The sequence below is a fragment of the Lederbergia sp. NSJ-179 genome (assembly GCF_022867885.1).
Classification (GTDB): Bacteria; Bacillota; Bacilli; order Bacillales; family Bacillaceae_C; genus Lederbergia.
Genome location: NZ_JALIFP010000012.1, coordinates 1 through 57,671 on the forward strand (window position 1 = coordinate 1; position 57,671 = coordinate 57,671).

Genomic DNA, 57,671 nt, shown 5'->3' on the forward strand with positions numbered 1-57,671 from the left:
ATAATTGACGAATGTCTACATACACTTCAAACTTGTCCACCTTTCATGTCCTCCATCACTGTAAATCATCATCAACGAATAACAATATAACAGTGATAGAGAAATATTTTAATAGGAATGAATGATTGTAAGTTCTGGTTTTTTCTTTGTCCTCCTGCCCTAGGGCAGGAGGACAAAGAATCTAACCATCCAAGTTTAAAAGTGTAAAATATTATTTATCGGAAACTGTTAAATCTAGTTTATCAGTCACAACCTTTCTTCACTTAAGCGATTTCTCAATTCTTCAAATACAAAATATAAATCAGTGTTCCCTGCAATTAAGGAGACAGGAATGTTGATTGATTTGAAAAAGGGAATTAAAAAGTCCTCCATAAAAATTAATTGTTCTTCATGTGAATTTGAATAGGCAAATAAATCCCCACCTAAAATAATTTCATCTGCCTGAACATGATTTATAAGGTCGTATATTTGATAATAGAAGTTCTTATTGCTATGTAAATCTGAAGCATAAATTATTTTCATTGCCATTCAACCTCATAGTTTAATTTAAACGCACCTATCAGTGAAGTAACCAGTACCTCAAGCATGGGAGCTAACTATATAGAGCGTCTTAGCCCTCAAAATACTTAAGTGGGATTCTTCATATAATTTATTTTTTAATATTTAGCTCTCAAGTATTGTTTTTATTTACAGGCCGTTTGCATCATAATACTTATCATTTATAAATTTTTTTCAAGTATAATTTTCGGATCACCTGGTTTATCCGTGTCTATCCCAACTACATCAAAGCCACATTATTATATTCAAAATAAGCAAGTTATTGCGCTGACGCACCCGTTAGGAAGAATAAATTATCGTGTACCACCTTGTATAATATTGATAAGCAACACTTTGAGTCGTGTTTTCCTTTTCAAATACCAAAGCATTTGAGTTCTCGTTTCTTTCTACAAAATGCCATCCTTCTTTTTCCATCATTTTAATGTATGGCTCCATCTCCCCTCGTTTTACTATATATCCGTATATCCCATTCACTTCCTCCTTCCCCTTTACTTCAGCTATTTCTTTATCTTGAAAAACAATTTTAGATATGGCCACAGCCAACGGTATTGGGTTTCCTTCTTGAAAAATCACGTCCTTTTTTTGAAATATAAAAATGGATAATAAGCTAAACATTAGTATTGTTGTTATAATAAAAAACCTTGTTTTTAACATGTAAACTCACCCCTTTAATTCAAACTCTTGTTCAAATTGCTTCTTTCGCTTAATAATAACTATTTCAAATCAAGGCATTTAGACTTCTAAAATGGTTGTACTCCAGCACGTTTCTATCTCCTTATATTTAACGTGTTAAAAATTAGTCGAACCCGTATTTCAAATGTACTGTCCCTATTTCAAAGTATTTTTTGAGATGCTCGAAAATTCCTAAGGGTGCAACTTCTTTCAATCCTAACTGGTCTATCGTACGCCACACCATCTTCACATCTGCGTATTCTTGATGTCTCATTTCCTCTACGATTTGATCATGTAACTGTACCTCGTAAATAAGCGTCACTCGATGGTGCGTTTTTCCTCCATAGTTCAGATATTCTTCAGCCACAACTTTCAAGCCCCTAACTTGAATATCCAATGCATATTCTTCATGGAATTCACGTTGAAGTGCTACATCAATGGTTTCTCCGAATTCAACCGTGCCACCTAGAAAACGATAAAATGATTCCTCTTCATCACATTGGACCAAGAATTGAATCTGCTCTTGATTTTCACGCCATACAATCGCTTCCGTGCGTAGTTTTGGGTTCATTATTAGCCTCCTCTTGGATACTTAAGTCGATGGTGTTTCTATTGCCATGTTCTACAGCGCTAACAAAACCTTAAATCTATCATAACCTAAGGGGGTCAAAAACTTAACCTGAATTTGCTTAAAGATCACTTTAAAACAAACTCCACTCTTTATCAAAAATCTTTCTAAAACTACTTTTACTTGTAAAAATCGCGCCTATGTCACTCACTCCCCATTGTATTAATGCACATCAAACAAAATAAACCGCCGCCAACATATCCTACTATTCTATGCTTTTTTGACTTCTTCTTTTGCAAAATCTCCATAATGTTATAACATAAAAAGGGTGGAATCCTCGCCATCTGTTCCATGTCATTTATACTAGAATAGGGAACGATTTCTATATTTTTTTTAAAGGGATGTGTTATATTGAAAACTGCTATACCAGAACCTACGATTCAGACTTATTCACCAAATCGCTATCTTTGTCAAAAAACGTCTAAAAAACCTGAACTAGATGGAAGGCTTGATAAACCTTTTTGGGAACAAGCTCCTTGGAGTGAAGACTTTGTTGATATTGAAGGAGAAATGAAACCCCTTCCCCATAAGCAAACACGTGTCAAAATGCTATGGGATGATGAATACTTTTACTTTGGAGCAGAATTAATAGAAGACGAGATTTGGGCAACATTGACAGAAAGAGATTCTGTTATTTTTCATGATAACGATTTCGAGATTTTTATCGACCCCGATGGTGATACCCATCATTATTATGAATTTGAAATCAATGCTCTTAATACGGTTTGGGATCTTTTATTAATCAAACCTTATCGTGATGGGGGGCCTTCTGTGAATGGATGGGACATTTCAGGCATGAAAACAGCCGTTCACATTGATGGTGAGCTCAATGCTCCTGACCAAATGCAAAAGAACCATAAGTGGACTGTGGAAGTCGCGATGCCATGGAAGATATTAAAAGAATGTGCACGTGATGGACGTCCACCAAAATCAGGAGAATTTTGGCGAGTCAACTTCTCGCGTGTCCAGTGGCAAGTTGAAGTGAAAAATGGACAATATGTGAAAAGAATCAATCCTGAAACAGCAAAACCATTTCCCGAGGACAACTGGGTCTGGTCCCCTCAAGGTGTGATCAATATGCATTACCCAGAATTATGGGGATATGTCTTCTTTTCGGATACAGAAAATCAACCACTTCCGCTGATCCCAGCGGATGAAGAGAAAAAGTGGCAACTGCGGAAAATTTATTATTGGGAGAGAAATCATTACGCAGAACATGATTCTTTTACTAGCGATATTAGTGATGAATTACAACAGCAACTGCCTGTTGACTGGGAGATTGAAACCACTTCACGTACATTCCTTGCCTCTGTCAAAAGTGCAGATGGACAAAAGAGAATCTATATTCGTGAAGATGGAAAGGTTTGGGAGGAGTCGGCAAAATGAGTCAACAAACACGTTGGTTAACACTAGATGATAAAACGAAATGGCAAATGGAGGAAAAATTTCAATACAAAAGAGAATTGGCAAAGGGGAAAGAAAAGGAATTATTTGGTATCTTGAACGAAGCACAGACAGAAGATGAGAAACGGGCATTAACATATTTGCTTGCATACATGCCGTTAAATGATTTAGCTGATTATGATGGGGCGCTTTTTTTAAATCATATAAGAGAAGCCTTCCATATTCAAAGTGTTGTACCTTGGGGTGAACGTGTACCAGCCTCACTCTTTCTTCATTTTATTCTTCCTTACAGAATCAATAACGAAAATATTGAAGATATACGTGGAGTCTTTTTTGATGAAATTTATCCTCGTGTTCAAGATTTATCCATGGCGGATGCGATTTTAGAGACCAATCATTGGTGTCATGAGAAAGCGAATTATATTGGCAATGACCCACGCACCGTATCACCCCTTACATTGATTCGTACAGCCTTAGGAAGATGTGGAGAACAGTCCACCCTTGCGGTTGCAGCACTTAGAAGCATTGGCATTCCAGCTAGGCAAGTGTATACGCCACTATGGGCTCATTCTGATTCTAATCACGCTTGGGTAGAAGCTTGGGCAGACGGAAAATGGTATTTCTTTGGCGCTTGTGAGCCTGAACCAAAATTAAATCAGGGTTGGTTTGAAAATCCAGCAAAACGCGCCATGTTGATTCATACCAAAGTGGGGGCTAATTATAATGGACCTGAGGCAATCACCTTAGCCCATCCTTGGTATTCTGAGCTTAATCTAACGAATCTCTACGCCGATACGAAAACGATACAAGTGCGAATCACGGATGAAGAAGGACAGCCTACCCAAGCCAAAGTGCAATTTCAGTTATTTAATTTTGGCGGATTAAGAAATATCCTTGTAAAGGAAACAGATGAACAGGGAACCGTTGCATTAACCCTTGGCCTTGGCGATGTGTATATTTCTGCATATAGTGCGAAAGGATGGGGCTTTGGTAAATGTGCTGTCAAAACAACAGATGGAATCACGATTTCCCTAACCAAAGAGATACCCGTTGATATTCAAGTAGATTTCAAAATGGTCCCTCCTTCCGCTCCTTCGAATGAGGCTAATATAGAAGTGACAGCAGAGGAAAGACAAAAGCATAATGATCGAGTCAAAACTGGGACTAATATACGCGCGAGCTATGAAGCAACCTTTTTAACAGAGGAAGATGCTCGTAAGCTTGCCGATGAATGCTCTTTACCGAAAACAAGAGTATGGGAGGTCCTAAAAAAAGCGCGTGGAAACAGTCATGAAATAGCTGCCTTTCTAAAAGAGTATTCCAAGCCATACAAGGAATGGAGCTTGCGGCTTCTAGAAGTTTTAAACGAAAAAGATTTAACAGATACATTTCGTCCAACCTTAGCTGATCACTTAATCCAAGCGATGATCGTCAAAGACAGCATACTCCCTGAACTGGATGATGAACTTTTTGCTCAGTATATTTTACGGCCGCGGGTAGACTTTGAAATGTTAACATCTTATCGTTCCTATTTCCTAAAAGAATTCGGAGTAGAAAATGTTGAAGCTGCACTGAATCATCCACATTTCTTGATAGACTTTTTAGATCGAGAATTCGAAGTTGTCGAGGGAGTTAATTATTTTCGCGGCTCAGCGACGCCTATTGGAAGCTTCAAATTGAAAAAAGGAGACACACTCTCTCGGGATATATTATTTGTCGCGCTCGCAAGAACGATTGGGATTCCAGCACGGCTGGAGCCAAGTGATAAACGCCCACAATATATGATGGACGGTTCATGGAAAAATGTACAGTTCCGTGATGGTACAATTGAGACTAAAGCTGCTGATATCATGGATCAAATAGGATTCGTGTTATGGGAAAAAGATGAACATGCAGCAGAACCAATCAAATATGGGGAAAATGTTACGATTGCTCGTTTTGAAAAAGGGAGCTATCAATCCTTATTTTTCAAATTTGATGAAGCTGAGCAACAGAAATTGGCTTTACCCGCAGGATATTATCGTCTGACAACCAGTATCCGCTTAAATGACGGCACAGCGCTTATTCGCTTCCGCTATTTTCAAGTAAAGGCGAACGAAGACACGACTGTACCACTGCAATTTCCTAAGCATGTGTATGACGTCCCTGTGATTGCTGAAGCGAATTTGGATTATCAGGCAGAAGCAATGGATGGTACCATGCTAAATGGAGCTCGACATGTCGGTGCAAAAGGAACCACCTTTGTTTGGATTGAACCAGACCGTGAACCATCGAAACACTTACTCCGAGAGCTCAGAGAAATGAAAGCGGAGTGGGAAGCACTCGATGTCCAAATAAACGGCTTCATTCGGGAAGAAAAATGGGGAACAGCCCAACAACTCCAAGCCGCAGGTGATTTGCCAAACAACATGATGCTGTTAAAAGAAACCACTAGCGAAGATTCTTTGAATACCATTGGGCAGGCGATACCAGCAGACAAAAAGGTTGGAAATGAATGGCCAATTGTATATGTCGTGGATGAGAATCAGCAAATTCGTCATATTTCGGAAGGTTATAAACTAGGCATCTCAAAAGAAGTATTTGATGTCTATAAACAAATTTCAGAATAAACATGAGCCAATCCGAAGCAGAACTCTACTGCTTCGGATTGGCTTAAATGCTTGGGGAGAAACAGTATCTTATAAAATTACTCTAATCAACCTTTCAGCCATTTTTTAAGGAGTTCGTTGTTAAACATGAGACTTGATATTCCCCCTTTCTTTTTGATTTTACGAGTCCTGCAAAATGAAATTCGACCAATTGGGATACGGTTGATAAGAGTTCTGAAAAACGCTATGGGTTATAATGATCATATGGGCCGTGGACTTGCCTTAACTTATTCTGGTAGAATATGAACCCCATTACTTTATTAACATGACCAATCCACATTTCTTAACTCAGGAGCAAATTGGAACATTTCATTTACTGTTAACCCCTCTGACGAAAATTCATTAAAAGCTTTTACAACTTCTTCGCTATTCTCACCAGTCTTCCATATTGAAGAAAGGTATAAAGACAATCCATACTTTGAAATTTTAACTCCATTGTGTAAAGCTAATTGAAACATTTTAATACTCTCTTCATACTTTCCAACTTCATTAAAAGTACAGCCTATATTGTGGAGTAGGACATTCATTGAATCCTTTGTCAAACGAGAACTATTAAGGTCTTCCCAGCTTCCTAAAGCAACGTTATCCTGTTTTTCAACTACATTTGAACAGAGAACTTTTTTCTTAACTTTTTGATCCGTTAGATAGTTGATATTTTTTATGACATCATTTACAAGTTCTTGTTGATCAAAGATAAAAGCTTTCTCTAATAAAAGTGTATAATAAGTAAACTCTGCAAAGATGTTGTTTTCCCAATTCTTATCCTCTTCTATTAATTCAAGCAAATTTCTAAAAGGAACTTCTATTTGGGAGAACTTTTCAAGTTTTAAAAGGGATGCAATAGCTGCACGATGACTTTCAAACCTTATCCCTCTGTTTTCTTTATTTCGAGAAGAGTGTTTACAAGCATACAAATACCAATCGAACCATTCATCAAAATATTCACCTAAAGATAATGTCAAGGCTTGAGTTGTATCTGATACAAACCAATGTAGTTTATCAGGTAATAAAGCTATTTTGCCCCATTCCACAAACTCAATATGATTTTCATAAACAAGTAGGGGGTTTCGCATTATGGCAAGTATATCTGAAGTATTCCAATACATCCAACCCATTTCATTCACGGTTAACGTTCTTGAATTCTTAAATTCACGTAAAAACTTTAGTGTTTCCTCATTTTTGCCACTATTCAATAAAATATTAAATTTCTTATAGAAACCCATCCTAATCACCCCTATTTAAAAGCCCACCAGCTAAAGCAGGTGGACTTTGATATAAATGTCAACGGCAAAAGTCGTATTTCAGGCTGAAGTTCTGCACAGTGCCCATAAACTGAAGCATACTCATAATAAGCGTCAAATAGACCCGACCTATATTTATAGATGGGGTCTATTTGACGCTTACTCTATAAATATCGCTTTTTTATTTATTCTTCTTTTTGAGAAATCAAGGCCCATGTCTGATTGACTAGCATAAATCCTACTTCCAATAACAGACTTGCAACTTATTGCCATCTAAGTCATATAAGTCGAAAAATTTATTAACTCCGTCATTTTGTAATTCGCTTGTTTTAATACTTTTTTCTTTTAATTTCCAATAAACTTCTTCGATATTTTTTGAGTAGAAAATAGGGTAAAATTGACTATCCGAAGGATTCAGATTCCCCTCTTCAATTGTTAAAGGTACACCACTATTTCCAACACTCAAAATCCGATAATTATCGCCCTTAAAAGATTCGTTTAATCCTAATACTTCTTGATACCAATTACTCGCTTTTTCAGCATTCCTAACAGTTAAACAAATTGTGTCAATCCTCTCTAATAAACTCATTTAATATCAACATCCTTATATTATTTTTACTTTAACTTCTGTTATCGTAATTGATTTCTTACTACTAAAGGTAACACAAGAAGCAATTATATTTGCACCTAAGAATACCATCTACTGGCTTATTAACGGAAGTTAAACTTCTTTAGTAAAACAATAGGATAACTTAGCAAAACCCTTGGACTCATAAAAATGATGAGCTGTTGTTCGCTGAAATCCACTATTTAACATAAGACAAGAAAGCCCTTTCTCTAAAGCGTAAATTTCAGCCTGTTTAAGGAGTTTAGTTCCTATTCCATTTTTTTGAAAATCCTTTTGTACAGCAAGACCATTAATCTTTAAGTATCCTATTTCGTATTCCAAAGCCATAGTTTGTACCAATGTAATAAACCCTATGACCTTGTTTTTAAACAGCGCGACAAATGTTTTGTAATTTTCATCTTTATTCATTCTTTCAAACCGTCTGGAAATATTTTCAGCATTCACATTGCGAACTCCTAATTCATTATTCCATAACAATAACACTTCAGAATAATCATTTTCTCTAATTTCACGCATTTCAATATCCATCTGCAACCTCCGCATCTTTCCTTCGTCATAATCTTTCATTTCAATAAGTACCTCTCATAAGAATTCAATAAACTATACAATAAATCCTCTTTCACTTTTTTGCCCCTTTAGGAAGGATCACTTCTTGACCTAAGCATAAAAATTCACCTATTAATACCATTTGTGCATATGTAGTAAGGCATTATTTGATAGGAGTTTTTTGATGCGATACGTTGCAATTTAATATTAAAATCTGTTATTGAAGCAATGAATGTACCACCGAACTCTCCCCTGTATGATTATCATTTTTAAGCTAAACGGCTGTGTCCATGAAAAAAAAGAGCCGTCAATCATAATCGATGTCTACCCTACTCGAAATATTTTATAGTTCAGTAATCCACTCGTGAGTATCAGAATGACATATTTCAAGTGATCTCTTTAGCCATTGCTTTTGTTCCAGGGATAATAGTGGCAAGGAGTATTTAAAGTCATGGTGATGCTTAGTTGCATCTATTGAGTTTAAATAGGTTGATTTATATAATAAAACAATCTCTGGAGACAGATATTGAATTCCATCTTTCTCAAGAAATGCATCATTTAAAGATCGTTTTATAGAATTATTGTTCGAATAATAAATGTATTTTTCGTCCCTTTGATTAAATAGAAATTCTATATAATCAAAATCTATTTGTTCATACGTTTTAATTGAAAATTGATATACATTGATTTCATTTGTTGGTTGTAAAGCACATCTGGTGTTATTGTCTGGAAAACAAAATAAATTTCGTTTCATTTGCCTTTCAGAATCATCGAATAACTCGATTACCTTTCCGCCGCCGCAAGCTTCAAATCCTTTAGGTATATGTATGTCTTCCAATCCGTCCAAATGTACCCATTTATATTCTTTATGTTCTTCACTGATGAAAATATTTGAAGGATCATCACACTTGCAAAGATAACTTACAATAAATACAAACTTTCCTTTCAATACTTCAAATACCCAAGAATCAATGATCGTTTCCACTGTACAATGTATGCCAAGTTCTTCTTGTACTTCTCTTGCTAAACATTCTTCTGGACTCTCATGTTCTTCAATTCTTCCACCAGGTAATTCCCATTCATCTCTCTCATTTTTTAATAATAAAACACGTCCATGATTAAATAGTATTCCTTTAATTGAGATGGAAAGTTTTAAACTCAAATAGAAAACCTCCAAAAACGTATGTCCTCCAAGCCATGATAATTATATATATTAGTTGGCTAAATTTCATCTTAATTCCCCCTTTTTTATGGAAATGAAAACTCTTTGCCTCTAGATCCTTCAAGGAGAAATACAGGCGAGCTTTGTTAAAGTAAGGCTTACAATTAATAAGAAAATCGTGCAGAGTATAACTAAAAAGTGTTGATTTATAATAAAGTTTAATCAAAAAGAGCCATTAAAACCTGATTTGGCTACAAAGGAAGAGCCTGTTTTGTAAAAAAGATTGATCAAAACAGACTCTTAAAATATTTGCTACAGAAGATTCTTTGCAAAAAGTTTGATCATTTTCTACCGTTGATCTTCCGCAATCGAACCTAATTGTTGCAGATCTCTCGTTAAGTAACTGAATGTATTAAATGGGATGGGTTTCCTCTCCCCCATTATTTTCTTGATAGTAATAGGCTTTTTTTGTTTTATCCAAAACGACTACATTCATAATAAATCCCAAGGACAGAAAAGCAAATGAGCCTATAATATATATAAACCGAATGTCATATAACTCGGAAAAGACACCAACTACAGTAGTAAATAGTATGATTAACAGCGCCTCTAACACGCCAAAGATACTTGAAAATCTCCCCATGATATTTACTGAAACATTATTTTGAAAAAAAGTTAAAAAGCCAGTATTTCCAAACGATAAGGCAAATGTTAATGTAAAAAAGCCTATAGATGCCCAAATAAACTCCTGCGAATATGCAAAGATTAAATAACCAATTGGTGTAAAAATTGCACCAAAACTGATAAGGATGTTAGTCTTCAAACGGTTAGAGAATAAAGCATTGGTTAATGATCCTATTATAATCCCTATTCCTGCAATACTTACAAGAAACCCATAAGCACTTTCAGATAACAAAAGAACCTTTGTTGCAAATGCAGCTTCCAAAGAGTCTAACGCAGTCATAAATACTGTAATTCCACTAAAGAGAACATAAACAAATGTAATGTGCATGTTTATTTGCTAAAACTAAGAATTTCTCTCCAATCTTTTCTGATTACTTTAACACTCACTTTTTCGGCAATAACAGTTTCCCTTCTTAATTCCAAATTGGGAAGTAAGAAAATTATTACTGCTGAGGTACACAATGCCAAAGAATTCAGCTCAATGGCGAGATACGGAGAGCCTATAATAAACAAAAAACCCGCAATTGATGGTCCTAGTATAAACCCACTTGAATTAATGAAATTTCTAAGTGCATTAAATCTTTGTCGATCTGTTTTAGGTATAAGCTTCGTCATATAAACCATAGATGTAGGCTCAAAAATGGCACTCGCAATGTTTATGATAAAAACCAATACGTAAATGAAAATCAATGAATCCATAAATGGAAGCAAAAATAGGAATAATGCTCTGACTAAATCCAAGAAAATCATTAAATTTCTTTTATTTAACCTGTCGATAAAACTTCCTGACCAAAAGTTTGTACATAAAGTGGCACTAGGTATAAGAATATAAAGAACTGATACTGCCAATGTTGATCCTGTCATATCCAAAACAATCAGGTTAAGTGCAATTAAATAAATCCAAGCACCTAGATTTGATACGCCAATACCAAACAGAAGTAATAAGGGGTTTTTCCACTTAAGAAGTTTCAGCATCGTATCCACTCCTAAATTCAATATGTGTAGACATCAAAAAGGAATCCCACCCCCAGGTCATTAGACTTGAGGACGAGACTCCCTGATTTTAGAAGTTCGCGGTGCCACCCCAGTTTGTTCTTGTGTCGCCACAAAAAACCTTTTCGAGTACTTCTGGTATAGAATATACTCTACCTCTATAACGGGAGATCCCGGCACATCCTCAATTGCAGAATGGCAATATCCTATGTGCAGCTCCAAGGCTTGGTTCCATGTACTTCTACATCCTCCCTCGCAGCTAACGGAGTTCTCTGTCATGCTTAAGTACATATACTCTACTCTTCATCGCTTTTTGATTTACAAATATTTTACTACAATTCAATGAACTTTAGAATAGGGATTGAATAAATCTTCGCAAAATTTATCATTGAAAGGCCACTACCCACTAATGCCACAATATGGCCCATTTGCGGTATAACCTTATATTACTTTTACCATAAAGAAACTATTTATATAAAGCATATCCAAAGTAGCAAAACAGTTTAACTTTTTTACAAACAGTACGACTTTATTTTAAAGCCACATTGATAGGTGTTATTGAAAGTCTATCAAGCTAATATTATCAAGGAGCCAAACACTTATCAATAGAGTGTACCTTATTGATAAAGAATAGTCTGAACGATAATTCAATCAGTCTATAAATAATAGATTTGCTCCATTAAAGCATTCTTATCTTAAAAATTGTATAAATCGTTTCTTTCCGATTTGTAAAACATCTTTTGAATGAATTTCTTTTCTCAATTCTTCTTTTTGAAGTTTTTGTTGATTTAGAGAAACACCATTTTGTGATATTAGTCGCATGAACTCACTTTTACTTTTAACAAGTTGATTTTCAATTAATAACGGAATCACTTGTTCAAGAGTCTTATGTTCCGTCGTTAATGTGAGTGTCGGAATATTTTCTGGAATTTCTCTTCTTTGAAATGCTGTTTTAAAGAAAGTGATCGCTTTTTTCGTCTCTTCTTCTCCATGGTATAGTGTTGTTATAATTGTTGCGAGCTCTAGTTTAATATCTCGAGGATTTTCACCTTGTTTTAAACGCTCTTGAATCTTTTCGATTGTAGTTGGATGCTCATCAGTTGCGAGTTCATAGTATTTAAGGATTAATGCGTCTGGCACTTCCATCACTTTTTTAAACATCACTTCCGGTGCTTCATTAACACCAATGTAATTGCCTAAAGACTTGCTCATTTTTTCAACACCATCAAGCCCTTCTAGCAATGGCATAAACAAGGCTATTTGCTTTTCTTGTCCAAAATGCTTCTGTAGTTGACGTCCCATTAAAATATTGAACGTCTGGTCTGTGCCACCTAACTCAATATCCGCTTTTATTTCAACCGAATCATATCCTTGCATTAAAGGATAGAAGAATTCATGTAAACTAATCGGTACTTCATTTTTGTAACGCTTCTGAAAATCATCTCTTTCTAACATACGTGCAACAGAAATAGAACTTGCTAATCGAATCACGTCTTCGAACGTTAACGCTGAAAGCCATTCACTATTAAAACGTACAATGGTTTTTGTTTCATCTAATATTTTAAAAATTTGCTTATAGTACGTTTTTGCATTTTCCCTTACTTGTTCATTTGAAAGAGCAACACGCCCTTTAGATTTGCCTGTTGGATCACCGATACGCCCTGTAAAATCTCCAATAATGATCATAATTTGATGTCCTAAATCTTGCAGCTGTTTCATTTTGCGAAGTACCACTGCATGTCCTAAATGAATATCAGGTGCAGATGGATCTAACCCTAATTTTACAATGAGTGGCTTACTATTATCGTAAGAGTGCTGTAATTTGTCCTTTAATTCTTTTTCATCAACAAGTGTTTGAACTCCCTTTAAAATCATTGGTAATTGCTCTTCGGGTACTAAAAACATCTCTCTTCTCTCCTTTTATGTAAAAAAAAGCGCCCTTTAGGTAAAAAACCTAAAGGACGCATTATTTACGTGTTACCACCTTTATTTAGTAGCTACTCACGAAGCTACCCTTTGTAGGTACGGCGATTCGCGATACCCCTGCTGTGATGACGGTTGCAAACCCGGTGTAGCCTACTAAAATTCGGTACACAGCTCCAAGACGTATTCACATAAACGCTACACGCGCCTCTCATCACCCGGCAACTCTCTGTTTGCTTGTGTTTATGTTACTCTTTCCTATCATCGCTTTTAAGATTTTCAGTTAAATTATGTTAATTCTATAACGAAATACGGAATAATGTCAAATGGCTATTTTCGTGTCATTACTCACTTTGGAAATTGTTTTTTCATTTGTCTTATTACAGATTCTGGCCCGTTTTGCGGAATATCGCCTTTTTATAAAAGCTTATTGGGTCCCATCAATTTCTCTGAATACAATTCTTGTTTTGCCCCATTAAAGTCTTCCCCTTTACCCGTAAAGCGTTGTCCTATTAGGATTCTAATATGCATTGAAACCGTTCTACACCTGGATACTTTTCACCCAGACTCGATATTTTGAACCCGTACTTTTTATAAAAATGAACAGCATCTTTATCGGTCTCGGCGGAGATCAAAGATAATGAATGTTTCCCTTTGATAAAGCTAATCATTGTACTTCCTATGCCTTCTCCCCTATATTTTAGAAGGACTGCGATATGTTTTATTTCACAACATTTTGGCGCTGATAGTTCAATTCCTATGCAGCCAATCATTTCATCTTCTAGCTCATATCCATACAACTCTCGAAATGGCGACTGGATATATAATTCATACTCTCTCTCGACATTCTTTTTTGACGTTGCGAGGGATAAGAGATCTCTTATTTGTGGTGAAATAAAATTTGCCTTAATTTTTTTCATTCAAGCGCATCCCTTCCTTCATGAAGTTTGTATCCCTGGAAAGAAAAGAGCAGTGATCATAATTTGATGTCTACCCTACTCGAAATATTTTATAGTTCAGTAATCCACTCGTGAGTATCAGAATGACATATTTCAAGTGATCTCTTTAGCCATTGCTTTTGTTCCAGGGATATTAGTGGCAAGGAGTATTTAAAGTCATGGTGATGCTTAGTTGCATCTATTGAGTTTAAATAAGTTGATTTATATAATAAAACAATTTCTAGAGACAGATATTGAATTCCATCTTTTTCAAGAAATGCATTATTTAAAGATCGTTTTATAGAATTATTGTTCGAATAATAAATGTATTTTTCGTCCCTTTGATTAAATAGAAATTCTATATAATCAAAATCTATTTGTTCATACGTTTTAATTGAAAATTGATATACATTGATTTCATTTGTCGGTTGTAAAGCACATCTGGTGTTATTGTCTGGAAAACAAAATAAATTTCGTTTCATTTGCCTTTCAGAATCATCGAATAACTCGATTACCTTTCCGCCGCCGCAAGCTTCAAATCCTTTAGGTATATGTATGTCTTCCAATCCGTCCAAATGTACCCATTTATATTCTTTATGTTCTTCACTGATGAAAATATTTGAAGGATCATCACACTTGCAAAGATAACTTACAATAAATACAAACTTTCCTTTCAATACTTCAAATACCCAAGAATCAATGATCGTTTCCACTGTACAATGTATGCCAAGTTCTTCTTGTATTTCTCTTACTAAACATTGTTCTGGACTCTCGTGTTCTTCAATTCTTCCACCAGGTAATTCCCATTCATTTCTCTCATTTTTTAATAATAAAACATGTCCATGATTGAATAGTATTCCTTTAATTGAGATGGACAGTTTTAAACTCAAAATAGAATAGTCAAATCCCATTTGAGTGTTGAACTTATTCTTTGTTTCAATTCGAAATCACGCCTCTTTCTTCCACCGCCCGAATATAGTGCCCGTCCGGATCATAAAAGGTAAAATAACCGAAATCATTAGAAAATACAGGTTCTGTATCAATATGGACTCCAGCTTGTTTAATCCGTTCATGCAAAGCAAGCAAATCATTCGTTAATAACTCAACCATTGTCACATGCCCCGTGCTGCTTGTAATAAAAAATGAACGAGGAAATACAAACTTCAATTGTGTAACATCTTCCGGTTTGGTTTCCATCAAAAAAATACCCGGACCATTTCCATTTTTTAATGCAACATGTGCCTCTCCAAACTGAAAATCTGCCGAATTTAATTTATAGCCCAACACATCGCAATAAAAATCTACCGACTTTTTCAAATCCGAGACTGGAAACCTCATGCAACAGTAACCGTTAACATCCGCATTATTCGTTTTTTTGCTCAGCATATTCTACGCTCTCCTTTTTCCATAGAATGTATGTCTAATCTCTTTTTCAAAAAGTGATATTTCATTTCGAGTCAGTTTTTCCATAGGTAATGAGCTTGTACAATTTGTTACATCAGAAAAAGGATAGATGTCATTTAGAAAATTGATTAGCTCCCCACTGTTTATAATTTCAATTAGATTGCTAAGACCAGCTAATGCCCCCTTTTCTTCCAAGGCTGTAATATTATTTCTTTTTATCTCATTCTTAAAGTCCTCTTCATCTATTATGATATAGTCCTTCCCGTTAGGGTTTACTAGAACATCAAGTTCAAGATCGACATTATAAACATTGTTTTCAAAACTAAAGCATGGTGAACACATATCACAATTAAAGCTCCGTTCTATTGGACCGTTTTCTGGTAGAAGATTGCCTTTCATATCAAAAGTACAATTAATTTCGAACCATTTATCATAAAATGAATAATGTCTCAATATTGAATGATAATCATCATCTCTAACGTCATATACCAACACTTTATCATCCCATAATTTCACATTCTCTTTCTTCACTCTAAAAAGACGTATGTCCTCCGACCCATGATAATTATATATGTTAAGTTGGTTAAATTTCATCTTAATTCCCCCTTCTTTCCTTTTAATAGACTCATAGAATCACCTGTACTTAGTATTGATTTTACCTTCTGTGCGATCAATAAAATCGGTTTCATTTTTTATTAAAAATTATTTTTTGGGGGTACTCAAGTTTGAAACTCTCTTTGATGCTTCAGTAGCAATGTTCAATAGCGTGACTAAAACATCTTTTGGTGAATTGGAGATAAAGAAGTCTTTCTGAGATACGTGAGAAGTATCATTTGAATCAGAAGGAATATGAAGATCCAAAATGTCTTTAATTTCTTTAAATGTCATTTCGGTGTCATCTCGTGAATTTAGTATTCGATACTCATTGGGCAATTTTTGTCGTTGTTGTATGAATGCATTTGTTTTTACAGATTGTTCCCAATTCTTAAAATGATTCCCATTATCTCTCGTCATCATTCTTTGTTTAATGACTTCATCCCGATCAACATAAAGAGTTATGATGACATAGTTATAATCAGAGAACACTTTAGGTATATCGATCATTCTTACGTCATCTAAATCCGTTAGAATGATGTTTTTATATCCATATCTGTTGTAATTTTTTGCTACTAACATCAGGTTTTCAAAAGATAGTTGTTCCTCCTGCTTCTGAGATATATTCGTTGATGGTGTTAGACTCCTGAATTCAGGAATCCAGCCAAATTCGAAATATGGAGATTTATAGTGTTCATGAAGCTTTCTTGCCATTGTTGTTTTTCCACATCCAGGTGAGCCATGTAAAATGATAAAATCAATGTTCATTGTATTTACGCCCTTTCTTTTTACCCGCATTCACTAAAAGCCATCCATGAGACTGAAAAATATTGGACATCTTTCCTCTAAGGCAGATTCTTTGTATTCCTACGTTAAAAAAGTTAGCTCGAGACAAATAATGAATCGATTAAGCTTCTAATCCATCAAAATTGCATCTCCAATCAGATACCCATGCAGGAAAATATCCTGATCGTTGAGCCACTCTTTGTGAAGCAAGATTACTTGCGATTACGTCATAAGACGGTACATCCCCACGTTCCAATATTTCAAAAGTTAACTTGTTTACAAGATAACTAGCCAATCCCAAATTGCGATATTCGGGTAATATGTCGATACCTATTTGCCATAATTTTTCACAGGTTTTGCTTGCACCTGCCACACCAACAATTTCACCGTCTTTCTTTGCAAGCATTGCCAGACCTGTTTTCCAAGGAAGATTCGTATTATAAATAATAGCATTGTGAAAGCTTGTCTTTTCGAGCAAATTCGCTACTGCATCTTCCTCAACTAATAAAAAAGTGAAATTTTCCGTTGGTGAGATTGGCTTTATTCCTTTCAGGTCAGGTAAATAATGTATGTAAAGACCCCTAATGAAGGGTAAAGAAAATACGCTATCCCTGTCCTTGCCTTGCATCATTGCTTTGGCTATCATCAACCGTTCCGCGGTAGCTGAAACCACAATTGATTTCCCCATAGACACAATTTCAAAATAACGAGCATTCCTGCGAAATGGCCTGCGTCCAGGATTTTCCTTTGCCTCAACAAAAACAATGCTGTCCTTTTCTCCGTTGAGATCATTGATCGTGCAATTTAAGTCTGTTGCAAGTTGCGATTGCACGATATACAGCATTTCATTATATGTCATAATCATTGGGTACCCCTCCCCTTTCACTTTGTTCACAACGCATAACGGAATTGAATCCGTTTTCCTAGATGCAATAAGTAATCATAATATAGGCTATTTTCGAACACTTTTTAAAGAAGCTTTCAGATCGTTTATTATTCTGATTTGTAAAAAAATATCGGAGGATTATCCTAGCCAAAAATATGTGTTAGAAAATTATTAAATGATGGCACTCCAAGAAAAGATAGAATGGGCGTACATTTCGGCTCTTTTCGAATCTATGTAGGTCTCTAGGTATTGCAGTAGATTGAGGAAAATTATAGAAAAAGAGAGTCACTGAATGTTAATAATTTACAATTGCTCTTATAAATTCGGCTACCCATTACTTGCTATGAATATTGCAGAAAACAAACGCATAGTCTTTTTCAATGTTTAAAAGTTGAGTGAATAATGTGCTTTTGTTCATCTTACGTCCCCTTTAAATAGATATCTCCATTCAACAATTGCAAATCATCACGACATTTCCATCCGGATCCTGTATATTAAACCAAGCTGTGTCGCCTACTCTCTCTATTTCTCTCACAATGTTAATTCCTTTATCTTTAACAAAATTATATGCTTCTTCAATATCTGGCGCGAAAAAATTAAAAATCGGACTCAAACTAACATGATGCTGAAAGTCGGGGTCAAAAGCATGGTCATCTAAAGTTAAAGAGGTTGTTCCGACAACCGGCACATTAAATACAGGTGATTCTATTTTATCTTCATCAACTTGCAAGCCTAATAAATCACAATACCATGTAGCCGATGCTTTCAAATTTGTGACATGAACAAAAACACCATTCATTTGATTTCTTATTGATGCTGTTTTCTCCATTTGCATCTTCTCCTATCTTAGTTTTACGAATTAGTTGAAAGCCAAATCCAGAAAGGGCAGTTTAAACTTTACGAATGGGTGGTTCGAATGGAGTATTCAGTTTTATGTTGATCTACAAAATCGGTTAACTCGGTATCGACACTATTTTATTATAACCAACATTTCATTGAGGGCAGCAATGATACAATCATAAAAAAACTCTTTTATCGGTTCGTAGTTTTTATAATAACTTTCATCTAATCCCTTGAAATATTCCAGTCGGTCGGTTGCTAAAACAGTGATTGGGGGATAGCCCAATTTAATCAATTCCAGATTCATTAACAGGCGTGAAGTCCGGCCATTTCCATCAATAAAAGGATGGATGTTAATAAATTTACATGTGAATTCAATAATATGATCAATGGTTTTGGGCTTCTGCTTGGTATACCAGCTAATAAGGCTTAGCATATCTGTCGGTATTGAATAAAAAGGGGCTACGTCGTGGCTAGCACCACTTATCGACACATCTATTCTACGGTAGATTCCAGCATTCCTTCGGTCGATTCCCTGAAGGATAATTGAATGAATGGATTTTATATCACGTTCCGTTAAATCCTGCTTTTGTGCCAATTCCTCTATATAGTTCAACGCTTCCACATGATTTTTTACTTCGAAATGTTCCCGTAAAGTTTTCTTTTCAATCGTCAAACCTGTTTCAATAATGACGCGAGTCTCCATTTCTGTCAGGGTATTTCCTTCAATGGCATTTGAGTTATATGTATTCTTTACAATGTAATTTTCATGTAGTCGCTCAACTTCCAACACACCTAACGGACGATGGCTGTCTAATTGTTCCTTTAATTGATGGATCAAATCCAGTTTCTTCAATGGAAACACCTCTTTTAAAAAATACCAGCACAGAATAACGATCGTTTAGTCATCCTAAGCTGGTTTTTTAAAGCGTTTATTTTTAAAATTAGAAATTAGAACTATAGGATTGTTTTTCACAATCTCAGTATAACATTCCTTATTCGGCCCACTCAACCGTAATGTACACTTTTTGGTTTTAAAAAAGGGTGGTGAAAATAGCTTTACCAAAGTTTATCAGAAAGCATAAATGGTGTTGGGTAGGGGAATGAATCTCTACAAAGGTATCCTCTATATAAAGCATAATCTCCCATAATAACATACTTATTTACATACCCTCGATACAGATCTCCACGAACTGGTCTATAGGAAATGGCTATTCAGTAAACCAATTTTTAAATAAAAGCCGCAGATCTAATTATCTGCAGCCTCCTCTATGGAATCTATCTCTTAGATTCTTGAAAAAGTTCACGTGTTTTATAGACAATTTTGCGGATACTATCTATGGACAAATTATATTCCTGCTCCAAGTCTTCAAATGACCGGCCTTCTCTATACAATTGATAGATCTCTTCGTTTCTTTTGGCAATTAATTGGCGCGATCCGTTGGCCTCTCCCCATCCTGCTCGCTGCTTGTTTTGCTTCGGAATATAAATGAGCTCGCCCTGAATGTATTTTTGGAGCTCCTTCAACAAATGAGGGGGAAGCACCTCTTTTCCATTTTTGTATGACAATCAATGACATCCTTCCTATTAAGATGTATGTGTTGATCATTCATTACTTTTTCAATCATGAATAAAACTCCTTTCATTTTGTTTTATAAGAGTAAGCCTTTTCACATTTAGTATACATTAGTTTGGAAAGCAAAGGATAGTAAAGGAGGCCGCAAAAAATGCGGCCTCACGTTTTGCGATTTCCGCTAGGCGGAAACCACCTCATATTTTGTGATCAATTTCAATCAGCCTCCTTTCCGAAATACTATCGGTCCGACACCCTTATTAACTCATAAAACAACCCCTGAGCACAAGTGAAAGAACAATTATAATTATTTTTTACCTATATTTCCAAATGATAAGAAAAGCGCAAGCGCCCGTTTAGCGACGTACAAACTTTTTAGGGGCCTGACGAGATAAAGGAAACACGATGAACCCGAAGGGTGAATCGATGTTGACTTATCGTAGGAAGGCACCGAAAGTTTGCTAGTCGCTGGGCGCTGGAGCTAGATCCAAACATTAGCCGATTTTTATGCTTTCTTACCTTTTAAAAAAGCGATCCTACAAATCTTGCGATAGACGAACCATGTCAATCACCTGTATCCCATTCTCGAAAATGGCCTCAGGATAATGGCGAATGAAGAAGTCTCTGTCTATACTAGTCATTCTAAATCCGCATTTTTGATAAAGGGCAAGTTGGGCTACACCGGAATTTCCGGTTCCGACTTCAATCGTTTTAAACTCTTGCTCCCTTGCTTGTTGAATGGCATGATTGATCAACTGCTTGCCAATCCCTTTTCCTTGATGCGCCTCATCAACGGCAAGATTGACAAGCTCTATTGTCTCAGGCCTGGTCGGTAGTAAAACATACACCCCGATCACAAGACCATCTATACAAGCTACAAAACATTGACCTCTTTTGACATATTCTTCAACAAGTTTCCTTGAGGGGTCTGCTAATAAAAGTAATTCCATTGGTGGCTTTTCATTTTCATTTAGCTTCCTTATATCCATTTCACTTTCTCCTTCTCCGATCGTATCTTTTTCTGTCCTTTATTATCATAATAGCGAAAAAATAAACTTTGACCAGTAAATTTTATTTTTTATACCAGATCCTATGACTAGGTGTTATAATAAAGTAAAAAATAAGGATGTGATCTGATGGTTCACTCAAAGGCACGGATAACAGCGATTGGCACTGCTGTACCTAAAAAAAGATTACTCAATTCAGATTTAGAAAAATTGGTGGATACGAGTGATGAATGGATTGTTCAAAGAACAGGGATGAAAGAACGTAGAATTGCTGGTGAAAATGAGTTTGCATCGACTTTAGCTTTTCAGGCCATTGACCATTTAATCAAAACCTATGATAAAGATTTGCATGATGTCGATGGTATTATTGTAGCAACGACAACCCCCGATTATGCTTTTCCAAGTGTGGCCTGTCAAATTCAAGCCCATTACCAAATCCCTTGCGCAGGTGCATTTGATCTCAATGCAACTTGTGCAGGATTCACCTATGCTTTACATGTAGCCAATAATTTAATTACTGCAGAAGCTCATAAAAAGATTTTAGTGGTGGCGACCGAAACGTTATCAAAGGTAACGGATTATCAAGATCGATCTACTTGTATCTTATTTGGAGATGGGGCTGCCGCGATGCTGGTTGAGTATGATCCGGAAAATCCGAGCTTCCTCGCAAGCCATATGGGAACTGATGGGGATGGGGGCATTCATGTTTATCGTACGAATCTAGCATCGACGATGAACAACACGGCTCTCAATACTTCAGGGAAAATGGTGCAAAATGGACGGGAAGTGTACAAATGGGCTGTACGTACCATCCCAGACGGCATACAGGGATTAGCAGACAAAGCCCAGCTAACATTTACTGATATCGATTGGTTCATCCCCCATAGTGCTAACCTGCGGATGATCGAATCGATCTGTGAAAAATCAGGCTTTCCGATTGAAAAAACCTTAACAAGTGTCAAATATTTTGGGAACACATCTTCCGCCTCGATCCCATTAGCCTTACAACTTGGGATTGAAAATGGTCAGGTGCAAAACGGTGATACGCTCATGTTGTACGGCTTCGGTGGTGGTTTAACGCACCTAGGTATTATCCTAAAATGGAATTTATAATCTTTTTATGAAGGGTTAGACATTTTTCGACTTGTTGTCCTTATTGCTCGGGATATAATTCTAGCTCGTTTTGTTCGAATATCCACATAAACAGGAGAGAATACGCTTCTCTCCTGTTTTGCTACATATCTCCTTGTTGAACTGGCCCAAGTTCGTTTGCTGTTACCCATTTATGATTTTTGACTTCCTCCCCACCTGTTGACGGCTTACAGTCAATCATATAAACGTTTGTATGTTCAGAGGATTCAATTTCAGCTGTTGCCCCTTTCATTCCTTCCATATGGTCTGCTTCAAGTGTCACTTCTGTACCTGGGCTTACTGGTTCCTGAACGTCATCCGCTATTTCTTCCTGAATGACCCATTTATAATCTTTCACCGGCTCTCCACCATTTGTTGGTTTGTAAGAGACGACATAAGCGATGGTGTCATATGCACCGACAATGGTCGCTTCTGCTCCATCCATTCCTTTCATATGGTCCGTTTCAATTATAGCTTGACTCCCGACTGTGTATTTTGGAGCTTTCGCTTCCTTTAAACCTTCTGGTACTTCCCCTGAGCTCGAATGATGCATCGAATCATGACTTGAATTCGACCCTTTGTCCGTACTCTCTTGATTATTCTCTACATTTTCTTGAGAGGCTTGTCCCTCATCTTTTACCTCTTTATTCTGATTTGTAGCTTGTCCACAAGTTCCTAACGCAAGCATGGCAACATTAAGAGTTAAAATATACCGGTGTTTTGACATGGTGTTTCGTCTACCTCTTTCGTATAAAAAATTTTTTTTGCTAGAAAATATGTCATCGGTCCATTATTCTCTCCTGTTCTCTCGTTAAACCTCCCTCTAGTTTCTTAAAAGGGAAATACCCTTTCCTAGTCTTATTTAATTTTCAACGGTTGCTTTCCCTAGTCGTTCTACATTGTTTATCCGTATTTCAAGGCGCTGGCGCTATGCTTAGAATCAGATATTTCACAGGAATATTCTCACGGTTAATTAGAAATAATAACCCTGATATCAAATATTGGGAGGAAAGCATTATGGCATTAATACCTTATGAACCATTCAGACACCTAGACAATATGAGAAGAGATTTTGATCGCTTTTTTACGGATTTTCCACTTTCATTTGGGAATGAGCAACATTTAGGTTCGATTCGAGTCGATGTTCATGAAACACCGAATGAAGTTGTCGCAACCTGTGATATCCCCGGCCTTGAGAAAAAGGAAGATGTGAACATCGCTATTGAAAATAACATGTTACAGGTGAGTGGGACGATCCAGCGAACGAATGAAATGAATGAAGAACATATGCACCGAAAAGAACGTTATGTAGGCCGATTCCATCGTTCCATCTCACTCCCAAGCCCTGTTTCACACGAGGGAGTTACCGCCACTTATCGGAATGGTGTCCTTGAAATCAAGATGCCTAAGCTGGAAAATGATAATAGACAAAGAATTGATGTAGAATTCCATTAAAATGGAGTAAATGGATGAAAGACCGAGCGGGAATCGGTCTTTTTTCATTCATTTGGTCAAATGTGGAGAACGAAAAGTCAAATTGTCTAAAGAATTTTTTCAGCATTCGATAAAATTGGAGAAAGGGCTTTGAACAGGGGAGATTACGGGCGATTCGTTACCCTTTCGACCATCAGCCTCCGAACGAGCACGATAAATTAAGATTGCCCGTAATCCAAGTCGTGGCTTTGTATCCTATCCTTCAAAAAAGGTCTTAATTCCATCTACAATCCCTGTAGCGACTTTCTCTTGAAAAGCGGCAGAATTGATTCGGGCTTCGTCCTCGGCATTTGAAATATATCCAAGTTCGAGCAACACCGCTGGTACTTTGTTTTCTCTTAATACATAATAATCTCCATAAGAGACGCCGCGATTACGGGCTTTAATATCTTCCATAAATATGTGCTGATGGATGCATTCTGCTAGTTTTTGGTCACGTTTATGATAATAATAGGATGTCATCCCTTCTACATCGTTTGTCTCAAATGCGTCATAATGGATGCTTACAAATAAATCTGCTTGATTTTCAGCTGCCAACTCTACCCGCTCTTCAAGTTCGACATATTTATCATCATCGCGTGTCATTTGAACCTCTGCGCCGGCTTGCTCTAGTGCCGCCTTAATTTTATTTGCTGTCTCTAATGTAACTTGCTTCTCAAGCGTACCATTTTGGCCGCTGGCTCCAACATCATTGCCACCATGCCCGGGATCAAGTACAATTCTTCTTCCTTCCAAAGCCAATTTTTTTTCGGCTTTTGTCGTTTTATTACTTTCCGTTCCAGCGATTCTTTCCTTATTTTCATTTTTTTCATTTTTCTCAAATTCAAATAAATGAGTCGCCGCAAAAGCTATAATCATAATCAAGACGAGTACTTTCAATATTTTCATATAAATTTCCTTTCTAGGTAAATCCATTTTTATAAACGAGAATCTGATAAAAAGTTATTGGGAAAATGATGTTGATCACTGTAGACCCCAAACTCATAGCCCTGCTCCTTGAAAAATGCAATAATTTGCGGTAACAGCTTCAAGGTTTGTTCCTTTTCGTGCATAAGGACAACTTCAACATCCTCTGTTGTAGTCGATTTTATATTGTCCATGATTTTTTTGGGGTCATTGGGATATTTCCAATCTTGGGAGTCAATTGTCCAATCCCAAACTTTCAATCCTGCTTCAATGACCTGATCGTGAATAAGTTCGTCTTGCAACCCGGGAATAGACCCATAAGGAGGACGCACTAAATGAGGATTCGTTCCTGTAATCTCATGAATTAACGCTAATGTTTCCTGCATTTCTGGAACAAACTGCTTGTTTTTATATAATTCGTCAGAATCATGTGTCATACTATGGGCGCCAACATAATGACCTTCCCTAGTGGCTCGTTTCACATCCGATTGAAAGGATGATTGTTTTAAATAGTTTCCTTGCATAAAAAAGGTTGCATGAACTCCATGTTCCTCTAAAACATCAAGAAAAGCTCCGGTCCATTCACTTGGACCATCATCGAAAGTTAAGTAGACCATTTTCTCGTTTTTCTTATCCTCTGATACTTCTTTCCCCTTTTCTATCTCCTCTTCCATTTGCTTATCAGCTTCTTCTTTCATTTTTTCTTCGCTTTTTCGTGGTGAAGGACTGGTTTTTTCAAACGTTTCGGCCATTGTTTTCTTATCCTCTATCTTGTCAATGGGGGATGCTGCTTTTATGAAGTAATCTATCACCCAAACAAGGGACACTACTAAAAAAATTAATAGTCCTATTTTAAAAAAGATTCTTATCCTTCTTTTCTCCCCACTAGACTGGTTTTGCATAAGTTTCCCTCCCTTCTTTTATCCCTTTTATCTCTATTGCTAGATTAAACATGCGAGATATAGATAAAATGAAGATGAGATGGATTTTGGCTAAAGAAATAAGAAAAGCACAAGGCGCCCGTCTAGCGACGTACAAAAAAAGCTATTAAGTCATGGCTAAACCCATGACCTAATAGCTTTTGCTCCGATCAAACTGTTACTTGTTTTTTCTTAAATAAAAATAAAACAATACACCTGTTTCTGTATTTTCTACTCCATATTTACTTCCATGGAGTTCAAGAATATTTCTGGAAATGGCTAGTCCCAAACCTGTTTCACCTTTTGAGCGCTCTCGAGAAGTGTCCCCGCGGTAAAATCGATCCCAAATTTTTTCCAATCGTTCCATAAGAATCGGTTCGCCTGTGTTTTCTACACAAACTTTCACTTGATTCTCTTCATCCTTTACCGAAATAGTCACGACACCTGCTTCTGGTGTGTGACGGATCGCATTCGTTAAGAAATTCGTGATCACCTGCTCAATCCGATGTTCATTTGCGATCACTTCAAACGGCGGTAGCTCCAGTCTAATTGTCACTTGCTTCTTGGAGGCCTCTAAGATAAGAGGGGCACAAACCCGTTCGATCATTTCATCAATATAGAAGGGTTCCACTTGCATTTGATACGTGCCTGATTCATATTTGGCCAATTCAAGCATATCGGCAATGAGCCGATCCATCTTGTCCACTTCCTTCTCCAGTGCCTGAAAGTAGTACCCCCTTTTATGCTTAGCCACATCATCTTGTAAAATGGAAATCGTGCTTTTCATAATACTTAACGGTGTTTTAAGCTCATGCGAGACACCTGAAATAAATTCTCTTCTTGTGTTCTCTAGCTGCTTTTCTTTTTCAATATCCTGCTGTAGCTGCTTAATATGTTTGTGTAATGTGTTCGAAAGAATATTGATGTTTTCCGATAATGTCCCCAATTCATCCCTTGATTTCACAGTGACACTTTCGGAGAAGTCCAAGTTAGCCATTTTTTTCGTTGTTTGATTCATTTTCAGCAGGGGACTAGCGATTTTTTTCGAATAATAAAAGGAGGCTAATAAAACAAGAAGCATCACGAAAACAATTAAATAAACATAATACTCCTTTACCATTTGCACAGCCTCATCCACTGGCTGTAGTGATGTCATCGCAATTAGATAGGATTTTTGACCATCGATTGACAAGGGCTTGATTAATATTTTGTACTGAATATTATTTTGCTCATCGTCTTCCACTTGAATGGATTGGTCCATTGTTGGATTTGGTTTCAACAGAAGAGAGGCTTGAAAATCTTTGATTTTATCCATAAATAGAGTGTTTGTGTAGATAGCATTCGATCCTTCTCCCCGATTGGGAAGCTGTACAGCTGTAACCGTTCCAATCAACTGAACAATATCTTGTGGTGAACTTGCCGGTTCTACTGGTTTCACCTGCTCCAATGTAGACTCTTCTCTTATATCGGCTGGCGATTGTGAACTAGATTCTTTGAGGAAGGAGCGATCTGTTTCCTGCAATTGGCCTGAAGGGTTTTGTTCGATCCACTTGCTGAGATATTCTCCTGCTGCTTTTTTCAACTGCTTATTTTCCCAGTAAGCGACATTTTCTTGTTCCTGTTCCAGCTCATATGGGTCCAAAGCTCCGATCGTTCCTAGCGTATTAGGCACAAATATTCCTAAATGGCCGATGACATAAGGGACGACAGTCGATCCTCTCTTAATCCCGTATATGCCAATGCGTACATCTGGCTTAAGAAGAAGATCATCTGCCAAAGCATCCTCAAAATCCAGCAAATAGTGGAGAGGAATACGAATTGTTTTATCAGCAAAGGCTTCGTCCTTCGTTCGTTCTGACTGAAATTCCAAGTAAAAATCATCCACGTTTTTCAAATTTCCATTTTGATCCAATGTCGTAATCCATGTATTGTGTTCTTGATAAAAATCCTGTTCCAGTTTTTGTTGAACATATTTGTTTTCCTTGTTTTGCATGTACTCGTCTGCATAACGATCCATGGCCGCCTGAATATCATTGACTTTTTGATGGGCATAATATTGCTTAAAAAAAAATGTTTGCCCGATAAAAACAGTCGTTAAGATAAACACGCAAAGCAAGGTGGTCAGGGTAAATAGTTTGAAAACAATTTTACTTCTCATACAGTCCCCTCAAATTTATAGCCTAGGCGCACAATTGTTTTGATCGCATCTGCCTTATCACCAAGCTTGGTTCGGACATTCCGTATATGCGTATTAATAGTGCGGTCATCACCGGCATATTCATAACCCCAAACCTTGATAATTAATTGTTCCCTAGTAACCACAATCCCTTCGTTTTGCATGAGGTAGGAGAGGATTTCAAATTCAGTATGTGTAAGATTGATGCTTTGACCATCAACCATCACCGATCTGGCAGCCAAATTAATGGAAATGCCATTCGCGGATTTTACCTGTTGTTCTTCCACAACGCTCTTTTGACGACGACTTTGCAATAATCGTTTGGCCCGTGCCAATAATATAGCTGGACTATATGGTTTCGTCACATAGTCATCTGCCCCAAGTTCAAAGCCTAATAATGTATCTTCTTCCTCAACACGTGCGGTCAGCATAATAATGGGAACATCCGCCGTTTTTCGAATCCGCCTGCAAACAGACCAGCCATCTAATTTGGGCAGCATAATATCTAAAATAATCAAATCTACCTTTTCATTGTCAAATAATTGCAGGGCCTTTTTCCCATCATTCGCTTCCAGCACGTGGAAATTTTCATTTAAAAAATAGTCTTTAAGCACTTCTCTTAGAATTTGCTCATCTTCAACAATCAGAATGGTTTCATTCATCGCTTTACCCTCCATTGTTATTCGTTTAAGTATATCAAAATAATGTAAAGATTAGATAAAGACAAACCATTATTTAGAGTAGAAAAAATTTCCTTTCCCAGCTCTAATTGCTCTACCTTCTACCCGAATTGCCGAACTTCATGATCCGATTGTTGTACTTTCTAGCAGAATTGCAGAACTTCATAACCTATCGAGGATCTTCCTTTGCACTTTATTGCTAATACTTTGGAGAGCAAGAGCCCTCCATTTCAGACCTTCCCAAATTACTCCTCCAACTGTTCGTAAAGCCTTTCCCACTGCTTTTCTAAATCCTCCTTTTCGTTATACATTTTCTGTATCTCTTCCAACTCCTGAGTTCCCGCTAATTTTTTATCCAATGTTACCAATGATTGTTCGATTGCTTCTAATTCCTTTTCAATGTCTCCATTTTCACGACTCTTCTGCTGTTTTTCTTGTTCCAGTTTCTTTCTTTTTTGTGGGGCTGGTTCGATGGCAGTCTTCATAAGCCTCTTCTCAGCCATTTTCTCTTTCGCCCAAGTATAATCCCCTTCAAAGCAGTGAACTTCTCTCTCCTCTATCCAATAAATCTTTTCAAATAACCGATTGAGAAAATAACGGTCATGCGAAACAGCTACAATCGTTCCGTTATAATCATCCAGTGCTTCTTCTAATACTTCTCGAGACTCGATATCTAAATGGTTGGTTGGCTCATCTAAAATCAGCACATTCATATCTTGATGCATAAGCTGGGCTAAACGAAGTCGCATCTTCTCGCCGCCACTCATTTGAGACACCTTCCGAAAAACCGTATGCCCGTAAAATAAAAATTTCGCTAAAATTTGCCTGGCCTCTCCCTCTGTGACGGGTACTTCATTTCGAAATGCCTCTATGATCGTCGTTTCATCATCCATATCTGAAAAAACATGCTGGGCCAAATAGCCAATTTTTACGCTACTTCCTACCCGGACTTCTCCCTCATCACAATCTACTTGTTGAAGGATAAGCTTTAGCAATGTTGACTTCCCTGATCCATTTTCCCCGACAATCGCGACTCGTTGCTGATAGGTGATATGCATATGCACATCCTTGAAAAGCAATTTTTCCCCAAACCGTTTTGCGACATCCTTCATTAAAATCACATCGTTTCCACTTCGCTTCGACGCATCCATTTCAAGGCCCATTTTCTTTCGATTTAATGGCGGTCGCTTTAATTTTTCCATCCGTTCTAAGGCCCTTTCCATATTCGTTGCTCGCTTATGAAGACCCTCATTCGGCGGCTTCGCTCTGTTCGCCCAATCTCGAAGTCGTTTAATCGCTTCCTTTATTTTTTTGATTTTCTTTTGCTGTTCCTCATAAGCCTGAAACTCCCTTAGTAGCATCTCTTCCTTTTCCTTGATAAATCCAGAAAAATTAGTGTGATAACACGTCAATTCGCCATCCTCTAAATCCAAAATCTTATTCACCACTTCATCTAAAAAATACCGATCATGAGAAATAACGATGATCGTTCCCTCATATGCTTGTAAGAAGTCTCCCAACCATTCCACTGCCATCAGATCCAAATGATTCGTTGGTTCATCTAATAGTAAAAAATCCGGATTTTTAAGTAGCATAAGGGCTAAGCTTATCTTTGTTTTTTCTCCGCCACTTAAGCTTGCAAATTTTCTTTCCAAAAGATCAGCCAACTTCAAACCGCCCACCACTTTTTCAATCTTGACGTCGATTTCATACCCACCTTTTATTGTAAAAGTCTCTTGAAACTCTCCATAATCATCGATTAGTCTTTGGAGTAGCTCTCCGTCCGTTTCCTTTGTCATCGCTAACTCAAGCTTTTTCATTTTTTCTTCTATTTCGAGAAGTTCCGAGAAAGCCGTCTTCAGCACAGCAGTCACAGAGATTCCACTGTCAAACTCTGGTATTTGCGAGAGATAGCCAATAGTGGAGCCCTTTCTCCAATGAATTTGTCCAGCATCCAGTGTGTCCTCACCAGCTAATAACCGAAATAATGTCGTCTTCCCGCTCCCATTCCGGCCAACTAAACCAACCCGATCTCCTTTCTTCACTTCAAATGATATATTTTCAAAAATGATATGCCCACCATACATTTTTTTCGCCTGATTCACACTACAAGCAATCATACAAACTCCTCCTTTTTCTCTACATTTTTAAAATTGACCCCCACGAGCCCCCATGCTTTTTTACACGACAAAAAAAGCCACAGGGAAATACAACACTTCCCCATGGCTTTTGGATGCAAAAAAAGAAGAGCGTGAAAGACTCTTCTCAACCAATATTATTTAAGAGGATGTTCAAAAAATCCAGTAAAACTCTTTTTGAACTCGCTCTTTATTGTGGGTATAGAGATGTTTTCACTGTTTTTCATCTGCTATTCAGTTGCTAAAAAAGGGCATACGTATCCCGTCGCAAGCAAAACAGCAAATTTTGCACGGCAAAAATATAAAAAGTCGATCATAAAACCGTGCACAAAAACAGCTTCCTTCAACATCCTTCCCACCTCCGTTCGTACTTATTGTTTTTATTTTATTATGCTCCACTTAAAATTTCAAGTTTTTTCAGATAAAAATTTTGGGTCTAGGAGATTTTACATCCATATATTTTCCATCCATAAGAAAATTTTACAAAAACATCTCATAAAGGAACATTTGTATATTTTGATGTTTAATCAGTCAAAGTTTAAGGCTAATTGGTCGAAATTCGGCACTAAACGGTCGGAGTTTAAGACTAATTGGTCGAAGGGCGAAGCTAATTGGTCGAAACTCCACGTTAAATGGTCAGATACTACTATGAAATGGTCGAAGCATTGAAAAATATCATTTCAGTAGCTTCTACTCTCCTGCTATAACACTTCCAACGTCTCACCTAAAAAACCCTTCCCCTCTTCCTCCTTCATTGTGTTACCATAAGAAGAAAATATAGTAAGTAGGTCATGAGATGTTGGAACTTTTTTCGGAAAAATTAATCTTTATCGCGCTATTTATCTTTATCATTCATTCAATCGAGACACTTGCCTATGCTGTTCGCTTGTCTGGAGCTAGAGTTCGCTTGCTAGCATCTGCGCTATCGTTATTTAATCTTATGGTAATCGTTTCGCGCATGGCCAATATGATGCAACAATCATTTACAGGAAGTCTTGTTGATAATGCGCCAAAAATGGACACTTTAGCGTTTGTGGAAAACCAATACAGAGTGATTATTGCCTCGTCCACATTAGGCACAATGATGGGCATTTTACTACTACCTACTTTTATCGCTTTATTTTCAAGAGCGATTATTCATTTATCTGAAGAACGAGGCTCGATTCCCGCCTTACTCAAAAAGGGATTCACATTCGAATACATTAAACGTGGAATCAAACATATTCATTTGCCAAGATTCGTTTATTTAAAAGATATAAGCTGGAGAGATATTCCAATCAAGTTATTTATAATCAATATGCTTATTACCGCTATTTACACCATTGGCGTCTTATCTGCTTTGTATGCATCCTTACTTGCACCTGAGAGAGCCTCTACTGCGATTATGGCGTCAGGTCTGATCAATGGACTTGCGACCATTCTACTGACCATTTTTATTGATCCGAAAATTTCGATCCTAGCAGATGATGTGATTAATCAAAGAGGAAGCTATATTACACTCAAAGGAACCTCTCTTATGATGATCACCTCACGATTATTTGGAACCATCCTTGCCCAATTATTTTTCATCCCTGGTGCTGAATATATTGCATGGCTGACAAAATTCATTGTGTGAACTTTATTTTCATCCACGAGAAAATTTCAAGCAGCTGTATACGCACTTGTGTTTTGATTGAAACATACGAAAATAAAAAAGGGGATACATATGAAACTTGATCGTCTTTTACGTTTAACCATGCTTTTACTTAATCGAAAAAAAATAACGGCGCAAGCATTAGCAGAAGAATTGGATGTTTCTGTCCGGACGATTTATCGTGATATCGACGTATTAAGCAGCGTCGGGATTCCCGTGATTAGCCATCAAGCGCCCATGGGGGGATCGGTTTGATCGAAGGCTATCGAATCGACAAACATTTTCTAAAAGAAGAAGAGCTTTCTTCCCTATCGACGGCATTAAAGAGCCTCCTGACAGCCTATGAAGATCCTAATGCTAAAACCGTTTTGGAAAAGATAAGCCATATTGCTGATAGTGAACCGAAAGTGGATTACCTTTTTATTGATGACAGCCCTTGGGGTCAAAATGTGCACATAAAGCAAAAGCGGACGATTTTAAAACAAGCAATCGAAACAAGTAGACGTGTGACGATCGAGTATGCAAATGGTACCTCACGGGTAATTGAACCCCATACACTTGTTCAAAAAGGCCGTTCTTGGTATGTGTATAGCTATTGTTTGCAGCGACAGGCATTTCGTTTATTTAAGCTTGCTAGAATAAAAGAGTTACAACTATCGGAGGAAACCTTTCAACGGAAAGAGGTCGATGTATCCGATCTTCCTTGGGACAAAGCATGGTATGATCATCAGGTCATTACCTTAAAACTAGCCTATCAACAAGAAATTCGTGAAAAAATGGAGGAAATGTTTGGCGTTGAGGCATTGGATACGGAAAAAAAATAGCCACCATCCAACTGCCAGAAGATCAGTGGCTATACGGCTTTCTCTTAAGTTTTTCCGATAAAATAGAGGTGCTAGAACCCGTGCATATTAGGGAGATTATACAACAGCAAGCAAGAAATATTTTAAAAGTGTATGAAGAAACATGACAGACTGTTGTCTTCGAAGTGTCATTTTTACAGGACTTTTTGAACATCCTCTATTAGGGAAATTGTTCAACAGCAAGATTTTAAAAGTGTATGAAATATGACAGACTGTTGTCAAGTTTAGCTTGCTATAGTCATAAATAAAGGGGGTGAATTCATTGCAAGAACCAATCATAAAAAAGAGGGCCGCATTCAAAGTCATGGGAATATCTGTAGAGACCACAAACGAGAACGAGATGACGGCTCAAGCGAAAATCCCTTTATTATGGGATCGATTTTATCAGGAAGGGATTTCCAAGCAAATCCCTAATCCGTTAGATGGCCATACCGTGTATGGAGTCTATTCGGATTATGCGACCGATGTGGATGGAGCTTATCAGATGACTATCGGCTTAGAAGTGGGCAATGACTCTCAATCAAACGAATTTGTTGTCAAAACCATCCCAGCTTCACAATATCTCGTCTTTACTTCTGAGCAAGGCCCGCTCTCCAAAATCGTTGTCGTGCTTTGGCAGGACATTTGGAAATACTGTGAAGAGGCCAATATCAAGCGGTCGTATACAGGGGATTTTGAAGAGTATGGTGAACGATGCGCAGACCCGGAAAATGCGCAAGTGGAGATTTATATTGCGATAGAATAACAAAAGGAAACATCGACATTTCTTTATAGGGAATGTCGATGTTTATAACACAGTCACTATGCATATCGATTAAAAAATGAAAGGAGAAACAATTTTGAATAATAATGAAAGTTTGCAAATGCTTTATCTATTCATCCACAAATGATATGGCGAAATATTTAATGGCACGTATGGAAAACAAACAAAATGTAATAGGTCGATCTAGTAGAAATAAAATGTTTTCTATGGATTGTAACAATGAGAAGGGCTGTTGTGGCGAAGGCCAAAGCGCCCATTGTGAGAGCTGTGTTAAGATACGTGAACACACCAACGACGATTCGTTTTAAAAATTAGTCCCGATTTTCGAGAGAATGAACACATTTTTTCTCACTGTGTTTTGTTTCAGTTTTAACTATATCTGTAACACCATCTGGTGATAATCTGTCTTTTTCACAAAATTGTTTAACCTGTTTTCCTTTTTTGGTTATTCCGTAATAATAAGTTGTATCAGGCTCATCTTTGAAGATAACCATATAATGTCCGTGGTAATAATCATTATTTATGAGGTACTTCGGCTCTACATAATGAGATTCTTCTATTTCGTTTTCTGTGTATCCTTTTTCCTCCAAATAAACTGGAACATTTTTATCTGCTATATATTTTGTATAGGGATTTCCGTTATTTAGAACATAAAAAAAACCTAGCGGAATTGTCACGATAATGAGCATAATTAGACTCAAGGAAATCCACAAAACTTTTTTCTTCATAATCCCCCTCCTCCAGCACCCAGCGAACAGAAGATTTCGCATCCGCAATCGCTTGTTTTGGTGTAAATCCCTCATCATGACCAGCCCGATAATCCACACAGATTGCGACCATGCCCAGTTGGGAGAAATAATAGTTGGCTTGGTGTTGAAAAACGGCCGGTGATTGTGGATTCTTTTTAAAACTGCCACCGATAAAAAAGAGGATTGCTGATCTTTTTTTCATCGAACCTTCTGGCTCAAATATATACAGTTTCAAATCTCTTGTCCCTATGTTCTTATACGTTTTCTCGATCACTGGAAAATCAAACTGCAGCACTCTCATTTTTTCTCCTCCATTTTAAAAAGATCCCCATTCATTTTTTATTTTCCGTATCACGTCATTGACAAAACTTTGCTTTCCCTGCTTTTAGCAATCATGCTCTTCACGAAATTATGCGACCAACACTACTTTTGTGATTTTGAATCTTTTGAACAAAGCCTTATTCCGTTCCTTCATAAGCTACGAAAACGATATCATTTCCGGCATCAACCATCAGATCCACAATGTTTTGTTTAGTGTGTAGAGCCTATTGAGGACCCGGAGTATCCCCATAGTGCCACCAATATATCTTAGATCCATATATAGCTATTATAATCCATCACACTAATATGCGAAAGACAGTTTCTTTTAGGCGTAAAAATAAAAATAAAAATACAGGGTAATCTAAAGCAAGTAAACAATTCTGGAGGTGTCAAGATGTATATCACCGGTTATTTTTCTGGATTCGATGGCGTGAGATTATTTTACCGTGGATGGATACCCCAAGAGCCACGTGGTTTTTTAATTTTAATTCATGGAGCAGGTGAGCATTCCGGCCGCTATTCCCATATCGGTGAAATATGTATGGAGCATCAACTGGGGTTACTTGCGCCTGATTTACGAGGTTTTGGAAAATCAGGTGGACCTCGTGGACATGTTAATCATTTTACAGATTACTTAGCTGATTTAGGAAAATTAATCGAGGCGTTTCAAATCCAGTATCATTCTGCCCCATTATTTATTTTTGGACATAGCTTAGGGGGGCTCATTGCGATTCGTTATGGTCAAATATACCCACAAAAAGCAAAGGGATTTATTTTATCGTCTCCTGCATTAGAGATCCGATTTCCTCTTCCTCCATTATTAAAAAAAACATTGGAATTCTGTTCTTGGATTTCCCCAAATTTATCGATTCAACCTTTCAAATGGATGGAGATACTAAAAAAAATTCGCCGTTTAAATCACTATTTTCCAGAACCTGATGTAGAAATCATCGAGGATCCACTATTCACTTTTGAATATACTCCGCGTTGGCTAACGGAATTACTTCATAATGGAATTTACGCTTTATTAGATACTTCAAAATTCCGCTTCCCGATTTTGTGTCTTTATGACCAACAGGATCCAATCGTCCATCCTGATTCCATCTTACGTTTTTTGGATTCCATTTCCATTCAGGATAAAAAATATGTCATGTTTGAAGAAGGGCTTCATAGACATTGGCATGCAAACCATTGTGAGCATGCAATAGAAAATGTTATGACGTGGCTAACTCCCCGTTTATAGAGGTTGTTTAAAAGGTAAGGATCAAAAGAAGGACAAAATGGATGAACAGCTAAGTACGCGCCGTCCTGGCGCAACACTGTTCTGACCAACATCCTGTTGGCCTAAGTTCGCGCCGTCCTGGCGGCAGGCTCAAAACGCAACGTCCTGTTGCTTCGCTTGCACTAGTAGCTCCCTGTACGTCGCAACACTGACCAATGGACGGCCAACCCTTTATCGAACTACCTCAAATAAAATGGCCAGTCCCACCCCGCCTCCACTCCCTATGGCCGCTATCACATAGTTTACATCTATTCTTCTTTGTACTTCATAAAACAATCTAGTGACTAGGATGGCTCCAGACGCTCCATAGGGATGGCCAATGGTGAGGGCACCACCATTCACATTTAATTGTTCATATGAAATAGAAAGTTCTTGAGCACAGGAGACGATTTTTGAAGCAAAGGCTTCATTTATTTCAAATAGGTCGATATCTTCTATCGTTAATTGATTCCGCTGTAATAATGTTTGAATAGCCGGGACAGGTGCAATGCCCGGATAAAAGGGATGCACTCCAGAAACTTGACTGTCCACAAAACGAAGAACGGGCTGAAACCCGAGATGCATGGCTTTTTTCTCCACCATAATGAATGCAACACTAGCTCCATCATGAATACCGCAACTATTAGCAGCTGTGACCGTTCCATTTTTGAGAAAACAAGGTGTAGCTCGTTCTAATAACTTTTTCATATTCCTTTGATGGAATAATTCTTCATCTTGATTATAAGAACCTACCCCTACTATTTCTTGCGCATAGTAGCCAGATTTAAACGCATTCCAGCTGCGTTGATAGCTTAATAACGTATATTTATCCTGCATTATTTTCGTAATATTGTATTTTTTAGCGACATTTTCGGCTGCCTCCCCCATGTCAGGATCCCCTATTTTGTCAGGAGAAAAACGAGCACGTTCAGAATATGGGGATGTACTTGTACTTTCTACCCCACCTGCAAGGTAACAGGCTCCCGCTCCTGCTTGAACAAGGTAACAAGCAATTCGGATCGCTTCAAGACCTGCACTACATTGCCGGTCAATTGTAAATCCCGGAACAGAAAGCGGCAGTCCAGCCTCAAGAGCCGCTAAGCGGGCCACATTTCCCCCAGGACCAACTACATTTCCAAGGATAACATCCTCGACTTCCTCTTTGATTCCTTCGGAAAGAAAGGTAAGCAGCGGGCTGACCAGTTCAGATGGAGTAAGCTGGCTATACATTCCATTTTTCTTTCCAATGGCTGTCCGTTTTGCATTCACAATCACGGCATTGTTCATATCGATTTTACGCCTCTTTTACTAGATATTTTAATTGTGACCGAGCAATTTTCCCTCCGGATGTGATGGGCATTTTTTCAATAAAGTACCACTTTCTTGGCAATTTATATGAAGCCAATCTTGCTTTGCACCAGCGGACAAGGTCATTTTTCGCTGCCTTGCCTTGAATCACCGCAACAGCAATTTGTCCCCAATAAGCATGAGGAATTCCGATAATGGCAGCCGTTTCAACATCAGGATGTAATAATAATACCGACTCAATTTCCTCTGGGAAAATGTTGATTCCGCCATATAGAATCATATTATTTTCTCGTCCGACAAGATATAAATCACCCTCTTCATCAAGATAGCCCATATCATGAACGGTTACCCAACCATGTTCATCATGAATTTCTTGGATGGTTGCAGAATCCATACCCATTTCGATGTAGCCGATAAACGTCATCTTACTGCGCACAAAGATTTTACCCACTTCGTATGGTTTAACCATTGTTTGATTATCGTTTCTTATTTGTATTTCTACGTTATGACATGGCTTTCCAACAGAGCCGCGTTTATGTTCATTAGCCCGAACAGTGACAAAACTTAATTCACTTGCACCGTAAAATTCATATAAAGAATGTTGCGGAAATATATCTGCCATTTTCTGCTTTGATCGTTCTTCCAATTTTGCGCCAGATGACATGATTTTTAATGGTGTTTCGATTATCCTCTCTCCTTTATGTAATGCTTCAATCATCGTTGGGACTAAATAGAGGACTGTGATCGGAAAGGTCTGTAAAAATGAGAATGTCTGTAAAGTGGTAAACTTCTCTAATAAATAAACCGTTCCACCTAAAAATAATGTGCTAATGGCTCCATATAAAAAATGAGAAGAAATAAGATTACCTGGTATAAGTACTTGATCCTTTTCTTCAATATCGAAGTCTCTGCGACTACATTCAAAACTTTCAACCCAAGATTGATGGGAACGAATAAAGGCTTTTGGATTGCCGGTAGATCCAGATGTAAAACCCATATAAAAGGGAGGATCACTACATTTGATTTGAAGCGGTTTTATGTGTAGGGTTTGCTTGATTTTTACTAAACAATCTTCCCATAACATGACATTTGTATAGAGCTTTTTAAGTTTTTGCACATATGTTGTTGTCGTAATCCAAATAGTTGGACGAGCTAGAGCACCACGTTTAAGCATCTCGTCCTCTTTCCATTTTAAATCAAAGGGCACCGCTACCCATCCTGCTGCTGCAGCGCCTGCGAAAATTTGCAAAAAAGGAATCCCATTTGGCAGATACATTCCTACCGTTTTATGGGAACTCTGTAAAGAATCAAACCAATTGGCTGTTTGCTCGACGAGCCTATTCCAATCACGGTAACTTAATTTTTCCTCATGTGTATAAATGGCTAATTTTTCTGGATATTGTTTTGCATAGGTAGAGGTAATAAGACTCATAATGATCTCCTTATGAAGCTGATTCATACGTACTTTTTTGTTTGTTGGAATCCTGCTTAATGAAATATTTTCTTAGTTTATAGACTAAATAAGAAGCAAAAATGGCTTTCATGATATCTCCGGGAATCGTGACTAAACTGATTTTAATGGTTTGCAAAAGTGGTAGCTTCATCAAGAATGCTTGCACGGGTATACCTGTTACATAAACGAAAAAAACTCCCACGGTTAAATTCATAAATAATATATGCTTTATCGTTAATGTACGAAAAAGTGTAAAGATATAGCTGATACAGAAAGCAGTGATGGGGTATCCGATTAAATAGCCAGCTGAAGGTCCCACGAATACCCCTAGACCTCCACGACCACCTGATAAAATCGGCATTCCAACCGCAACAATGAATAAGAACAGCATTTGGCTGAGCGCTGCTAGTTTTGGCTTTAGTATTCCTCCCACTAGTAAAACCCCCATTGTTTGCAAGGTTACCGGGACAGGTGAAAAGGCGAACATAATAGGGGGAAATAACCCAAGAACCCCCATGATCGCAGCAAATAAAGCGATATACATCATTTCCTTTGTCTTCATTCATGTTTCTCCTTACTTGTATTCCCGGGATGATATGGTTATTTTAAAGGGGAAACGGAATATATGTCAACTAATTAATAATATTGGTTGACATATATTTGTTTATATAGAAAAACAGTGAATACACAGATAAAGGAGGCTAGTAGAAAAAGAGTAAAAAGAAAATCTAAACGTTATAGAAAATTGAACAATGTGAATGCATTCAGAGTCCGTTTTCAAAAAGCGCCTTTACCCTTTGTTCCTCTTGAGCATATAATTTGGACCATTCCTCCGTCCATGGGAGTATTTTCGTTTTTCGCATGCAAGCTCCTTCCATTCAATTAAAGCGGGCCTCCTTCAAACCCAATCGGACATCCATCCGGTTTGAATTTTACTTTATACTGAACATATCTCGATTCTTCAAATTCCATTTTCCTTCCGCCTTCTTTTCGAACGCATCCCTTTTAATTTCTTCACCTTGTCACTATGTAAAAATTGCTGATACTCTTCACTGTTCACACCATAGACGGCGATTTTCCCTTCTTGATCATAGTGAATACCCCATCCATATTTTTTTACTAATGGGGACGCCCTGAAACAGGCCTTCGGTTTGGCGAAAAACTGTTCGCGCAGCTCATCGAGATTGCTTGCTTCAATCTGATTTTTGATCAAATACGTTTTAAATTGGACATCATCCTGCGAATATGTATAAGGATTATTTTTGATTAAATCATATTCAATCGAGGCAATCGTTGGTTTGTTGTTTCTTGGGACAGGCACAATCGCCTCGGTAACATCGGAATCCTCAGAAATGGTAATAAACGTATTTTTATAACTCATAAACATCCTCCTCGTAAAAATTATCCTGTCAAATCCCAGGCTACTTTATCGATAGTTAGCTTTCCTATAAACTTACCGGATATTATTTTCATCCATAAGCTTGCTTTTCCTTTGCCTACCATACTAATATAGCTTTTCATTGAAGTAAAAACTTCTATTATGATTGTACAAAAGTGGCTCCCTCATTGGTATAACTAGGCAGTTTTTTTACTTATTTTATTAAAAATATCCCATATCTATCTCGAAAAGAATGGCCCTACTTTTTACCATGCATACAAATTACTTGTAAATTCTCAGGAATTTTCATAGGATGAAAGAGATCAAGAATAATTTCTTAGAAAGGTTGTGGGAAATGGTTATCAAGCCGTATCAAGTACCACCATTATTAGAGTTGCTCCGATGTTTAAACCAACGCTTTGAACTACCCCCTGATGAAAGGCAACAGTATATCAACCTTGAAAAAGGCCATGAGGGGGAACAAAAATTTTCTGTGCTTCTTGAAAATCTAACCAACGATTGTCTCATTTTACACAGCTTACTCCTTAAATGTAATAACACTCTCTTTCAGATTGATGCTTTACTCATTTTTGAAAATATGATTTATCTTGTGGATGTAAAATATTATGAAGGCGATTTTTATATCGATTCAGACAATTGGTACACCCTGTCCAAAAAAGAAGTTCATAATCCGGTTCTTCAATTAAACCGCTGTGTCTCCTTATTTCGGCGCCTCCTTCAAAAATACGGCGTGACCCTTCCTGTAAAAGGATACGCCCTCTTTAATCATCCCGAATTCACTTTGTACCATGCGGCTCCCGAGTTACCCATTATACTCCCAACCCAAATCAACCGTTTCATGAAACAACTTCATAAGATATCATCGAAAACGAATAATAAGCACATGCAGCTTGCGCAGAAACTATTATCGGATCATAGAGATGAATCCCCTTACACGCATTTACCTGCATACTCTTATGAGCAAGTGAAAAAAGGGATTGTATGTGCATCCTGTCATTCTCTCTTAACTTCTTTAATTGGTAGTCGGGTTATATGTAATGGCTGCGGAAAGGAAGAGAAAGTAGATGATGCTGTATTAAGAAGTATCAAAGAATTTATGATGCTTTTTCCAGACAGGAGAATCACCACGAACGCCATTCTGGAATGGTGTAAGATAGTTAAGTCGAGAAATACCGTAAGGAGAATTCTAGGAAAATACTTTACCATAAAAGGGCATGGAAATTACGCGTACTATGTGAATTCTGATCAAAAGGATGATGAATAAGCCCATTTCTTAAATCTTATTTGTTTTGGATCTACGTTTTGTCTGGTCCTTCGCGATTTCGTAGATCCAACCCCACTTTGGATCTATGTTTTTGCTGGACCTTCGTGATTTTGTAGATCCAACCCCACTTTAGATCTATGTTTTTGCTGGACCTTCGTGATTTCGTAGATCCAAAACCTCTTGGATCTACCTTTTTGTAGTTCCTTCGCCTTTTCGTAGATCCAAACACACTTTGGAGCTACGTTTTCGCCGGGCCTTTGTGATTTTGTAGATCCAAACGCACTTTGGATCTATGTTTTTGCTGGACCTTCGTGATTTTGTAGATCCAACCCCACCTTGGAGCTACGTTTTCGCCGGACCTTCGCGATTTCGTAGATCCAACCCCACCTTGGATCTACGTTTTCGCCGGGCCTTTGTGATTTTGTAGATCCAAACGCACTTTGGATCTATGTTTTTGCTGGACCTTCGTGATTTTGTAGATCCAACCCCACCTTGGATCTACGTTTTCGCCGGGCCTTCGCGATTTCGTAGATCCACACGCACTTTGGATCTATATTTTTACTGATCATTCGTTTTTTCGTAGATCCAAAACCTCTTGGATCTACCTTTTTGTAGTTCCTTCGCCTTTTCGTAGATCCAAACACACTTTGGAGCTACGTTTTCGCCGGGCCTTTGTGATTTCGTAGATCCAACCCCACCTTGGAGCTACGTTTTCGCCGGACCTTCGCGATTTCGTAGATCCAACCCCACCTTGGATCTACGTTTTCGCCGGGCCTTTGTGATTTTGTAGATCCAAACGCACTTTGGATCTATGTTTTTGCTGGACCTTCGTGATTTCGTAGATCCAACCCCACCTTGGATCTACGTTTTCGCCGGACCTTCGCGATTTCGTAGATCCAACCCCACCTTGGAGCTACGTTTTTACTGATCCTTCTCTTTTTCGCACATCCAAACACCTCTTGCCTCCTTTCCCCCATCCTACTTTACATCCATACCATAATATCGTTAAAATTGGTTCACCCCATGATAGGGAAAATTTAAAAAAGAAGTTCTTATTATATTTTTAGCCCATTTCTCATAGAATGGACAAGGAAGGTTATTCTTGAGGGGGAAAAAGAACGTGGATATTGTTCATTTGATGGAGCCTTTTTATTACCGATGAAAAAAACACTAATGACTTATTCGGTTTTACTAATTGGAGCTTTCTTACAAGGTTTTGGCATGTCCTTATTTTTGTTTCCACACTCTATTCCTTCTGGTGGGGCGGCGGGTTTAGCGATCTTGATGAATCATTGGTTTGATTTTTCATTAGGTTTTTCCTTGTGGCTTGCAAATGCTGCTTTTTTATTATTTGCTTTAAAATATTTTGGCTATACTTGGACGTTTCGAACCATCATCTCGGTTGCGACCACCTCTATGACCGTTTCGTTTCTAACCTCTCAAGTTGTAATTCCCCATGTAAATATATATTTGGATATTTTGGGAGGGAGTGTTTTTTTTGGAATTGGGGTCGGATTATTGATTCGGTTTGGTGCTTCAAGTGGTGGAATGGTCATTCCCGCGCTTATGATTGCTAGCTATAAAAATTGGAGCCCTGGAAAGGTCATGATGGGCATCAACCTATTCATTTTTTTATTTAACTCTCTTGTCATTGACTATAAAATTGTCGTGTATGCGATCATTTGCCAATTCTTCTCGACCAATATCATTGATTTTGTGCAGGAGTTCAAGCTTCCAAAAATCAATCTATTAACGCCAAATTGGAGAAAAAGATAGGATAACCTTGGTCTAATATCCTCTAACCTTTTCACCACCTCTTGAAGGTACTATCGGGGTGATTGCTCACTAGACACAATAATGTTTGTTTCCATGCTGAAAGAGAATTGCCTTCCTTGCCAATTCTCTTTCAGTCACTTCTTAAACCTTATAAGATCTGCTTCTCTTTAAAATAAGAAAATATTTTTTCAACCGATTGTTGAATGGTTATTTGATCGGTGTTAATCGTGATTTCCGGATCATCGGGAGTTTCATATGGAGAAGATATTCCTGTAAAATCCGCAATTTTCCCATTTCTCGCTTTTTGATATAAGCCTTTAGGGTCGCGTTTTTCACATATTTGAATGGGGCAATGTAAATAAACTTCAATAAACTCTTCGGGTTCAAGCATATTTCTGACAATCTCCCTGTCTTCACGGAAGGGAGAAATAAATGCGGTCGAAACAATTTGACCGCTGTCTACAAATAGTTTCGCTACTTCTCCAATTCTACGAATATTTTCCTTTCGATCCTCAACCCGAAAACCTAAATCTCGGTTGAGGCCGTGTCGTATATTATCCCCATCTAATACATAGCTGCTAACACCAAGTTGAAATAATTTATAGTCAACGGCATTGGCTAACGTCGATTTCCCTGACCCCGATAATCCGGTAAACCAAAGTACACAACTTTTATGACCATTCAAGACATGACGATTTTCCTTTGTGACTGTTGAATGATGCCATGTAATGTGATTAGTCGCTTCCATTTCCTACACCCTTTAGCTTTTTATATAGAGTTCCTGCATCCCTTGAATCAAAATGGCGACTACTTCAGGACGGCTGAATTCTTTTGGCGGTTGTTTCCCGTTTTTTAATAGCTCTCTTACTTTTGTACCCGATAAAATAACCCGATCCTCCAGATTATGGGGGCATGTTTTTTCCGATGCCATGTTTTCACATTTTCTGCAGTAAAAGCTATGTTCAAAAAATAAAGGTGTAATCCCCAATTCTTCTTCTTTAAAAGAACTGAATATTTTTTGCGAATCATATGTTCCATAATAATCGCCAACCCCGGCATGATCTCTGCCGACAATAAAATGAGTACAACCAAAATTCTTTCGTACGATGGCATGAAAAATAGCTTCTCTTGGACCTGCATAACGCATAGCTGCCGGAAAAACAGACAAGAATACCCGATCTTTCGGATAATAATGTTCGAGTAGCACCTGATAGCTTTTCATGCGGATATCACTTGGGATATCATCTGCTTTCGTTTCCCCTACAAGAGGATTCAAAAAAAGACCATCCACATTTTCTAATGCTGTTTTTTGAATATATTCATGCGCCCGATGAACCGGATTTCGAGTTTGGAAACCGACCACCGTTTTCCAGCCTAATTCTTTAAATTTGGCTCTTGTTTCAATCGGATCTAAATAAAACGTTTCAAATTTATCTTTTTCCGGCCTTTTTATAAGGGTAATGGGACCTCCTAAATAAAAATCAGGACGGTTGAACAGCTTATTAACACCTGGGTGAGCCATTTCCGTTGTTTTATAGACCATTTCGGCTTCAAACCTTTTGTCAGAAGCGTAGATCTCCTCGATTTCCATGCATCCATAAACGGTTCCGTTATGAGTAAGATTGACCGTTTCCCCCTCTTTAAGTTCCATCGCTTTCTGTTTGTCGACTTGTAATGTAATTGGGATTGACCAAGGAAGCCCGGATGACAGTCTCATATTTTGAACGACAGAGTCATAATCTGCTTTTCCCATAAAGCCTTTAAGCGGACTATAGCCTCCATTTGCCAGTAATTCTAAATCGCTTAATTCTACATTATCCAGTTCGACATCATTAAGGAATAAATCATTCCCTAACGCAGGATTGATTCGATTCACTAATTTTCCGCCATGTGGTACACTAATCACTATTTTTTCCCCTCCACTTCTTTACCTAAAAACATTTTATTTCAAGTGAAGCCCGCATTCCGTTTTAGAGTGTCCCACCCATCTACCTGCACGAGAGTCCCCCATCTCAGAAACAGGTACCGTGCATGGTGCACAGCCGATACTTGGATAGCCTTTATCATGTAGTGGATTATATGGCAGCTTGTTTACATGAATATAGGTTAAAACATCTTCCCATGTCCAATGAATAAGCGGACAAATTTTTATGTTATGGAATTTTTCGTCTTTATTAATTAATTGGGTATGACGGCGCAGAGGTGACTGATCCCTCCTTAGCCCGGAAATCCAGGCTTTTGCATCCTTTAATCCTTCCCTAAGGGGTAATACCTTTCGAATGTGACAACAAAGATTTGGATTATGGCGCCATAATTCTTCCCCTTGCCGTTTGGCCTGCTCCTCTAGAGATACCTTTGGCTTCATCATTTTGATGTTCAATGAAGGATAACGCTTCTTTACTTTTTCAATTAATTCATAGGTCTCCGGAAAATGGAGACCGGTATCCAAGAAAAGAATGGTTGCCTTTTTATTCACCTTATAAATTAAATCAATTAATACGATCCCCTCTGCTCCAAAGCTGCAGGCATAAACAATCTCATCTCCATATTCATGAAAAGCCCATTTCAATACCTCTAAAAAATCTGGCTGTTGCTCCATCAAGTCAGCAATCTTTTGTTCATCCCAATTTTCATACGTTAACATCTCCGTCAATGATCTAGCCCCCCGTCTCTATCTTTCTTTCTTCAGAATGAATGGATAAAGTGACACATTCATTGTTTTTGAGGATGATTTTATTCATATGGTTGATATGACCGAACATGGAATAGGAGATCACCGCTCGAATCCAGGCCCCGTGACCAAAGACTAAAATATTGTTGAACTCCTTATATTTTTCTAAAAACGAAACGATTCTTTCTTCGAAACGATTCATGCTTTCTCCCAACATTAATTCTTTAGGGTGATGGATCCATTGGTTCCCAAATTTTTCATGAAGTTTTTTCTTTGGAAGTCCTTCAAAGCGCCCAAAATCTAATTCATCTAGTAATTCTTCTGTCTCCCACTTGTAACCGTAGATCTGTGCCGTTTGCTGGGTTCTTGTTAATGTACTTGCTAGCACACAATCAAATGGAGAAAGTTCCTTAAGGAGCCGTTGATTATTAGCCATTCCCTTTTGAACATCCTCTGTAATGGGAGAGATGCCAATATCTCTTCTGCCTTGCAGCCATGTTTTCTTATTCCATTCTGTTGGGAGATGTCTTATAAAAGTAGCTCGCATTTGCGTTCTCCTAAATAAAACGTTTCACTCCTAAGACCGCAGCGCTGAGCTTCTAACACTAAAACATCACTTAGCTTTACATTTCCTACATTAACGTTCGGACCCATTTCTTTTATAAAATACATTTGCTGTTTGGGAATAGGTGCTTCAAAAATGACTTTGTTTTGATCGACATCTTTCATTACTTCATGTATCAAATCAGCTTTAATGTTGCCCCCTTTTTCATAGATCCCGGCGGTGCCTGAATCTCTTCCCTCTGTAATGACATAATCACACCCTGCTTCAAGGAATACCTTGATTTCTTCCTTCCATTCGGAAATAGGCATTTCCTTATTGGCATCCTTTGATCCGACCTCTGCAATGACGTGGAAATCCTTTTTAAGTTGAGAAATCATAGTAAGACGTTCATCAAGTGGAATATCTAAGGTCCCATTCGAAACTTCGATCCATTCAATGCCTAAATCTTGTAAATACGCTTGATATTCCGGAATTTTATCTTGGTCATAGCATTTTTCAAATAAAGTTCCTCCGAAATAAGGCTTTACACCATATTCCTTATACATGGCTACCTTTTGCTTAATGTTTGGCGTTACATAAGCAGAGCCAATTCCCATTTTGGCGATATCAATGATATGGCTGTAATCGGAGAGGATATTTTCTAATTCTCTTATTGGTGTTCCCAAGTCGATAACCGACGTTAAACCATATGTTCTTATACCAGATGTTCTTTTAGGTAAGGTTAAAAAATCCATCGGGACGCCTCCTCTATTTTTGATGAAGGTAAAGGGGCTCCAAAGCAGAAAAATCATTTAAAATGGCTTTGATCTAATGACGAACCCCTTTGAACAACCAGAAAATAATGATGGTCCATATGTAGGATAGATTATTCAAACATTAGGCGAATGTGTAAATAATCTCCCTTTCTCAAAGAATTAGGCTATTGCCTAGTATAAAGTGGACTTCACTACAAACAATAATAGGACTCTATTCCACTGTGAGGGGTGTTTGATCATTGCAAAAGCAAAAAAATAAAGGCTTGGCCATTTTCGCAATCGGTTCAATCCCGCTTATTCTTGTTCTGGGTAATTCTATGTTGATTCCTATCCTGCCGAAAATGAAAACAGAACTGGACGTTTCTCAATTTAAAGTCAGCCTAGTCATTTCCGTTTTTTCGATTGCAGCAGCGATATCCATTCCTGTTCTGGGGTATTTATCCGATCGTTTTTCCCGAAAAGCGATTATCATCCCCGCCCTTATTTTATACGGAAGCGGCGGACTTTTAGCTGGTGTTGCAGCAGGTTGGTTTTCCAATGCTTATATGTGGATTATGGCTGGCAGGCTTTTACAAGGAATTGGAGCTGCTGGGACGGCACCGATAGCGATGGCGTTAACAGGAGATTTATTTAAAGGGGGCGAACAGAGCCGGGTTTTAGGTTTAGTCGAAGCCTCTAATGGTTTCGGAAAGGTCATTAGCCCGATTCTTGGGTCTCTTCTAGCCATTCTCTTCTGGTATGCGGCTTTTTTTGCCTTTCCGATTTTTTGTCTTATTTCGATTTTGTTAACGATATTTTTTGTAAAGGAGAAAAAGGCGGAAAAAGAACCACCACCCATTGGTCAATACGCGAAGGGGCTTGTTTCCGTTTTTAAAACGGAAGGACGGTGGCTATTTGCTACTTATTTAACAGGTGCTGTCTGTTTATTTACTTTATTCGGCATCCTCTTTTATATTTCAGATATTCTCGAAAAAGATCATAATATTAACGGGGTTCTGAAAGGATGCATATTAGCCATTCCCCTTTTGATTATGACGATTACCTCTTATATTACGGGAAGTAAAATCGGAAAAAAGATGAGACGGATGAAAACATTGATTATACTTGGGCTGTTGCTCATGACCATTTCCTTTGCAACGCTGGTTTTCTTTAGGAATCTTATCCCCTTTTTTTCGGTCCTTGGCATCAGCAGCATTGGTACTGGACTCGTTCTTCCATGTATAAATAGCTTTATTACAGGTTCAGTCCCTTCAGCCCGTAGAGGATTTGTTACATCCCTATACGGATCTGTCCGATTTTTAGGTGTTGCGATTGGACCGCCTATTTTTAGCACTTTGATGGAATGGTCCAGAACAGGAATGTTCTTAACAACTGCCGGTTTAACTCTGTTTGTTGGATTACTCTGTCTTGTTCTTATCCATGTGAATAAAAAAGAGCCATCAGATGATCGTGACACGTTATTTGATAAAGTACAGTTTACGTAAAGGAGTAGAACGAATTGGAAATTTATTTCTCCCCTGAGGTGATAACCCCTCAATTTCAAGTATTAAATGTCGTAAATTCTGCTAATAAAGCTGTTGGGAATGTAGCGCTTTTATTCGATGAAAAAAAGCTCTACGTTTATGGAATTTTAGAGGAAGAAGGAGTTGGAGAGGATTTTAAAGATTTAGTCACTCCTTATTTAAAAGGATTAGCGAAGGCAAAATCGGACCTAGTTATTTTCTCCTGCCTGTATGTTGGGTGTAAAAAAATTCAGCTGAATCAGGAAGAAAACAATCAAAGCTAACCATTTGCTTGAAATTTAAACCAGAATTTGGAAAGATTAAATTTGTTAAGGGATAGACACCGTTTCGGGATCTGTCCCTTTTTTATATTAAGTAACAAGACCAATGACCATTACATAAAATTAAAAAGAGTTTTAACTCTAGGTATCACAGAGGTTGACTCTGTAAAGGTAAAAATAAAAGAAAGTCTGGAGCGTGTGCCCAATGAGTATCGGGATTATTATAATGGGGCTCTTGATTGGTTTTATGGTCGGACTAACCGGTGTAGGGGGTGCAGCATTGTTAACACCCATTTTAATTTTATTAGGGATCAATCCATCTATTGCTGTAGGCACAGATTTGGTATACAATTCCATCACAAAATTTTTTGGTTCTTTGCAGCATTGGCGACAGAAGACGATAAATTTTACCTTAGTGAAATACCTTGCCATCGGAAGTATACCAAGTGCGATTTGTGCCGTTGGACTCCTCCACCTATTTGATTCTTTTTTTGGCAATCAAGAGCAAGTGATTAAACATGCATTAGGGTATGTTTTAATTTTAGTCGCCTTGGGGACACTTATCAAAACATTCGGAAAGGGAAAAATTGAATTTAATCGCCTGCAAATGAAGCCTTTGCAGGAAAAAAAGACCTTAACGATTGCCATTGGGGCCATTTTAGGTTTTATGGTCGGACTGACATCGATTGGAGCCGGTTCGTTGTTCGCTTTAGTCATGCTTCATCTATACAGGTTAAAGACTTCAGAGTTGGTGGGAACCGATATTTGTCATGCATTTTTATTAGTCACCGCAGCTGGAATCATGCATGCCGGGATTGGAAATGTAGATTACCTGTTAACATTTAATCTTTTATTCGGCTCGATACCAGGTGTAATCTTGGGAAGCACCTTATCATCCAAATTGCCCGTAAAACCTTTAAGAGCAATCATGGCGTTAATGATTTTATTTAGCGGATTCAAATTAATTTAGAAAATGGTATTACTTAGCGGTAAATGCAGGATACTAAGGCGCGTGCGACGTACAAGACGTAGTAATTCAGGCGACGTCGCTGCCCTAGCCCGCCGACAGGACGTCGCGAACTTGTCCGCTGCACGCCAAGTGGAGAATATATCCATTTTTGATTTTTCCCTAGAGGAATCGGAAATGGAACTGATTGCCACATTAACCCGTCCTGACGGGTGGTTGAGTGATCAAGATCCTGCGACAGATGAGGAATACTAGGATTCTTTTGATAAAGGAAAAGGCGATTTGGGAATGAATCGCCTTTTCTCATAATCGTATACCCGCCCTATTCCGCCACCGCTTTCCTCCCCGATTGGCTGTAAGAAGCTGCCTTTTGTTGATTGACATTCGCAAACACACAGCGGCCTTTTCCGTAGGGAATACACATTGGGGTTCCAAAGATGGGGTCGCAGGCGATATTGCATTTCATGTCAAAAACGCTTTTCACTAATTCACTTGTGATAATCTCCTCCGGTTTTCCTTGGGCAAAAATCTTTTTATCCTTTAAAGCAATGATATGATGAGCATATCTACTCGCTAAATTCAAATCATGCAATACCATAATAATCGTTCTATTTTCCTTTTCATTTAGCTCAAACAGTAGGTCGAGAACCTCGACTTGATGAGTCATATCTAAATAGGTGGTTGGTTCATCCAATAAGATCATATCTGTTGCTTGGGCCAATGTTAAGGCAATCCATGCACGCTGGCGCTGTCCACCCGATAGTGAATCCACGTGCCGATCTGCTAATGGGAGCATGTTCGTGGATTTGAGTGCATGTTGAACCGCCTCTTCATCCTTTTGTGACCATTGCTTCATCCAGTCACGATAGGGATGTCTTCCTTGCTTTACTAGTTCATACACCGTTAATCCATCAGGTGTGACTGGGCCTTGTGGCAAAACGGCCATTTTTTTGGCCACATCCTTCGCCCTTAATTTTGCCATATTTTTCCCATTAAAATAAACATGGCCATGCTTTGGTTTAAGCAAACGAGCAAGAGAACGTAATAAAGTGGATTTCCCACAACCATTTGGACCAATGAATACGGTAATTTCCCCTTTTGGTATTTCTATATTTAATTCATCAATGATGATGGTATCTCCAAACCCGAGCGTTAACTGATTCGCTGTTAAAGTTTGCAATAAAATCGCTCCCCTATAACCTGAAATAGCCTCATTCAAGGTATACTCTCATTTTATTTGCCTAATCCTTTGCTGTCAATGAAAATTATTATCAACTAGTTACCGTTTTCCTTCAAAAAAATATAATTGCAAGCACAACTAAATTTTCTCGTTTCAATGGACATGGACGCCACTCTACATTGGCCAAACTCCAAATCTTAAAGGTATCCATTTCCACTCTACATTTACTGTTAAAAATGCTGTCCCCTCTATGAAGAGACAGCATTTCCATTACTTCACCAACGTATTTAGAATAGAATCAATCGTTTTCTTTGAGGCGATTAATCCCTTATTTGTCCAACTGTCTGCTTCATTAAGTACATACACCTGTCCGTTTTTCACTGCTGGGATACTGTTCCAAACCTTGCTATTTTTTAAGGTTTCTATTCCCTCTTCTTCTTCTGCTGCTAATAAAAATATATGATCGGCATCTAGCTCAGACAGTTTTTCAAGTGCGATTGGTTCCCATTGAGGGGCAGCCTCACCTAACTCTTCCACAAGCGATGGATAGTTGATGCCTAATTCAGAATAGATGACCTCTGCACTGTGACGGTCTTTTTCGAATAAAAAATACTTTCCACCAATCACCCATACAGCAGCGACTGTTTCATCCCCAATCGCTTCCTTTAATTGAACCTTTGCGTCTGCTACCTTTTCTTCATAGTCGTGTAAAGCTTGCTTAGCTTCCTCTTCTTTTCCGAGCAACTGACCGAAAATGTCTAGTTGTTTACGCCAATCTCCTGTTGTTTCCTCATCCATCACATACGTTGGGGCAATTTTTCTATAGTCCTCATATGTTCCTTCATAGCTATCTAAATTGTTTTCTAAAATGATCAAATCGGGCTCGAAGCTAAGTATCTGTTCAAGTGGGAGCGTCCATTCGATTTTTGGTACATCTTTAAGATCCTCCTCTAGATGCGTTTGAACGCTTGTCCCAATGGCCCATTTTGCCACCGGGGTTGCACCAAGAGATAATAAAGCATCTTCATGAAATGGCGCAATTATTTTCTTAGCCCCTAATGGAATTGTGACCTCTCCCATTTTAGAATCAAGTGTTATTTCTGTATCGTTTTCCACGGGCTTCTCTGGCTCTGCTGGAGATTTGGTACCTCCACAACCCGCTAATAATAATAACAAAATCGTGAACAGGCTAAAAAAATGTAGGCGTTTTTTAAATATTTCATTCATCTTGACTTCCCCTTTATGCTATAATAACACTCGAAAACAATGATAATCATTTTCAATTACAAAGTCAATCACTATTATTCCGTTTTGGAAATATACAGAAACAGGGGAGAAGTATGCGTTCCATCATTCATTCTTCAAGTATAGTAAAAGTCACCATCAACATCATCGCGACGATCGCGATCATTTTTTCAATGGGTTTATCGATTTCTTATGGGTCAACCGATATTGATCTTGGAACGGTATGGCAAGCCGTTTTTCATTTTAATCCAGAGCTCACTTCTCATCAGGTGATTCAAGAATTACGTTTCCCCCGCGCTCTGTCCGCAGCTTTGGTGGGTGCTTTCCTCGCTGTATCAGGAGCGATCATGCAGGGGATGACTCGAAATCCACTTGCCTCACCATCGATTATGGGGGTTTCAGATGGAGCCGCTTTTGCACTTGTGATGATGCTTGCCTTTTTTCCTGCGATCTCCCATTTCGGATTAACATTTGGTTCATTTGTTGGTGCAGGTCTAGCCGTAACATTAATCTTTATGATTGGCTCCTTATCAGGAAACGGATTAACCCCTGTGAAGCTGGCCTTAGCAGGAGTGGCACTTGGAACAATGCTGCGTTCCATCTCTTCCATAATCTCTTTACATTTTCAGTTGGAAAAGGAAATAGGATTTTGGCTTGCTGGAGGGCTTGATGGAACAAGCTGGACATCGGTACAGATCCTGCTTATTTCGGGAATAGTCGGATTAGTGGTTGCCTTGTCCATTTCAAAATCAATGACAGTCCTTAGTTTGGGAGAAGATATCTCAACAGGATTAGGTCAAAATAATATGTTGATCAAAATATTAGGCATTGTTGCTGTATTCATCTTGACCGGTGCTGCTGTTTCTGTTGCTGGTGCAATCGGCTTTGTAGGACTGATTGTTCCTCATATTATCCGCTTTATGATGGGCTCGGATTATCGGTGGATTATTCCCTCCTCTGTCCTATTCGGTGCGCTTTTGCTCCTATTGTCTGATCTTGTCTCAAGAATCGTGAATGCACCATTTGAAACTCCTGTAGGAGCCATTACGTCGCTGATCGGGGTTCCCTTCTTCCTTTATTTAGCAAGAAACAGCGGAGGTGAGAAATAGTGAATCCATCCCAGGCAAAAAAGCAAAAAAACTTTTGGATCCTCTTCACTCTTTTTATTGTACTCATTTTTATCATGATTTTTACTAGCTTAAGTATAGGTGTTATCCAAATTTCACCCAAGGAAGTGATCAATACCCTTTTAAATAATGGAACAGCGAAACAGGAACTCGTTTTATTTGATTTCCGATTACCTGGAATTGTTTTAGCCTTACTTATAGGGGCAGGTTTAGCTGTGTCTGGAGTTATTTTGCAGGGAATAACGCAAAACGAGCTAGCTGATCCAGGCATCTTAGGTATAAATACGGGTGCTGGACTAACAGTCGTGTTGTTTATCTATTTTTTCCGAGAACTGCTACCCGCATCGCATCCAGTATCTATGTTTATCATGCCCTTCGCTGCATTCATTGGAGCCATTTTCGCAGCAGTCCTTATTTATCTATTAGCATGGAAAAGAGGAGTCAGTCCCATTCGTCTGGTTTTGGTTGGGATTGGTGTGAATGCCGCATTTAGTGCTTTGCTTACGATCTTACAACTGAGGATGGATCCCCAAGATTACAGACAAGTAACCGTATGGTTATCGGGTGATATTTGGAATGCCAATTGGTTTTTCGTGCTTGCCTTATTACCGTGGATGCTTTTGTTAATTCCTGTTGCTTTTCATAAAGCAAAAACATTAAATGTATTTACTTTAGGTGATGATGTAGCTTCTGGACTAGGAGAAAATGCTGAAAAGGAAAGGAGGATATTATTGCTTGTGGCTGTCGCCCTAGCAGGAGCAGCAGTGGCGGCTGGAGGAGCCATTGCCTTCCTTGGATTAGTCGTTCCACATATCGCAAGAAAAATCATCGGTCCGTTGCATCAATATATTATTCCCCTCTCGACACTTATTGGGGCATTGCTATTAATGGTAGCCGATATGATCGGAAAAAATATGTTAACACCCACTACTATTCCTGCTGGGATCATTGTATCAATTATAAGTGCACCGTATTTTATCTATTTATTGATAAAAATTAAGTAACGACTGGAGGAGTTCTCATGCCAAAGCAAAATGAAATATTTGATGTTACCATTATCGGTGGTGGACCTGTTGGATTATTTACTGCATTTTATAGTGGAATGCGGGAGATGAAAACAAAGATTATTGAATTTTTACCCAACCTTGGCGGTAAGGTTTCCTCTTTCTATCCCAATAAAATGATTCGTGATATCGGTGGAATTCCTCATCTATCTGGAGACGAATTAACGGCCAATCTTATTGAACAAGCTACGACGTTTGATCCCACCATTGTATTGGGTGAACAAGTGGTTGAAATGCAAAGGCATCCGGACGGTTATTTCACGCTAACGAGCAGCAATGGGGCTCGTCATTTTACCAAAACGATTATTTTAGCGACCGGATTCGGAACACTAAAATTTGTTGAATTAGATCTTCCAAATGCAAAGGAGTTTGAAGGAACAAGTCTACATTATTCAATCAGCCAGCTAGATCGGTTTAAAGGGAAGCATGTCCTTATCTCTGGGGGAGGGAACGCAGCGATTGATTGGGCCAATGAACTGGAGCCTATCGCTAAACAGGTTACGCTTATTTATCGTAAATCGTCTTTTAAAGGAATCGAAAGCAATGTGACCAAAATGATGGATTCAAATGTAAATATTCTGGCCCCTTATGAGATACAAGCGCTGAAAGGGAACAATGGACAACTATCCAGTATCATGGTTCACAATCTAACTCACTCTTTTTCTGAAGAAATGGAAGTCGATCATCTCATTGTGAATCACGGATTTCATATCGATCTGGGCCCGATAGCAGAGTGGGGCATGAAAATGGACAATGGAACGATTTTAGTGGACCGCTGCATGTCTACTTCGATTCCAGGGATATTTGCTGTAGGAGATATCGCAAACTACGAAAATAAATTAGCTTTGATAGCTGGTGGGTTTAACGAAGGCCCCATTGCTGTAAATAGCGCAAAAGTTTACATATATCCCAAGGATCCTTTAACACATTTATACTCTACTCATTATGATCCTTTAACCAAAGAAGATAAGCATTGATAAGGTCGCCACGATGATAGACTCGCATCCTGCGAGCTCTCGGTGCTAGGTGCTAAATGCCAAATTTTATACGTTCTTATCCTGAAGAAAAGGCGATTTAGAATGAATCGCCTTTTCTTCATGGTTGATCATGCCCTAGTCCACCACCACTTCCCTCCCCCGCTGGCTCCATTCAACATCCAAGTCAGACGGTAGGCACCAATTTTCATAGCATTCCATCAAGACTTCGCTTAAGCCTTCAACCGAAAGTAGTTTTTCCTTTTCATTGTAGTGGATGAGAACTTCAGGAAAAACTTGTGCCTCTGGTACGGATTGATGCATCGCTTGAATCGCCTTGGCATGTGGTGTTGCGGCCTCGATTCCACACAGGATGTCATCATCTCCCCGCAGAATCGCTTGCACACATACTGCTAATTTTGCCATTGTATGAGCAGGATCTTCATATTTCGTCTTTCTCCCATCCTCCCAAAGCGCAATGATATCGCTTGGACTTTCATTCTGATGAAAACAGATGGTAGCCCTTTCAAATTCTATTACATATTGCGGGCCATTCGCTTCATCTACTGCATGTGACGCATAATAATAGATATCCACATTTGATCGGGTTTTTATCTTCACGGCACATGTATCAAATGTCTCAATATCATTGGCTTTATACAGTTCAGCCGTTAAATCGGCGATTTGCGCACTTTGACTAATGGAATCACCGTTCAAATAAAGAAGATGATGCAAATGGTGAGCTGTCGCATTATTCGCGATACTATCAAAAATCATTTCACCATTCGAACTGTACTTTTTCCCAGCCCATGCCGACCGGTTATAATAATCCTTTGTTCGCGGCCATAATGTCAGACTTTTGCACCTTTTGATTTTTCCAAATTTCCCCGCTAAAATATCTCGCTTTAATTTTTGGACAGAATCAGTGAAAGACCAATTAAATCCTATCGCTAAAAATTTCCCAGTTTTCTCTGAAGTCTCCTTCATTTTTTCAATATCCTCCGGATCACTCGCCATCGGCTTTTCACACAGAACATGGCTTCCATGATTCATCGCCAAACAAGAATGCTCCCTATGTAAATGAATCGGTGTAGATATAATCGCAAGATCTGCTTGATGTTCTTGATAAAATGTTTGTAAAGATGCGTAGATCGGAATCTTTCGCTTCACTAGTTCTTGATAATATTGCGATCTTTCAGGCGCAATATCAACAACGCCTACTAGCTTGATGAATTTATTTCCTTCCTGCAAAATCTCTCGTAAATAACTATGACCATATCCACTTGCTCCAGCTAACACAACCGAAATCTTTTTCATTGTCATAATCTCCCTCCCTCCCTTCCTTTTAGTTTACTATAAAAAGTGGACAAGTTGCCAAATATGAATTTTTGTAATGTATAAAAGAGTTTGGGAGTACCCGTATCAGGAGACACTCCCAAACATCAAGGCGGCCCCTTAAACAAGTGGATAATATGGTTCATACCGGGGATTTGTATAATAGGGTGGCCTTTTCGCAATGACTGGCATTAGCCAGTTATGTTGGAGGTAGTCCATTCTTACCTATTCATCCGATTGATTCACTAATAGCCATTTTATGCTAGGACTGAATGTTGCCCGCAATGATGTTCAAGTTTGTTGTGGATGAAACGATTCGTACATTCGGCAAACTAGATTTGCTCTGTAACCATGTAGGAATCCAGTTTCAACAAAATAATTTACTTGATATTACAGATGAACAGTTTGATAAAACGTTTAAAGTAAATATTTACTCTCATTTTTATATAACGAAAGCAGCCTTATGTTTCATCATCCATAGTATGACGAGCAGGCCTTCCATATCCCGGAGGGGCTTCAACCTTTTTTATCATAACTTTCTTTAATGGCAAAAAAATAATCCCTCAAGATTGATGATCTTAAGGGATATTTTCCAAATCCGCAATTCCCTTTGGAGGGTGTTGCTTTTCTTTAAAAGGTAAGAAAGAAAAATTGG

At 38.1% G+C, this 57,671-nt stretch carries 56 protein-coding genes, 5 pseudogenes and 1 other annotated feature; of the genes and pseudogenes, 20 read left to right on the top strand and 41 right to left on the bottom strand.

The window, feature by feature from the left end; translation table 11 throughout:
* Positions 1-246: 246 nt before the first annotated feature.
* The 3 genes from MUB24_RS10850 to MUB24_RS10860 form a co-directional block, all read right to left on the bottom strand.
* A complete protein-coding gene (locus tag MUB24_RS10850) occupies positions 247-522 on the bottom strand; it encodes a metallophosphoesterase (protein WP_244703908.1) in 276 nt (91 codons plus the stop codon).
* 315 nt (positions 523-837) lie between these two features.
* A complete protein-coding gene (locus MUB24_RS10855) occupies positions 838-1,212 on the bottom strand; it encodes a hypothetical protein (RefSeq protein ID WP_244703910.1) in 375 nt (124 codons plus the stop codon).
* 142 nt (positions 1,213-1,354) lie between these two features.
* Complete coding sequence (locus tag MUB24_RS10860; protein WP_244703912.1) at positions 1,355-1,801, bottom strand: NUDIX domain-containing protein; 447 nt, start codon at positions 1,799-1,801, stop codon at positions 1,355-1,357.
* 405 nt (positions 1,802-2,206) lie between these two features.
* On the opposite strand from MUB24_RS10860, the gene MUB24_RS10865 reads away from it, so the two are divergent.
* Complete coding sequence (locus tag MUB24_RS10865) at positions 2,207-3,244, top strand: carbohydrate-binding family 9-like protein (protein WP_244704098.1); 1,038 nt, start codon at positions 2,207-2,209, stop codon at positions 3,242-3,244.
* The gene (locus MUB24_RS10870; protein WP_244703913.1) at positions 3,241-5,871 is read left to right on the top strand and encodes a transglutaminase domain-containing protein; all 2,631 of its coding nucleotides are present in this window, start codon (positions 3,241-3,243) and stop codon (positions 5,869-5,871) included. Before MUB24_RS10865 ends, MUB24_RS10870 begins: the two co-directional genes overlap by 4 nt.
* Before the next feature lie 299 nt (positions 5,872-6,170).
* Here the strand turns inward: MUB24_RS10870 and MUB24_RS10875 are convergent, their stop codons facing one another.
* From MUB24_RS10875 to MUB24_RS10950, 16 genes and pseudogenes are all read right to left on the bottom strand, one after another.
* Entirely contained in the window at positions 6,171-7,133 is a 963-nt protein-coding gene (locus MUB24_RS10875; protein ID WP_244703915.1) for a hypothetical protein, read from the bottom strand.
* Positions 7,134-7,389: 256 nt separating this feature from the next.
* A complete protein-coding gene (locus MUB24_RS10880; protein WP_244703917.1) occupies positions 7,390-7,740 on the bottom strand; it encodes a VOC family protein in 351 nt (116 codons plus the stop codon).
* A gap of 132 nt (positions 7,741-7,872) precedes the next feature.
* Positions 7,873-8,346: a GNAT family N-acetyltransferase gene (locus MUB24_RS10885; RefSeq protein ID WP_244703919.1), complete on the bottom strand. Its 474-nt coding sequence runs from the start codon at positions 8,344-8,346 to the stop codon at positions 7,873-7,875.
* A gap of 322 nt (positions 8,347-8,668) precedes the next feature.
* Positions 8,669-9,487 carry an NUDIX hydrolase gene (locus tag MUB24_RS10890; RefSeq protein ID WP_244703921.1) on the bottom strand — a complete coding sequence of 273 codons (819 nt, stop codon included), beginning with the start codon at positions 9,485-9,487 and terminating at the stop codon, positions 8,669-8,671.
* 412 nt (positions 9,488-9,899) lie between these two features.
* A pseudogene (locus MUB24_RS23635) lies at positions 9,900-11,146 on the bottom strand (MFS transporter).
* A gap of 708 nt (positions 11,147-11,854) precedes the next feature.
* A complete protein-coding gene (gene tyrS, locus MUB24_RS10900; protein ID WP_244703923.1) occupies positions 11,855-13,069 on the bottom strand; it encodes a tyrosine--tRNA ligase in 1,215 nt (404 codons plus the stop codon).
* Positions 13,070-13,118: 49 nt separating this feature from the next.
* Positions 13,119-13,361, bottom strand: a binding site (T-box leader).
* Positions 13,362-13,599: 238 nt separating this feature from the next.
* Positions 13,600-14,007, bottom strand: a complete 408-nt coding sequence (locus tag MUB24_RS10905; RefSeq protein WP_244703925.1) for a GNAT family N-acetyltransferase — start codon at positions 14,005-14,007, stop codon at positions 13,600-13,602.
* Positions 14,008-14,096: 89 nt separating this feature from the next.
* The gene (locus tag MUB24_RS10910; RefSeq protein ID WP_244703927.1) at positions 14,097-14,936 is read right to left on the bottom strand and encodes an NUDIX hydrolase; all 840 of its coding nucleotides are present in this window, start codon (positions 14,934-14,936) and stop codon (positions 14,097-14,099) included.
* Between the two features lie 25 nt (positions 14,937-14,961).
* Positions 14,962-15,411 carry a VOC family protein gene (locus tag MUB24_RS10915; protein WP_244703929.1) on the bottom strand — a complete coding sequence of 150 codons (450 nt, stop codon included), beginning with the start codon at positions 15,409-15,411 and terminating at the stop codon, positions 14,962-14,964.
* A 3-nt stretch (positions 15,412-15,414) separates the two neighbouring features.
* Positions 15,415-16,023 carry a ribonuclease FAU-1 family protein gene (locus MUB24_RS10920; RefSeq protein ID WP_244703931.1) on the bottom strand — a complete coding sequence of 203 codons (609 nt, stop codon included), beginning with the start codon at positions 16,021-16,023 and terminating at the stop codon, positions 15,415-15,417.
* A gap of 108 nt (positions 16,024-16,131) precedes the next feature.
* Positions 16,132-16,791 (bottom strand): AAA family ATPase, encoded by a 660-nt coding sequence (locus MUB24_RS10925; RefSeq protein ID WP_244703933.1) that lies wholly within the window; start codon positions 16,789-16,791, stop codon positions 16,132-16,134.
* A gap of 139 nt (positions 16,792-16,930) precedes the next feature.
* The gene (locus tag MUB24_RS10930) at positions 16,931-17,674 is read right to left on the bottom strand and encodes a GNAT family N-acetyltransferase (protein ID WP_244703935.1); all 744 of its coding nucleotides are present in this window, start codon (positions 17,672-17,674) and stop codon (positions 16,931-16,933) included.
* Between the two features lie 469 nt (positions 17,675-18,143).
* Positions 18,144-18,524 (bottom strand): VOC family protein, encoded by a 381-nt coding sequence (locus MUB24_RS10935; protein ID WP_244703937.1) that lies wholly within the window; start codon positions 18,522-18,524, stop codon positions 18,144-18,146.
* A gap of 141 nt (positions 18,525-18,665) precedes the next feature.
* On the bottom strand, positions 18,666-19,391 hold the full coding sequence (locus MUB24_RS10940) for a Fic family protein (protein ID WP_244703939.1): 726 nt from the start codon (positions 19,389-19,391) through the stop codon (positions 18,666-18,668).
* 422 nt (positions 19,392-19,813) lie between these two features.
* Entirely contained in the window at positions 19,814-20,104 is a 291-nt protein-coding gene (locus MUB24_RS10945; RefSeq protein ID WP_244703941.1) for a CD3324 family protein, read from the bottom strand.
* A 540-nt stretch (positions 20,105-20,644) separates the two neighbouring features.
* Positions 20,645-21,097 carry a GNAT family N-acetyltransferase gene (locus tag MUB24_RS10950; RefSeq protein WP_244703943.1) on the bottom strand — a complete coding sequence of 151 codons (453 nt, stop codon included), beginning with the start codon at positions 21,095-21,097 and terminating at the stop codon, positions 20,645-20,647.
* A 147-nt stretch (positions 21,098-21,244) separates the two neighbouring features.
* Here MUB24_RS10950 and MUB24_RS10955 point away from each other — a divergent pair, with 147 nt between their 5' ends.
* Positions 21,245-22,228 (top strand): ketoacyl-ACP synthase III, encoded by a 984-nt coding sequence (locus tag MUB24_RS10955; RefSeq protein ID WP_244703945.1) that lies wholly within the window; start codon positions 21,245-21,247, stop codon positions 22,226-22,228.
* 121 nt (positions 22,229-22,349) lie between these two features.
* Here the strand turns inward: MUB24_RS10955 and MUB24_RS10960 are convergent, their stop codons facing one another.
* Positions 22,350-22,973 (bottom strand): YdhK family protein, encoded by a 624-nt coding sequence (locus tag MUB24_RS10960; protein ID WP_244703946.1) that lies wholly within the window; start codon positions 22,971-22,973, stop codon positions 22,350-22,352.
* A gap of 290 nt (positions 22,974-23,263) precedes the next feature.
* On the opposite strand from MUB24_RS10960, the gene MUB24_RS10965 reads away from it, so the two are divergent.
* Entirely contained in the window at positions 23,264-23,701 is a 438-nt protein-coding gene (locus tag MUB24_RS10965) for an Hsp20/alpha crystallin family protein (protein ID WP_244703948.1), read from the top strand.
* A gap of 234 nt (positions 23,702-23,935) precedes the next feature.
* Here the strand turns inward: MUB24_RS10965 and MUB24_RS10970 are convergent, their stop codons facing one another.
* The 7 genes and pseudogenes from MUB24_RS10970 to MUB24_RS23265 all read right to left on the bottom strand — a co-directional run bounded on the left by MUB24_RS10970 (position 23,936) and on the right by MUB24_RS23265 (position 30,910).
* Entirely contained in the window at positions 23,936-24,628 is a 693-nt protein-coding gene (locus tag MUB24_RS10970) for an N-acetylmuramoyl-L-alanine amidase family protein (protein WP_244703950.1), read from the bottom strand.
* Positions 24,629-24,657: 29 nt separating this feature from the next.
* A complete protein-coding gene (locus tag MUB24_RS10975) occupies positions 24,658-25,398 on the bottom strand; it encodes a polysaccharide deacetylase family protein (RefSeq protein ID WP_396426741.1) in 741 nt (246 codons plus the stop codon).
* A gap of 346 nt (positions 25,399-25,744) precedes the next feature.
* Positions 25,745-27,724: a sensor histidine kinase gene (locus MUB24_RS10980; RefSeq protein ID WP_244703952.1), complete on the bottom strand. Its 1,980-nt coding sequence runs from the start codon at positions 27,722-27,724 to the stop codon at positions 25,745-25,747.
* Positions 27,721-27,975, bottom strand: a pseudogene (locus tag MUB24_RS23640) (winged helix-turn-helix domain-containing protein); the annotation flags it as partial. The pseudogene MUB24_RS23640 and the gene MUB24_RS10980, both read right to left, overlap by 4 nt.
* Before the next feature lie 65 nt (positions 27,976-28,040).
* Positions 28,041-28,404: pseudogene (locus MUB24_RS23645) on the bottom strand (response regulator); the annotation flags it as partial.
* Between the two features lie 263 nt (positions 28,405-28,667).
* Positions 28,668-30,542 (bottom strand): ribosomal protection-like ABC-F family protein, encoded by a 1,875-nt coding sequence (gene abc-f / locus MUB24_RS10990; protein WP_244703956.1) that lies wholly within the window; start codon positions 30,540-30,542, stop codon positions 28,668-28,670.
* Positions 30,543-30,790: 248 nt separating this feature from the next.
* The gene (locus tag MUB24_RS23265) at positions 30,791-30,910 is read right to left on the bottom strand and encodes an RAxF-45 family protein (RefSeq protein WP_313898446.1); all 120 of its coding nucleotides are present in this window, start codon (positions 30,908-30,910) and stop codon (positions 30,791-30,793) included.
* Positions 30,911-31,356: 446 nt separating this feature from the next.
* On the opposite strand from MUB24_RS23265, the gene MUB24_RS10995 reads away from it, so the two are divergent.
* From MUB24_RS10995 to MUB24_RS11010, 5 genes are all read left to right on the top strand, one after another.
* On the top strand, positions 31,357-32,175 hold the full coding sequence (locus MUB24_RS10995; protein WP_396426739.1) for a lipid II flippase Amj family protein: 819 nt from the start codon (positions 31,357-31,359) through the stop codon (positions 32,173-32,175).
* A 90-nt stretch (positions 32,176-32,265) separates the two neighbouring features.
* On the top strand, positions 32,266-32,448 hold the full coding sequence (locus tag MUB24_RS11000; protein ID WP_244703958.1) for an HTH domain-containing protein: 183 nt from the start codon (positions 32,266-32,268) through the stop codon (positions 32,446-32,448).
* Positions 32,445-33,017 (top strand): helix-turn-helix transcriptional regulator, encoded by a 573-nt coding sequence (locus MUB24_RS23270; RefSeq protein WP_280516955.1) that lies wholly within the window; start codon positions 32,445-32,447, stop codon positions 33,015-33,017. Before MUB24_RS11000 ends, MUB24_RS23270 begins: the two co-directional genes overlap by 4 nt.
* Positions 33,018-33,028: 11 nt before the next feature.
* On the top strand, positions 33,029-33,163 hold the full coding sequence (locus MUB24_RS23275; protein ID WP_280516960.1) for a WCX domain-containing protein: 135 nt from the start codon (positions 33,029-33,031) through the stop codon (positions 33,161-33,163).
* Between the two features lie 155 nt (positions 33,164-33,318).
* On the top strand, positions 33,319-33,801 hold the full coding sequence (locus MUB24_RS11010; RefSeq protein WP_244703960.1) for a GyrI-like domain-containing protein: 483 nt from the start codon (positions 33,319-33,321) through the stop codon (positions 33,799-33,801).
* Between the two features lie 329 nt (positions 33,802-34,130).
* On the opposite strand, the gene MUB24_RS11015 is transcribed toward MUB24_RS11010, so the two are convergent.
* Together MUB24_RS11015 and MUB24_RS11020 are read right to left on the bottom strand one after the other, a co-directional pair.
* Positions 34,131-34,547: a DUF3139 domain-containing protein gene (locus MUB24_RS11015; RefSeq protein ID WP_244703962.1), complete on the bottom strand. Its 417-nt coding sequence runs from the start codon at positions 34,545-34,547 to the stop codon at positions 34,131-34,133.
* Entirely contained in the window at positions 34,459-34,869 is a 411-nt protein-coding gene (locus MUB24_RS11020; RefSeq protein ID WP_244703964.1) for an alpha/beta hydrolase, read from the bottom strand. The genes MUB24_RS11015 and MUB24_RS11020 overlap by 89 nt, the downstream gene beginning before the upstream one ends.
* A 414-nt stretch (positions 34,870-35,283) precedes the next feature.
* On the opposite strand from MUB24_RS11020, the gene MUB24_RS11025 reads away from it, so the two are divergent.
* Positions 35,284-36,132: an alpha/beta hydrolase gene (locus MUB24_RS11025; protein ID WP_244703966.1), complete on the top strand. Its 849-nt coding sequence runs from the start codon at positions 35,284-35,286 to the stop codon at positions 36,130-36,132.
* Positions 36,133-36,342: 210 nt separating this feature from the next.
* Here MUB24_RS11025 and MUB24_RS11030 read toward each other — a convergent pair whose 3' ends face one another.
* The 4 genes from MUB24_RS11030 to MUB24_RS11045 form a co-directional block, all read right to left on the bottom strand.
* Positions 36,343-37,437, bottom strand: a complete 1,095-nt coding sequence (locus tag MUB24_RS11030; RefSeq protein ID WP_244703968.1) for an acetyl-CoA C-acyltransferase — start codon at positions 37,435-37,437, stop codon at positions 36,343-36,345.
* A gap of 7 nt (positions 37,438-37,444) precedes the next feature.
* Positions 37,445-38,890, bottom strand: coding sequence for an AMP-binding protein (locus tag MUB24_RS11035; RefSeq protein ID WP_244703969.1), 1,446 nt, complete (start codon positions 38,888-38,890; stop codon positions 37,445-37,447).
* Between the two features lie 10 nt (positions 38,891-38,900).
* The gene (locus MUB24_RS11040) at positions 38,901-39,473 is read right to left on the bottom strand and encodes a biotin transporter BioY (RefSeq protein WP_244703971.1); all 573 of its coding nucleotides are present in this window, start codon (positions 39,471-39,473) and stop codon (positions 38,901-38,903) included.
* A gap of 399 nt (positions 39,474-39,872) precedes the next feature.
* Positions 39,873-40,292 carry a DUF6157 family protein gene (locus MUB24_RS11045; RefSeq protein ID WP_244703973.1) on the bottom strand — a complete coding sequence of 140 codons (420 nt, stop codon included), beginning with the start codon at positions 40,290-40,292 and terminating at the stop codon, positions 39,873-39,875.
* Between the two features lie 310 nt (positions 40,293-40,602).
* Here MUB24_RS11045 and MUB24_RS11050 point away from each other — a divergent pair, with 310 nt between their 5' ends.
* Positions 40,603-41,574 (top strand): nuclease-related domain-containing protein, encoded by a 972-nt coding sequence (locus tag MUB24_RS11050; protein WP_244703975.1) that lies wholly within the window; start codon positions 40,603-40,605, stop codon positions 41,572-41,574.
* A 1,158-nt stretch (positions 41,575-42,732) separates the two neighbouring features.
* The gene (locus tag MUB24_RS11055) at positions 42,733-43,350 is read left to right on the top strand and encodes a YitT family protein (protein ID WP_244703977.1); all 618 of its coding nucleotides are present in this window, start codon (positions 42,733-42,735) and stop codon (positions 43,348-43,350) included.
* Between the two features lie 148 nt (positions 43,351-43,498).
* On the opposite strand, the gene cysC is transcribed toward MUB24_RS11055, so the two are convergent.
* Genes cysC through MUB24_RS11080 form a run of 5 tightly spaced genes read right to left on the bottom strand, consistent with a single transcriptional unit; the run spans position 43,499 to position 47,320 of the window.
* Positions 43,499-44,098: an adenylyl-sulfate kinase gene (gene cysC, locus MUB24_RS11060; protein WP_244703979.1), complete on the bottom strand. Its 600-nt coding sequence runs from the start codon at positions 44,096-44,098 to the stop codon at positions 43,499-43,501.
* 12 nt (positions 44,099-44,110) lie between these two features.
* Positions 44,111-45,259 (bottom strand): sulfate adenylyltransferase, encoded by a 1,149-nt coding sequence (gene sat / locus MUB24_RS11065; RefSeq protein ID WP_244704104.1) that lies wholly within the window; start codon positions 45,257-45,259, stop codon positions 44,111-44,113.
* A gap of 33 nt (positions 45,260-45,292) precedes the next feature.
* The gene (locus MUB24_RS11070; protein ID WP_280516956.1) at positions 45,293-46,003 is read right to left on the bottom strand and encodes a phosphoadenylyl-sulfate reductase; all 711 of its coding nucleotides are present in this window, start codon (positions 46,001-46,003) and stop codon (positions 45,293-45,295) included.
* A gap of 4 nt (positions 46,004-46,007) precedes the next feature.
* Positions 46,008-46,568, bottom strand: coding sequence for a histidine phosphatase family protein (locus MUB24_RS11075; RefSeq protein WP_244703981.1), 561 nt, complete (start codon positions 46,566-46,568; stop codon positions 46,008-46,010).
* Positions 46,550-47,320 carry a phosphosulfolactate synthase gene (locus MUB24_RS11080; RefSeq protein ID WP_244703983.1) on the bottom strand — a complete coding sequence of 257 codons (771 nt, stop codon included), beginning with the start codon at positions 47,318-47,320 and terminating at the stop codon, positions 46,550-46,552. Before MUB24_RS11080 ends, MUB24_RS11075 begins: the two co-directional genes overlap by 19 nt.
* A 260-nt stretch (positions 47,321-47,580) precedes the next feature.
* On the opposite strand from MUB24_RS11080, the gene MUB24_RS11085 reads away from it, so the two are divergent.
* The 4 genes and pseudogenes from MUB24_RS11085 to MUB24_RS11100 all read left to right on the top strand — a co-directional run.
* Complete coding sequence (locus MUB24_RS11085; RefSeq protein WP_244703985.1) at positions 47,581-48,825, top strand: MFS transporter; 1,245 nt, start codon at positions 47,581-47,583, stop codon at positions 48,823-48,825.
* A 14-nt stretch (positions 48,826-48,839) separates the two neighbouring features.
* Positions 48,840-49,127, top strand: a complete 288-nt coding sequence (locus MUB24_RS11090; RefSeq protein WP_244703987.1) for a hypothetical protein — start codon at positions 48,840-48,842, stop codon at positions 49,125-49,127.
* 202 nt (positions 49,128-49,329) lie between these two features.
* Positions 49,330-50,094 carry a sulfite exporter TauE/SafE family protein gene (locus MUB24_RS11095; protein ID WP_244703989.1) on the top strand — a complete coding sequence of 255 codons (765 nt, stop codon included), beginning with the start codon at positions 49,330-49,332 and terminating at the stop codon, positions 50,092-50,094.
* Positions 50,095-50,208: 114 nt separating this feature from the next.
* A pseudogene (locus MUB24_RS11100) lies at positions 50,209-50,346 on the top strand (aldo/keto reductase); the annotation flags it as partial.
* 67 nt (positions 50,347-50,413) lie between these two features.
* On the opposite strand, the gene MUB24_RS11105 reads toward MUB24_RS11100, so the two are convergent.
* Positions 50,414-51,271: an ABC transporter ATP-binding protein gene (locus MUB24_RS11105; RefSeq protein ID WP_244704108.1), complete on the bottom strand. Its 858-nt coding sequence runs from the start codon at positions 51,269-51,271 to the stop codon at positions 50,414-50,416.
* Between the two features lie 270 nt (positions 51,272-51,541).
* Positions 51,542-52,498, bottom strand: a complete 957-nt coding sequence (locus MUB24_RS11110) for an iron-hydroxamate ABC transporter substrate-binding protein (RefSeq protein WP_244703991.1) — start codon at positions 52,496-52,498, stop codon at positions 51,542-51,544.
* 113 nt (positions 52,499-52,611) lie between these two features.
* Between MUB24_RS11110 and MUB24_RS11115 the strand changes: the two genes are divergently transcribed.
* The 3 genes from MUB24_RS11115 to MUB24_RS11125 are packed head-to-tail and all read left to right on the top strand — an operon-like array spanning position 52,612 to position 55,684.
* Positions 52,612-53,625 carry a FecCD family ABC transporter permease gene (locus MUB24_RS11115; RefSeq protein ID WP_244703992.1) on the top strand — a complete coding sequence of 338 codons (1,014 nt, stop codon included), beginning with the start codon at positions 52,612-52,614 and terminating at the stop codon, positions 53,623-53,625.
* Entirely contained in the window at positions 53,625-54,647 is a 1,023-nt protein-coding gene (locus MUB24_RS11120) for a FecCD family ABC transporter permease (protein WP_396426740.1), read from the top strand. The genes MUB24_RS11115 and MUB24_RS11120 overlap by 1 nt, the downstream gene beginning before the upstream one ends.
* Positions 54,648-54,664: 17 nt before the next feature.
* Complete coding sequence (locus MUB24_RS11125) at positions 54,665-55,684, top strand: NAD(P)/FAD-dependent oxidoreductase (RefSeq protein WP_244703994.1); 1,020 nt, start codon at positions 54,665-54,667, stop codon at positions 55,682-55,684.
* A 135-nt stretch (positions 55,685-55,819) separates the two neighbouring features.
* On the opposite strand, the gene MUB24_RS11130 is transcribed toward MUB24_RS11125, so the two are convergent.
* Positions 55,820-57,004, bottom strand: a complete 1,185-nt coding sequence (locus MUB24_RS11130) for a Gfo/Idh/MocA family protein (protein WP_244703996.1) — start codon at positions 57,002-57,004, stop codon at positions 55,820-55,822.
* Between the two features lie 323 nt (positions 57,005-57,327).
* Here MUB24_RS11130 and MUB24_RS11135 point away from each other — a divergent pair.
* Positions 57,328-57,480 (top strand): annotated as a pseudogene (locus MUB24_RS11135) (SDR family oxidoreductase); the annotation flags it as partial.
* Positions 57,481-57,671: the final 191 nt, after the last annotated feature.

Excerpts from the sequence above, each read along its gene's own strand:
- MUB24_RS11040 (WP_244703971.1), bottom strand. The coding sequence starts at position 39,473 with ATGAAGACAAAGGAAATGATGTATATCGCTTTATTTGCTGCGATCATG.
- MUB24_RS11020 (WP_244703964.1), bottom strand. The coding sequence starts at position 34,869 with ATGAGAGTGCTGCAGTTTGATTTTCCAGTGATCGAGAAAACGTATAAG.
- MUB24_RS23265 (WP_313898446.1), bottom strand. The coding sequence starts at position 30,910 with ATGTTGAAGGAAGCTGTTTTTGTGCACGGTTTTATGATCGACTTTTTA.
- MUB24_RS11035 (WP_244703969.1), bottom strand. The coding sequence starts at position 38,890 with ATGAGTCTTATTACCTCTACCTATGCAAAACAATATCCAGAAAAATTA.
- MUB24_RS10885 (WP_244703919.1), bottom strand. The coding sequence starts at position 8,346 with ATGAAAGATTATGACGAAGGAAAGATGCGGAGGTTGCAGATGGATATT.
- MUB24_RS10860 (WP_244703912.1), bottom strand. The coding sequence starts at position 1,801 with ATGAACCCAAAACTACGCACGGAAGCGATTGTATGGCGTGAAAATCAA.
- MUB24_RS11025 (WP_244703966.1), top strand. The coding sequence starts at position 35,284 with ATGTATATCACCGGTTATTTTTCTGGATTCGATGGCGTGAGATTATTT.
- MUB24_RS10870 (WP_244703913.1), top strand. The coding sequence starts at position 3,241 with ATGAGTCAACAAACACGTTGGTTAACACTAGATGATAAAACGAAATGG.
- MUB24_RS10855 (WP_244703910.1), bottom strand. The coding sequence starts at position 1,212 with ATGTTAAAAACAAGGTTTTTTATTATAACAACAATACTAATGTTTAGC.
- MUB24_RS10915 (WP_244703929.1), bottom strand. The coding sequence starts at position 15,411 with ATGCTGAGCAAAAAAACGAATAATGCGGATGTTAACGGTTACTGTTGC.
- MUB24_RS10910 (WP_244703927.1), bottom strand. The coding sequence starts at position 14,936 with ATGGGATTTGACTATTCTATTTTGAGTTTAAAACTGTCCATCTCAATT.
- MUB24_RS10905 (WP_244703925.1), bottom strand. The coding sequence starts at position 14,007 with ATGAAAAAAATTAAGGCAAATTTTATTTCACCACAAATAAGAGATCTC.
- MUB24_RS11095 (WP_244703989.1), top strand. The coding sequence starts at position 49,330 with ATGAGTATCGGGATTATTATAATGGGGCTCTTGATTGGTTTTATGGTC.
- MUB24_RS10950 (WP_244703943.1), bottom strand. The coding sequence starts at position 21,097 with ATGGATATAAGGAAGCTAAATGAAAATGAAAAGCCACCAATGGAATTA.
- MUB24_RS11115 (WP_244703992.1), top strand. The coding sequence starts at position 52,612 with ATGCGTTCCATCATTCATTCTTCAAGTATAGTAAAAGTCACCATCAAC.
- MUB24_RS11055 (WP_244703977.1), top strand. The coding sequence starts at position 42,733 with ATGAAAAAAACACTAATGACTTATTCGGTTTTACTAATTGGAGCTTTC.
- MUB24_RS11015 (WP_244703962.1), bottom strand. The coding sequence starts at position 34,547 with ATGAAGAAAAAAGTTTTGTGGATTTCCTTGAGTCTAATTATGCTCATT.
- MUB24_RS11050 (WP_244703975.1), top strand. The coding sequence starts at position 40,603 with ATGAAAGAGATCAAGAATAATTTCTTAGAAAGGTTGTGGGAAATGGTT.
- MUB24_RS10925 (WP_244703933.1), bottom strand. The coding sequence starts at position 16,791 with ATGAACATTGATTTTATCATTTTACATGGCTCACCTGGATGTGGAAAA.
- MUB24_RS10975 (WP_396426741.1), bottom strand. The coding sequence starts at position 25,398 with ATGGCCGAAACGTTTGAAAAAACCAGTCCTTCACCACGAAAAAGCGAA.
- MUB24_RS10850 (WP_244703908.1), bottom strand. The coding sequence starts at position 522 with ATGAAAATAATTTATGCTTCAGATTTACATAGCAATAAGAACTTCTAT.
- MUB24_RS10980 (WP_244703952.1), bottom strand. The coding sequence starts at position 27,724 with ATGAGAAGTAAAATTGTTTTCAAACTATTTACCCTGACCACCTTGCTT.
- MUB24_RS11030 (WP_244703968.1), bottom strand. The coding sequence starts at position 37,437 with ATGAACAATGCCGTGATTGTGAATGCAAAACGGACAGCCATTGGAAAG.
- MUB24_RS11130 (WP_244703996.1), bottom strand. The coding sequence starts at position 57,004 with ATGACAATGAAAAAGATTTCGGTTGTGTTAGCTGGAGCAAGTGGATAT.
- MUB24_RS11045 (WP_244703973.1), bottom strand. The coding sequence starts at position 40,292 with ATGAGTTATAAAAATACGTTTATTACCATTTCTGAGGATTCCGATGTT.
- MUB24_RS10920 (WP_244703931.1), bottom strand. The coding sequence starts at position 16,023 with ATGAAATTTAACCAACTTAACATATATAATTATCATGGGTCGGAGGAC.
- MUB24_RS10965 (WP_244703948.1), top strand. The coding sequence starts at position 23,264 with ATGGCATTAATACCTTATGAACCATTCAGACACCTAGACAATATGAGA.
- MUB24_RS11080 (WP_244703983.1), bottom strand. The coding sequence starts at position 47,320 with ATGGATTTTTTAACCTTACCTAAAAGAACATCTGGTATAAGAACATAT.
- MUB24_RS10970 (WP_244703950.1), bottom strand. The coding sequence starts at position 24,628 with ATGAAAATATTGAAAGTACTCGTCTTGATTATGATTATAGCTTTTGCG.
- abc-f (WP_244703956.1), bottom strand. The coding sequence starts at position 30,542 with ATGATTGCTTGTAGTGTGAATCAGGCGAAAAAAATGTATGGTGGGCAT.
- tyrS (WP_244703923.1), bottom strand. The coding sequence starts at position 13,069 with ATGTTTTTAGTACCCGAAGAGCAATTACCAATGATTTTAAAGGGAGTT.
- MUB24_RS11075 (WP_244703981.1), bottom strand. The coding sequence starts at position 46,568 with ATGCGAGCTACTTTTATAAGACATCTCCCAACAGAATGGAATAAGAAA.
- cysC (WP_244703979.1), bottom strand. The coding sequence starts at position 44,098 with ATGGAAGCGACTAATCACATTACATGGCATCATTCAACAGTCACAAAG.
- MUB24_RS11000 (WP_244703958.1), top strand. The coding sequence starts at position 32,266 with ATGAAACTTGATCGTCTTTTACGTTTAACCATGCTTTTACTTAATCGA.
- MUB24_RS10875 (WP_244703915.1), bottom strand. The coding sequence starts at position 7,133 with ATGGGTTTCTATAAGAAATTTAATATTTTATTGAATAGTGGCAAAAAT.
- MUB24_RS10960 (WP_244703946.1), bottom strand. The coding sequence starts at position 22,973 with ATGTCAAAACACCGGTATATTTTAACTCTTAATGTTGCCATGCTTGCG.
- MUB24_RS10995 (WP_396426739.1), top strand. The coding sequence starts at position 31,357 with ATGTTGGAACTTTTTTCGGAAAAATTAATCTTTATCGCGCTATTTATC.
- MUB24_RS10955 (WP_244703945.1), top strand. The coding sequence starts at position 21,245 with ATGGTTCACTCAAAGGCACGGATAACAGCGATTGGCACTGCTGTACCT.
- MUB24_RS10880 (WP_244703917.1), bottom strand. The coding sequence starts at position 7,740 with ATGAGTTTATTAGAGAGGATTGACACAATTTGTTTAACTGTTAGGAAT.
- MUB24_RS11125 (WP_244703994.1), top strand. The coding sequence starts at position 54,665 with ATGCCAAAGCAAAATGAAATATTTGATGTTACCATTATCGGTGGTGGA.
- MUB24_RS10930 (WP_244703935.1), bottom strand. The coding sequence starts at position 17,674 with ATGATTATGACATATAATGAAATGCTGTATATCGTGCAATCGCAACTT.
- MUB24_RS10935 (WP_244703937.1), bottom strand. The coding sequence starts at position 18,524 with ATGGAGAAAACAGCATCAATAAGAAATCAAATGAATGGTGTTTTTGTT.
- MUB24_RS11110 (WP_244703991.1), bottom strand. The coding sequence starts at position 52,498 with ATGAATGAAATATTTAAAAAACGCCTACATTTTTTTAGCCTGTTCACG.